This is a genomic window from Salmonella sp. 32010601201800023SM (genome assembly GCF_017572235.1).
GTDB lineage: Bacteria > Pseudomonadota > Gammaproteobacteria > Enterobacterales > Enterobacteriaceae > Salmonella > Salmonella enterica.
In genome coordinates, this window is the sequence record NZ_JAGEQS010000001.1 from 980418 (window position 1) to 1036253 (window position 55836).

Consider the following 55836-nt stretch of genomic DNA (forward strand, 5'->3'; position numbering starts at 1 on the left):
TTGCCGGTCATTTCTTTTAACGCCAAAACGTCGACTGACGAGCAGAAAAAGCATGACGACTTTGTCGATCGGATGATGGAAAAAGGGTATACCCGTAAGCAAGTTCGTTTGCTGTGCGAGTGGTACCTGCGCGTGCGTAAATCGTCGTGATGTTAATGCCCGGTGGCGCTTGCGCTTACCGGGCCTACAAAGTAATGTTCTGTAGACTGGCTAAGCGTTAGCGCTATCCGGCACTGACAGAACAGGCGCTCAGTTGGCAGTACGGGGGGCATATGACCTGGTTCATAGACCGACGTCTTAACGGCAAAAATAAAAGCACGGTGAATCGCCAGCGCTTTTTGCGTCGTTATAAAGCACAAATTAAGCAGTCGATTTCCGAAGCGATTAATAAACGCTCTGTGACCGATGTCGACAGCGGAGAGTCCGTCTCTATTCCAACCGATGATATTAGCGAACCGATGTTTCATCAGGGGCGCGGCGGTCTGCGCCATCGCGTCCATCCGGGTAACGATCACTTTATCCAGAATGATCGCATTGAGCGTCCGCAAGGCGGTGGCGGCGGCGGTTCCGGTAGCGGTCAAGGTCAGGCCAGCCAGGACGGCGAAGGCCAGGATGAGTTTGTTTTTCAGATTTCAAAAGATGAGTATCTGGATCTGCTCTTTGAAGATTTAGCGCTGCCTAATCTGAAGAAAAACCAGCATCGCCAGCTTAACGAGTATAAAACTCACCGCGCCGGTTTCACCTCAAACGGCGTACCGGCCAATATCAGCGTGGTACGTTCGCTACAAAACTCTCTGGCGCGCCGTACAGCAATGACGGCAGGAAAACGCCGCGAACTGCACGCGCTGGAAACGGAACTGGAGACCATCAGCAAAAGCGAACCAGCGCAACTGCTTGAAGAGGAGCGGTTACGTCGGGAGATTGCCGAACTACGGGCTAAAATCGAGCGAGTGCCGTTTATCGACACCTTTGATTTACGCTATAAAAATTATGAAAAACGGCCTGAGCCCTCCAGCCAGGCGGTGATGTTCTGTCTGATGGACGTCTCGGGTTCGATGGACCAGGCAACCAAAGATATGGCCAAGCGTTTTTACATTCTGCTCTATCTGTTTTTGAGCCGAACATATAAGAACGTAGAAGTGGTTTATATCCGCCACCATACCCAGGCGAAGGAAGTGGACGAACATGAGTTCTTTTATTCGCAAGAGACCGGGGGGACGATTGTCTCCAGCGCGCTTAAACTCATGGATGAAGTAGTTAAAGAGCGCTACGACCCCGGTCAGTGGAACATCTATGCGGCGCAAGCGTCAGACGGTGATAACTGGGCCGACGATTCACCGCTGTGCCATGAGATTCTGGCGAAAAAGCTGCTGCCGGTAGTGCGCTATTACAGCTATATCGAGATTACCCGCCGCGCCCACCAGACCTTATGGCGCGAGTATGAACATCTGCAGGCGACGTTCGATAACTTCGCCATGCAGCATATTCGCGATCAGGAGGATATTTATCCGGTATTCCGCGAATTGTTTCAGAAACAGAGCGCCAATCAAAGCGCATAACCATAAATCAGCCCGTAATGAGTCACGGGCTGATTTATCACTAACAAGGCAATTATACATACTACCACTATAATAGCCGTAAACCTGTATATCTCCTGACTGGATTAACCTTACATGCGCCGACTTATCACTGAAATACTATGGATTTATTAATGCCAGCAATACTCACCAGGAGGTGGCGGTAATTGCAGAGAATCAGGGGGTTGTAGTTTGCAAAAAAGCCATGGACCCGAAAAATCAAAATCCCACGGACTATCACTACCCGACGCTGCCATAGCAGACGACGTGAACCCCGCAGCCAGCAATGCAAAAAGAAAAATTGTTGCCATTTCTTTAAATCGTTTCATAGTGCCTCCGAACGGAAGTACATTATTATCCTTACCACTTCACACTCCTTTCGCGTAATAATAAAGGCTATTTTATTTTCGTTAGTGTTAAATCGATGCCGTTAATTAACAATTTACTTTTTGCGACAATAGTCACGACTGAAAATATCAACACCATATATTATTGAATTTATTAAATCGAGAATGATTTTTATTCCATAACATCAACACGTTTTATTTTTAAACAGTCTATTAGAGGAATTCTCATCGCTATGGTAAACTAACGCATCCGACTTTCAGGGCTGTAGTTCATCATGAATTTGCATCATAAAGCGCTCAGGCACTTTATCTCGGCAAGCGTCATCGTTTTGACATCGTCCTTCCTGATTTACGAACTTATTGCCAGCGACAGGGCAATGAATGCCTATATGCGTTATATCATGGAGAGAGCCGATTCGTCGTTTTTGTACGATAAGTACCAGAATCAGAGCATCGCCGCACATTTGATGCGAACTTTTGAAGCGCCGGGAGACCCCGTCACCGCAGAAAAACACCGCGCGTTTTGCGACGCCTTTGAAGCTATTAACGGTACGCACGGTGTCAACCTGACCCGGCATAATTATCCGGCGCTACATGGTACTCTGCAAACCGCCGCTACACAGTGTACCGATAATCTTGATGACGCCCTTTTACTGCCTGCATTTGATCAGGCGGTAAGCATCAACCGTTCGCAGGACGACCATAGTCACGGGCTGGGCACACTGGAGCTTAAATTCCGTTATTACGTTGATTTAAATAAACATTATGTCTATTTCTATGATTTAATCAACTCACGGCGCTTCGCCATGCATCGTTGGACTTTTTTACAAAAAGGCACAATGGGTATTAACAGAAAAGATATAGATAAACTTTTTACCGGCCGTACGGTTATTTCAAGTATCTACATGGATGATATTACTCAGGAAAACGTCATGAGTTTTTTAACGCCAGTCTATCTGGCGGGATCGTTAAAAGGCATCGTGATGGTGGATGTTAACCAGGATAATTTAAAAAATATTTTTTATACCCAGGACCGTCCGCTGGTTTGGCGTTATCTTAACGTAACACTAAAGGATATGGACTCCGGAAAAGAAATTATTATTAATCAAAGCAAAAATAATCTGTTTCAATATGTGAATTATAGCCATGATATCCCTGGTGGGCTGCGCGTTTCGTTGTCCCTTGATTTAACCTATTTCCTTGTCTCGTCCTGGAAAGCGCTGGCCTTTTACTTACTGGCAACGGCGCTCCTGCTTAATATGGTACGGATGCACTTTCGGCTTTATCGCAACGTCACACGCGAAAATATTAGCGATGCCATGACCAGGCTTTACAACCGTAAAATATTAACACCGGTGCTGGAACAGCGACTGCAACGCCTGGTCAATACCGGGACGCCGGTGACATTTGTCGCTATTGATTGCGATAGGTTAAAACTGATCAACGATACCCAGGGGCACCAGGAAGGCGACCGAATTATAACCCTGTTGGCGAAAGCGATTAAAACATCGATTCGTAAAAGCGATTACGCCATTCGCCTCGGCGGCGATGAGTTCTGTATTATTCTTGTTGATTACGCGGCGGATTTGGCTATCCATCTGCCGGAGCGTATTATTCGTAACCTGCAAATTATCGCACCGGATAAGACAGTCCATTTTTCTGCCGGGATTTATAATATGCAGCCCAATGATACGATTAATGATGCCTACCAGGCTTCCGATGCACAGCTCTATCTGAACAAACAACAAAAACAACATCGTTCATCATAGTGCTTCGCAGTAAATGTTCATATTGCACCAGGAGTGAGAAATGGCCGAAATGACTGAAGTCGGGAAGGGTGTCGCTACACACCAACGTTTAGTGGCTTTATTAACCCAGGAGAACGCGCGCTATCGTGTGGTGAACCATGAAGCGGTAGGGAAATGCGAAGCGGTATCTGAAATACGCGGTACTGCGCTGGGCCAGGGCGCAAAAGCGCTGGTCTGTAAAGTCAAAGGCAACGGCGTCAACCAGCACGTTCTTGCTATTCTGGCGGCCGATCAGCAAGCCGACCTCTCTCAGCTTGCTTCACATCTGGGCGGCTTACGCGCTTCCCTTGCCAGCCCGGCGGAAGTCGATATGCTGACCGGCTGCGTTTTTGGCGCGATCCCGCCTTTCAGTTTTCACCCTAATCTGAAACTGGTCGCCGATCCGCTCCTGTTTGAGCGTTTCGATGAAATTGCCTTTAATGCCGGCCTGCTGGAAAAATCAGTCATTATGAATACACAGGACTATCTGCGCATCGCCCGACCAGAACTGGCAGTCTTCCGCCGCTTTCAGTCATCGCCAACGGCTTAGTCCCCTTCCCCTTCAAGGAGCAATACAGACACAACGATAATGATAAAAATGGCGAAAAACGACGCCGTAATCATCAGCGCTTCAAGAAACGGTGGATCGTACATAATTGTATCCTCAGGAAGACAACAATGACGGTTCACCTGTTAGCAATACGCGGCGTTGATGGCAATTTAATGACAACGCTGTTTTTCACGTAGAGATTGTCTTTCAGGCAGTTGCCTGAAATCCGCATCAATCGTTAAAAAGGCCTGTGCGCTTTGCCGTTTGGGCGTAAAGTAGTCAGGCTTACTTTTTGGCAAGGAAACCATAATGTTTGATGTCACTCTGCTGATCCTGCTCGGACTGGCAGCTCTGGGATTTATCAGCCACAACACCACTGTCGCCGTCTCAATTCTGGTGCTGATTATTGTCCGCGTAACCCCGTTGAATACCTTTTTTCCCTGGATTGAAAAACAGGGACTCACCGTCGGGATTATCATTCTGACCATCGGCGTAATGGCTCCCATCGCCAGCGGAACCCTACCGCCCTCCACATTGATCCACTCTTTTGTGAACTGGAAATCGCTGGTCGCGATTGCTGTCGGCGTTTTCGTCTCCTGGCTGGGCGGTCGCGGCATTACGCTGATGGGAAACCAACCGCAGCTCGTCGCCGGGCTGCTGGTCGGTACGGTACTTGGCGTCGCGCTGTTTCGCGGCGTGCCGGTCGGCCCACTGATTGCGGCGGGGCTGGTCTCCTTAATTGTGGGGAAGCAGTAACTCGCCCGTCAGATACTGGCCTGGGGTCTGCCCCAGGCCTTTTTTAAACATGGTAATGAATGCCGTGGTGGAATCATAGCCCAGCATTTGCGCCGTCTGTTGTACATTACGCCCCGCGATCAGCGCTTGTAGCGCCAGAATTAATTGCAACTGATGACGCCAGCGACGAAAGCTTAGTCCCGTCTCTTTGACGACCAGCCGGGCAAGGTTACGCTCGCTCATCGCGAATACGCTGGCCCACTGCCCTAACGTATTCCATCGCGCGGGCTCCTGCGCCATTGTCTCAACCATTTGGCGAATTTTCGGATGCCCCGATACCGGTAATTGCAATTGTTCCTGCGGCTGCTGCGGCAGTTCATCAAACAACACCTGAATAAGGCGCTGCGTTGGCATTTGCGCTCTTTCGGGATCGGTTCTGCGCGCCAGCGACAAAATCAACTCCCGGCATAACGGCGAAATTTTCAGCGTGCAGCAACGCTCCGGCATGACGACCGCTGCAGGTTCAATAAATAAAAAGCACAGCTCCGCCCCTGCGGTCACATGATTACTGTGCGGCAGCGAGCCGGGGAGCCAGACGGCATACTGGGGCGGAACCATCCACATCGCATTTTCCACCTCACAGGTGATCGCGCCGTGCAGAGCGAGGATCAACTGTCCCTTGCGATGCTGATGGCGAGGGCTAAACAGTTCATCATCCCTGGCGCGAATACAAAAGGCCACAGCGGCATCGTGGTGAAGGTCGGGATCGTAACCATCCAGTCTCAGGCCAATCATTATATTGTCCGATTTTAGCGATAAATTGTCATTTTAGCTTGATTCATCCAAACAGTAAAAACTGTTAAGGTATCGCCTCGCCTGACGAGATGAGAAAACGATGACGACAGCCCTTTCACCACGCGGCAAACAGGGCGCTTTACTGATTGCCGGTATTTTGATGATAGCCACTACGCTGCGCGTAACATTTACCGGCGCTGCGCCGTTGCTGGAGACAATCCGTTCGGATTACGGTCTTTCCACCGCCCAGACGGGCCTGCTAACAACCTTGCCGCTTCTGGCGTTTGCACTGGTTTCGCCGCTGGCGGCCGGTATTGCCCGCCGGTTTGGGATGGAACGCAGTCTGTTTGCCGCAATGCTGCTGATTTGCGCGGGTATTGCTCTCCGCTCCCTGCCCTCCGCTGCATTGTTGTTTGCCGGAACTGCCATTATTGGGTGCGGGATAGCGCTGGGTAATGTGCTGCTACCAGGATTGATTAAGCGCGATTTTTCACAACATGTCGCCAGGCTGACGGGCGCGTACTCATTGACGATGGGCGCCGCCGCCGCGTTGGGGTCTGCGCTGGTGGTTCCGCTGGCGTTGCACGGTTTTGGCTGGCGCGGCGCGCTGTTAATGCTAATGCTGTTTCCGCTGTTGGCGTTTCTTATCTGGTTGCCGCAGTGGCGCACTACCCGCTCAGCTAACCTGAGTAGCTCCCGGGCATTACATGAACGCGGTATCTGGCGTTCGCCTTTAGCCTGGCAAGTTACGTTGTTTTTGGGACTTAACTCACTGATTTATTATGTAATTATCGGCTGGTTACCAACAATACTCATCAGCCACGGTTACAGCGAAGCACAGGCAGGATCGCTACATGGCCTGCTGCAACTGGCGACCGCGGCGCCTGGGTTAGCCATTCCGCTTATTTTGCCTCGCTTTAACGATCAACGCTGGATTGCCGCGCTGGTCTCACTCTTGTGCGCAGTGGGCGCGGCGGGGCTTTGGTTTGTGCCGGGCCAGGCGATCATCTGGACGCTACTGTTCGGCTTCGGTACAGGCGCGACGATGATCCTCGGCCTGACGTTTATCGGCCTGCGCGCCAGTTCGGCGCATCAGGCGGCGGCGCTTTCCGGCATGGCGCAGTCGGTCGGGTATTTACTGGCGGCATGTGGGCCGCCCGTCATGGGAAAACTTCATGATGCCAGCGGTAGCTGGTATCTGCCGCTATCGGGCGTAACGGTTCTGGCTATCATCATGGCGATTTTCGGCCTCTACGCCGGACGCGATCGAGAGATAGCGTCATAAATAAACCTGATACCCACTTGAATGCCTGATGACGCTTCGTTTATCAGGCCTGATCCATTAAAATCATTACCGCTATCCGACAAAAGTACCGTAAGCGACACCATCACAGGAGGGAAAAATGCGAATCCAGTGTAAGCGCGTCTATTTCCCGGCGGAAAAAGACGATGGTTATCGGGTATTGGTTGACAGGCTATGGCCGCGAGGCATTAAAAAAGCAGCGCTGGTCTATGATGAATGGAATAAGGCCATTACGCCCTCCACCGAATTGCGCAAAGCCTTTCATAGCGAACTGATTGATTTTAACCACTTCGCGCAGCAATACCGGGCAGAACTTGCGCAACAGCATCAAGAAGGCAAACGTCTGGCGGATATTGCCCGACACCAGCCGCTAACGTTGCTATACGCCGCTAAAGATACTCGCCAGAACCATGCCATTGTGCTGGCAGAGTGGCTACGAGAGCTGTGATTGTCGTGCCGCCGCCTGGCCTGGTTGTCTGTCCGGGGACAACGGCATCAAATGTTCTGCCCGCACCCAGGCAAAACCGTGCTGGCCATCGGCGGAGGCTACATCGCCCGTGACCAGCCACAGCGCCCGAGGCGCTTCTTTCGGCAGTAAGGTGACGTGTCCATTTACCGGGTTAATGAATTCATCTCCGGGTTGACACAGGCAAAATAGCTCAACCGATTTACCAATATTCCGCCGTCCGGCGGGTGTTTTAGCGCCAATAACTATTGCCAACGCGCCCGGCTTTAACTGAAACATATTTTCTTGCGCCGCATGAAACTCATTATCAGATTGTTCTTAATCATATCCCGTCGGACCGCAGGTTGTCACTTTTTCGTATCAGGGTGCTCTCTGCGCCATAATGTCCACTCATCAATGATTTCGCCATTGGGCAATTTGCAATCGGAACGCACGCCTTGTGGGGTCTGCACCGGCATCAGCGTACCGCCCTGTTGCTCACAGTAGACGGCTGCCGGATTAGGCATCCCAATACGCGGCGGCCTGGGGGCGTTGGGTTGCGACGATGAACAAGCGCTCAGCAGCAATACGCCTGGCAACGCAATCCACGTAAATTTCATAACGACTCCTTAAAGCGATATTTTGTCCAGGATAACCTGGCGGGTACGCTATTTCCATACTTTCTGTCAGCGCTTTAGTGGGTGTTTATCCCGGGTTAAGTCAGTAATAACCACGCCCTGTCACAAAGCAACCGACCTTTTGTCGCTGAGAAAACCCTGCTATTCTGGCGCCCCCTGAACAGTGAAGGTAATAGCATGAGAGTGGGTATCCTCTTCCCTGTCGTCATTTTCATTACGGCAATATTATTTTTGGCATGGTTTTTTATTGGCGGTTACGCCGCGCCGGGAGCATAACCATGAGGAAAACAACGATGGTGTTGATGGGCATCGCGCTAATTGCGGTGGCGGGTACCGAACTGGGCTGGTGGTAAATTCATTTTGAATAATAAAGGCTACCTGTCGTAGCCTTTATTATCTCTGAAAGTTCTGCGTTTAGCTTTTGATTTTTCTGTAGATTAACAGCACGACAATCGCGCCGATCACCGCGACTGCAAAGCTGCCGAAGTTGAAACCATCCACTTTGCCAAAGCCAAAGAACGTACTGATCCATCCTCCGACTACCGCACCAACGATCCCCAGAATGATCGTCATAAAGAATCCGCCGCCATCTTTACCTGGCATGATCCACTTAGCCAAAATACCCGCAATAAGTCCAAAAATAATCCATGAAAGAATGCCCATTTTTTCCTCACTTATGTCTTAACGTTAGCGGTTTATTTGCCGTTAAAAAGAATAGCACATCGTCAGGAAAGTAAAGTTTGTGATATCCATCACCTTTTAGCGCCGTGGATAAAAGCGCATAAATATCAGGGTTGCAATCATTAATGATAACGATTATCTTTATCAACACCGAGTAGTTGAGTTTATAACCCACCTGTTCGGTACGACATTGCTCACATTGCTTCCAGTATTATTTGCCCGCCTCACCGAGTGCGGGCTTTTTTTGCTAACCGCTATCTATCCCATGTCGAATTCATGGTCTTTTTCAGCCGCGCTATTTTGCGTGATACGGGGTCATCTCCAGCGCCGTACATTCATCCTGCTTGTCCTGCTGCATAAACACCACGGTCACCATAAACAAACCGATCATAAATGGCACTTCATAAAGCTCTTCAATCAAATCTGTGTAACGCGCGTTATGCAGGAATATCGGCGACAACCAGCGATGATGCTCGACAGTGTCGGAAATCAGATATGAACATGCCGTCACGGTAAACAGCCACAATGGCAGAGGAACGTCCCGCAGACGACGAACAATCTCCTTACGTAGCCCGGCAGAAAACAGGACTGGCAATACCAACGCAGCAATTAATATCACTGAAATCGTTCTGAACAGCATACGCGGCTCGTCAGGGAAATAGTCACGCCCCCAACTGGTGCTTCTACCCAATAGCACCACCCACCAGACAACAGCCCATAGCCAAAACTGCTTTGCCCCTTCGGGACGGGAAAGTGGCCGTATATACCAGGCGGTAAATAGCGCCCCAAACAGTAACCATAACGCTTGTCCGTTTTCAATCCATCGGACCACCACGCCGTTAAGCAAAGGCAATTGCCAGTCCGCCGTAAACGGGATGACCACAGCGGCAAGCGCAAGAGTAAGTGCTGACGAAGTTAATCGGGTATCGAGTTTCATGATTATAAGACTCTTCTGGTTTTTAATACCCAATCATAAGTTTTATGAATACGCTCTCATTAGCAAACAATGCGATATTCTTAATGTTTTCTTAATGTTTCTTTTCAACCCATGTCTGATGTAAATAAACAGCGCTTTTCAATACGCAAAAACCGCATCACGCTGGCGACGCGCGATGCGGCTTCTGATTTAAAAAATCACTTTATATCAAATAGATACTACAAGATCCTTACCAACCGCAAACGTCGTGTTCGTTTTCGGTATCGTAGGAACGCACGGTATTGACCAAATCCTTCACAACTTCTGCTGCAACTTCAGGTACCAGCAACGTCATCGGTGCTTCCGTTTCATAGTCCACAGAGACGCCGTTGCTATTATTCGTGACCGTGACGGTATAAGTAGCTTTTCCCATTATTATTCTCTCCCGGCATGAATGACTTTTCGTGAGGTCGCCCCTTCCATCAGTACTTCCGGCGCGACAAAAAAGTCGATGTTAAAATAGGTATCATCCGTCATGACCTCAATATTGTGCCACTTTTCCGGAGGAAACACGCCAAACTCGCCGGCATTGATCACCATGATCTCTTCCGGCTCAGAGCAATGTTCATCAGCGTATCCGAGATATTTGACCGCCCCCTGCATCACCGAGAGGCGAGGATAAACGCCGGGTCGCGTTCCCTTATCAAGGTGGCGTTCGAAAATTCCGGCAGGCGCCGTCTCTTTGTTCCAGAATGGCGTGGAACGTGTATGAATATGATTTTGTGGAATTTGCCGCATTTGCTTCCCTCTTCACGCAGGTTACTCAGCGATAATCTCATCGCTGTCGTAAAAAGGTTACGCTCCAAAAACAGTATTTTAAATACCATTTATTGGTTACTATTTTGCTGTTTTCCACGCAATAAAACCGAAAGGAGAGCAATGACCCGCCGTTGACGACGGGTCCAGGTGGTTAAGACTGGAGCGTTGCCAGCCGGGCGGCAAATCCGACGAAAAGAAGGCCAATCAAAGAATTGCCCACTTTTGCCAGTTTCTTTTTGGTACCAATATAGTGGGTTACAAAAGCGCCAGAAAGAATTAAAAAGCTCAGATAGCAAAAACTGACGATTTCAAGGGTGGTGGCCAAAATAAAAAATGACACCCCAGTATGCGGCGCAGTAACATCAATAAATTGCACAAAAAAGGAAACATAAAAAAGTATGGCTTTAGGATTCGTCAGGCTAAGAATTAAAGCACGCTTAAAAATAGCGCCAAAAGGAACTACCGTTTCCGTCGCCGCACGCCCTTTTGAGGTCAGCGTGGCGTAAAGGATTTTTGCGCCAAGGTAGAGCAGATAAAACGCGCCGAGATAGCGAACAATGTTAAACAGAACCGGCGTTGTTTTGATCAGCGTCGCCACGCCCGCATACGCCAGAAACATTAATATCGCATCGCCGATAAACACACCGCATGCGGCAAGATATCCTCCTTTAACCCCGCGTCCCACGCTGTTTTTAAGCACAAAAAGCGTATTCGGCCCCGGCACCAGAACGATAAAAATCGCCCCAACCAGGTACGTCCAATAATTCAGAACACCATACTCCGCGAACACATTAACCTCTTCCTGAAAACATTTACGCTTAGCTGCGAAACAGTATGCTAACGAATGCACCGGAAGATGGGAAGCGAAACCATGTCTCTCCAGCCGCTATTCCGCCACGCTTATATCCCCATCACCCAAAAACGTTCTTGTATCGCGCCCCCCGCAGGCAATCACCAGGTATTGGCCCACGTTTCCTCGTGGGGAATTAACGCGCGCGTCGCACCAAAGACAGAGATGCCAACACATCACTGATATCGCTCTCATTCAGATTCGGCGCATTAAAGTGCGTTCTCAGCCACACCATATCCTCATGGCTGAAAGCGCCGACCATCAGGCGCTGGCTGATAATGATCAACATTTGATTATCAAGTTGTCGAATACGTTGCCGGGTGACCGACAAGGTTTGTATCGGAAAGGAGGGTTCTGGGCCGGTTCGCCACTGCGCTAAATAGCGGTACTGTATCGCTTTACTGGCATCCATTAGCGAACGAATAAAAGGGGTTATCGAATGCGGGTCCAGACCGTTATTTTTCGCTTCTTCTTCAGCCTCGGCAAAAACATTTTGTTCACGCGTGAAATCCTCTATCGGCAGATGGTGCTTCATTTTATAAGCAGCCACATCTTTCATTAATAACATGCGTTCATTGAGCGCGGTTAAGAGTGCGCCAAGCGATACCGATGTTACCGAATCGGCAAAAGTGGTGCTGCACATCAATAAAGAACAAAGAAAAATGGCGATATGACGAATCATTAATCAACCTCCTTTTACGGAGGCCTGACAGTAATTTACCTTTATTAAGATAACATTAAGTAATTATTACAGATGGGTATTAATGCTTATTCGTTTAAACTGGAGTGAGAAACTGGAGTGATAGAAAGAACAGGCCGTTGATTCTGCGGAATCTTCACCTTCATTTAAAGTGTATAAAATATACAACAAATCACACAAATGTGATGCATATCACGTTTGTGTGATTTTTTATTACAGTTTTATGATATAGGTCTAACTTTAATAGGTCACTAATTTCTCTCCCCCGCTCAGGGAGATCGGCTTCAATTTACATCGAATATGGTGAAATATGACTACCATTACACTAGTCAACGAACAAAATAGTACTGGCAATCCTTTTTCTGCACATATGTTATGTGAACAGCGAGCTATTCAGGAAATTACTTACGAACTATTGCAATCGCAGCAGCATGTCTCAAATAAGGATATCATCGCCAAACTTATTGAAAAACTGGAAACAGAAAAAGACGTAGTGCAGCTTGATATTTACCGTAATGCCTTAGAAGCCGTTTTGTTTCAGACACCTGACGACATCTAATATATACCCAAAATAATTCGAGTTGCTTAAAGGCGGCAAGGGAGTGAGTCCCCAGGAGCATAGATAACTATATGACTGGGGTGAACGACAAATCTGCCGGGAGCAGGTTTGAACGTCGCGTGCGACGGCCCGTCAGGGCGAGGCCCATGGATGGGCCGAGTAATCCGTAGCCAACACATAAGCAACTTGAAGTATGAAGAGTATAAACAAGGGAGGGGTTTACTCCTCCCCTGTTCGTTAATAATGCAGATGCCTCAACGTGCGGTGCCTGATTTTTCGTAGCCGTTTGCATGGATTTGCGGTGCAACATGCTGCATGCTTTCTGGCATCTCATGCTGCCGATATACGGCTGGCAGTAATGTTAAGCCTGAGCCATTTTTCACATGAAGACTAAATTTACCCGATTCTTTTAAAGCCTGAATAAGATTTTCCTGCGCGGGAGTTAATGTCTCATCATGCCACAGAACAATATGCTCGAAAGACGTTGATAAAAGATCGGGCATCGGCGCCTGCCAGGGGATGACTTCAACTCGCATACCTTCACTACAATATTTAATCGTTTCCAGCCATAGCTCAATGGGGTCGTTCAGCGAAAACGCAGCAATAAGCATTGTGCCTGCTGGCGCCTTTCGTACGCTACTTAGCTGGAACGTGGCGTATTCAATAATCGCAGTATCCAGTAATGCCTTTTCAAATCGGCGTGCATCATCATCGCCTGCGGACAACCACAGCCGTAAAGGACGCAGTATTGACTCAATTACGATACACGGCGGAATTTCCCGACCATAACGCCAGAGTAATTTTCGCAATTTGGCGGGTTCGAATTTTCTACACTGCGCTAAAATCTCTTCCTGGTAGAATAACCATCCCGAGCGGCAATGCGTTTCTTCACCATAGAGGGCAGGTTTAATCTCTTTTAATGAAAAGCCTTTGCTTAACGCGTCGATAATATGCTGTATTCTGATAGCATCTTCTATGCAATAAAAACGATTGCCAGCTTCATCTTTGGTAGGTTGAAGCAGGCCATAGCGTTCCCAGGACCTGATATTTGCTGTTGTGACACCACACTGCGCCGCCATTGCGCTAATACTAAAAGTAGCCATGCCTGTCTGGCCTCATGATGATGTAAGAAAGCATAGTGAACCTAAACGCCATCAGAAGCAAATCATTATTAAGCAATGACCTTACTATTTACACGGGAAATTACATTATCAACATTATTTATTGTAAGCCAGTGCGTAAAGGCTTTAGAAACGGACAGTATTTGATAATCCAGAACTGTTCTACAACCTAATTTAGTCAGAACATGGTAGCGTACTGAGTAAATAGTTTTTAAATGTACATTCAGCTCACAGCTTATTTGTCGGATATCCATTCCTTTAACAAGCATCGCCAAAACATTTCTTTCATTCGCCGTTAATCTGACTTTCTCTGACCTGGGAAAAAATTGACCAGCAGCGGCCAAAATCAGTAATTCGCGCCACTCAGCAATAGAGGCATCGACCTTTATTCGATATATGACATGATGTTCATCAATAAAGTTATATTCATTATGGGTAACAATTCCAATGAGTACCGTTTTAAATGTGGAAGTAATATACTGCTGTACGGTGTAGTAATCGTCGATATCAAAAATAATATAATTTACGTTGCCAGCTATTATTGCGACGTCCTTAAATAAGGACTCCAGACCATAATTAAGAAACAGGTTTTCGCTCAATAGTCTTGTATCTGTCTTTAAAACAGATGATGCGGAACCAGTCATATCCACCTCAACAAAACGAGAGCCATGTGGGAATATCCATTCGATGGCCCGCATAAGATCATCTGCTTACTTCAGCGATGAGAACCTATTAAGTAGTAGTTGAGGAACGCCGTTTGCGCAACCTGACAGACGTCCTGGGGCATCTTATGTGAACTGCGTGGGGATGTGCGCTTTGGCAAAATCCACAAAGCGTACGACCGCAGGCAGCAAAATATGCCAGTCCTGTTGCTCCAGACCTAAATATTCACGCTGCGCCGCACGCAACGTGGCAGCATAATCTTCTGGCAACTGAGGTAACAGCCAGTCAGCCGCCGCATCCTTAGAGGTAAATCTCCCGGTAGAAAGGGTATACCAGATACGCGCCAGGGTTAAAACGATATGATACTCATCTCCCTGCACATCTGCCGTGGATTGCCAAAGGTCGAGGGGATAACGCAAGGCCTTCAGCAACTGCGCCGCAGGGGCTGGCGTGAACAGCCGTTCCGCGCGTTCTCCCTTTAGCGGTATACTGGTTTCCAGAATTTGGGTTATCAGTAACACCATGTCCCAGTCCTGCTGCGCTGGTTCATAAATCCCCTGACAAATGTCCTCTCTTAGCCACTCGCCAAATTGCATTTCCCGGGCAGGTGGAAAACACCAGGGAACCAGCTGCGAATAAAGCACGACAGTGACCTCCAGAGCGCGTTTTTCTGCCGACGCCCCCGGCGGCGATGAAAGCGCCAGCAATTCCTGCATCAGCGTTGCGCGTTGGGCCTCCGTCAGCGGCTGGCATATTGTCACCAGTAGATCAATGTCGCTGTTTGGCTTCAGACCGCCCGCGACAGCGGAACCATATAAATGAATAGCACGCAACGTATCGCCTGTGACACGAGTAATCAGGCGACATGCCGCTTCCGTTTGGCATTGAATCGAGGGCGGTATGGACAGTGTCATCATCGCTCCGGGGGCGCAGGTATTTTTTATATTGGTTGCCAGAAATATGGCATAACGGCAGAAAAAAAGCTCACTATTCATAGCGAGCTTTTAACATTGCAATCAGACTTAATGATGTAGCATTTCGTCAACGACCTCATTCGCCTTTAACTGATAAGGATAATAGGTAGGCCAGTTTTCCATCTCTTGCAACAATGCCTGCTGCGAGGTATTTCCCATAAAGATATGGAAGTGCGCCGATTTGCGCGGGGCAATGATATGATCGCTAAACTGAACATATTTAGGCGCTTTGCTATTCGCATCTTTACATTCGAACAGGTAGCGCACCCCTTTTTTACCCGATGCGTAAGTCAGAATTTTATAGCCGGCATAATTGTATTTACAGGATGCAACGTTATTGTCGCGATGGAATTCTATAACGCCATTTTCAATGCCGATCGTCTCAACATTCGTCGCGTATCCTTTGCGATAATACGCTTTAATATCCTCAAACGTTTTCTCCGGGTCTTTCTTCGCCTTTTGCCTGAAGACAGGGTCCAGCTCGCCGCTGACCAGATAAGGATAGACGGATTGCCACATACCATCCCAGTCGGTGAGCGCGCGATCGCGTACATTAGCGTCATCAAACACGCCCGCTGCCGCTTTTTGCTCAACCTCCGTCATCGGCGCGCCATGAGCATGATGACCATGCGCGAAGGCAGGACTATTTACCAACAGCATTCCCAGAAGCATTGTCAGTTTTTTTAAATGAATCACCAAAACGTTACCCTCATCTTTCTTAGAAAGATGATTGTTATATTATAACATTGCATTTATTTCAACAGAAACTCAGCGGCCACCGCGCAGGTGGCCTTTTTTGATATCAACTGGTCCGCCATCGAGGAATTGAACCCCGAACCTTAGAGGTAGAAGCTCTATGCTCTATCCGGTTGAGCTAATGGCGGAAGAAAAATTACGCGGCCATTTTAAGGCAGGCGTCTGCGCATTGGCTGCATGCCCGCGCGCAATTCTGGCAATGGTCGTGATCGTGCCTTGCACACTCTTCGGCGCAGGCTTTGCAGATATCCGCGCACAGGCGGCATAATTTTTGTGAGTACTCGCTTTCCAATGCCATAAATTGCGCCGCTAGGCGACAAATGGCCGCACATTGCATATCTAACTGGATGCAGTGCTTCATCATTTCGACGTTATCTTCACGCAGACAAGAAGAGGCGCAGATATCACACGCCGCCGCGCATTCATAACACTGCTCAATACACTCACGATGTTCTTGTTGCATAAATGACTCCTTATTTTATTAAGAGGAGTAGATAAGTCTGCACAGAAACGCCGGGATAGCCAAACGGCTACCCCTCTTTTTCATACTTTTTGAACAAAAGTGCTGAATAAAACAGCAATAGTAAAGCCGGAAATCGGCCTCCGTGATGTGACGTCTATACTGTAATGTTCATCTGCTTTTCATCGGAGGTAAAATGGAGTATTTAGCACGACTAAATATCGTTGCGATGCTGATGTCAACGACGTTCTGGATCAATCTGGCGGTCGTTTTTTTCGTCACCCTCATTACTTACTGGCTCATCAACTGGCTACTCAATGTGGTCTATAAAGCGCTACAACGCCCGGATAAAAAGGATGATGCTCATGGGCGGCTGCGGCCTATTGTTTTCGAGATGCTGAAAAAGACCAGTAAGATGCTCATCTTTTTTGCCGCATTTCTCTTTAGCCTGCGCTTTGTCGCCCTGCCCGACCGGTTATTCTCCACCCTCTCTCACGCCTGGTTTTTAGTGGTTGCGATTCAAATGGCGATTTGGCTTGATCAGGGCGTACAGTCATGGATGCGTCATTTACTGTATGCCCCAGGCTCCAATAAAAACCCGGTGACGTTAGTCATTCTTGGTATGATTTTGCGCGTGCTCGTCTGGTCTATGATGCTGCTCTCCATCCTGGCGAACGTCGGCGTGGATATTACCGCACTGGTAGCCAGCCTCGGCGTGGGCGGTATTGCTATTGCCCTGGCGGTACAAACCGTTCTGAGCGATGTCTTCGCTTCGCTGTCGATTGGTTTCGATAAGCCCTTCGAGATCGGCGATTTCGTCGTCTTTAATGATGTAGCCGGTACGATTGAACATATCGGTTTGAAAACCACTCGCATCCGTAGCCTCAGCGGCGAACAGATCGTTTGTGCGAACGCGCAGTTGTTGCAGCAAACCATACACAACTATAAGCGGATGCAAACGCGTCGTATCGTGTTTACTTTTGGCGTCGCCACTGCGACACCGCCGGAAAAGTTACGCCTCATCGGCGATATGGTGAAAAAGATTATTACCGATGTCGGCGAAACACAATTCGACCGCGCCCATCTACTGGCCTTTGGTCAGGATCGGCTGACCTATGAGGTGGTGCATATCGTCAATACCGCGGATTACAATAAATACATGGATATTCAGCAAGAGATAAATATCCGTATTATTGAAAAACTCATTGAGAATGATATCGAACTGGCGCTGCCAAGTCTGGTTGTCAGAGCCCCTGTACAGGTTGAAGAGACCAGAGACTACAGTAATACCGCTGATGCAAAAAACGCAGATAAACACGTCATGCAGTAAAATCTCTGCCGACAATACCGGGAACCCATGGGTTCCCGGTGCGTTAACGGCGACACGGCAATGCGGAGAAACGACTTGCGGCTATTCCACCTGTAAATGGCGGGTACAGACTTGATCAAGTAGCGCAGACTGATGACTAATCACCAACATCCCTAATGAACGGCTGCGGCACACCTCAAGCACGTATACCCATATCGCTTTTTGAATAGACGGATCGAGTTGCGCCGTCATTTCGTCGGCAATCAGAAAACGCGTTCGCGGGTCAAGCGCGCGCAGTATCGCAATACGCGCCAACTCCCCGCCTGAGAGCTGCATTGGCCGACGCGTCAGCCACTCGGGCTGCACATACAAACGTCTCAACGTTTCCGGGTCAGGCTGCCAGGCATCACGCACAGCGTCTCCGGCGCTTCGCCAGGGATTAAACGTCAGTTCAGGATGCTGGGGGACCAGCTGTACCGGGCAATACTGATGCAGGGGTAACGGGCTGCCGTCCAGCAGAACGTCGCCCGTCGTCGGCTTTTGCCATCCGGCCAGGACGCGCCCCAACGTTGTTTTCCCCGTTCCGCTTGGCGCATGAATTCCTACCCGTTCACCGGCAGAAATCGTAAACGTCAGGTTCTGCCATAAGACTTTCCCGCCCTGACGAATAACGAGGTCGCGGCAGCTCAACATTCTATTCCCTCTCCGGTCGGCATAAATAACGGGCTTAGTTCAGGCAATGCTTGCCATTGCCGTTTTAACGGCTCACTCATCTCTTCCGGCTGTAACTGCTCGCAGCGGATATTGTCCGTGATATAACCCTGATGCAGCGCCACAATGCGATCGGCATACCGCGCCGCCAGCAGCAGGTCATGAGTCACCCACAGCACGCCGCATCCCCGCTCGCAGAGACCTCGCAAGTGCTCAAGCAACTGGTTTGCCAGTGCGGTATCAAGCCAGGCGGTGATCTCATCCGCGAGGATATAACGAGCCTGGCTGAGCGAGGCGTGGCACGCCAGAATTCGTTTAGCCATCCCACCGGAGAGCTGGCGGGGAAAGCGTTCCAGGACTGTCGGTTCGAGATCGCTTTGCTGCAATAGCTGTACCATCTGCGTCTCATCCCAGGCGCGTCCGGTCAGATGACATGCTCTGCTCAAATGTTTTCTGATATTCAGCATGGGATTAAGCGCCTGTACCCCCTGCGGCACGTAGCTAAACGTATTGCCCCTAAGCTGCCTGATGGTATGCCTGTCCAGCCGGTTGCCATCAAGCGTAATTTCCCCCCGAAAGCGTAAATTTTCCGGCAGCAGATCGAGCAGACATTGCAGCAGCAGACTTTTGCCCTCCCCGCTGCCGCCAACCAATGCCACCATTTCGCCGGGCGCGATATCAAAAGAGACATTCTGTAATAACGGCGACCAGCGTCTCGCGCCATACCAGCAATAACGCGCACTTTCCAGCGTAACCTGTTGTAAACTCAGCATACGTCACTCCTTAGCCACAGCCGCTGAGTGGCGCGCGCAAACTGATCGAAGAGCATCACCAGCGTGAATAACATTAGGCCGGGAAACAGCACCAGCCACCAGTTACCATGGCTAATAAACCGTAACGCATCCGCCAGCAACAGCCCCAGCGAAGGCTCATGCGGCGCCAGCCCAAACCCCAGAAAACTTAATGCCGCGCTGTGCAATACCGCATGAGGAAACATCAATAACGTTCCCGTCAACCATTGCGGCAATAGCGCCGGAAAATAGTGATATCGCCAGCAATAAAGGTGTCCATGCCCCAGACGATAGGTCAATGTCAGGTAGTCACTCTGCGCTACCCGCTCCGCGTCGGCGCGCAGAATCAGCGCCAGACGGGGCCAGTGCGTTAACGCCACGGCCGCAATGACGCCGCTTTTACCGCCGCCGAGCGTAAAACAGATAAGGATCAGCAAAAGTAAATGCGGCATGGCGAGCATAGCATCGGTTATCAGCCGCATCAGGAGGTCCAGCCGGGGATGAATGCGCGCCACTGCCGCCATCACTAACGCGATAACGCCGCTGCACAGCGCGGCGCCAACGCCAATTTGTAAACTGGTGAAGGCCCCCTGAAAGCAACGAAGCCATACATCGCGCCCCAGATTATCGGTGCCAAACCAGTGCTGGATATCAGGCGACAGATGCCGGGCAAGCAGATTAACCTCTGGCGGCTGGCTCAACGTGGCATAACCGTATCCGGCAATAAACAGCAGACAGGTAACGGAGAGGATCAGACGAAGCAACGTCGGAGCAGGATTATAGAGCATCGGGACGCTCCAGCGATCGATTAAGCACCACCACAAGCCAGGCTGAAATCGTATTTCCGGCAAACACTAATAGCGTACAGAATAAAACGATCCCCATGAGTAGCGGGACATCGCCACGCAGGCCGGCATCGATAGTGGCCTGTCCCAGCCCCGGATACGCAAAGACTTTTTCTGCCAGTAACGCCCCTCCCATCAGTTCGCCCAGAGAAGCAAACTGTAAGCAGAGCGCTGGGGTAATCGCATGACGTAACACCTGGTGACATAACAGCGACCATCCTTTATCCCCCTGAGCGCGCGCAAAACGAATAAATTCGCTCTTCATTACGCTGGCTATTTTTTCTCGCGTATGCAGCGCAATTTGCCCCATGCCCAACAGACTTAACGCACATACCGGCAACACAAGATGGCGTAAACGTTCCGATAAAAGAGCTGTTCCTGCATTATTTCCGGGGTCCCAGGCGCAACAAACAGGTAATACCGGCCAGCGGACGGCAAACAGCGCCAGCAACAACATGGCTATCCAGAAAGTGGGCAACGATGACAATAAGTAGCTGATACGGCAAATCATCTTATCCGGCCAACGGTGGAGAAAACGTCCGGCCAGAAAACCCAATGTTACGCCCAGCACACCAGACAATAGCCAGGCGCCTGCCAGCAGCGCGAATGACGTCGCAAAACGTTCCCGGATCACGCTGACGACAGGCATGTTGAACAGCATGGAATACCCCATGTCGCCCTGGAGCAGACGCCAAAACCAGTGACCGAAACGCTCCCACAGCGGCTGGTCAAGCCCCCAGCGCGCCGCAATCCGCGCATATTGTTCTGGCGGAACATGGAGCAGATCGTTGCCAATATAAGCACGGATAGGATCAACGGGCGAAAAGCTAAGCAAAATGAAGGTGCCGACAGCCACCAGCACCAACAGAATAATCAGCCGCAAAAAATGACTGAAGAACAATTTCATCACCGACAGGTCCAGGTCCAGTCATCAAGATTGTTTAACACCGACCAGCTACCGTGGATTTCTGGCGCGCCTTTTCCCAGATCAATACAGGGGTTGGCCAGATAGGTATGCTGAATATTAAGCAGCCATGCCCATGCCGCATCGCCCTGGACGCCCGCGCCCTGCTTCCCATCCCACTCAACCTGCTGCCAGAAAGGGATCGCCTTTTGCCAGTCAGGCGCATCTATAGCCTGTTTCAGATGTGCTTCTACCGCAGGGTTGCTGTAATAGCCCGGGTTATAATATTCCACACCAGCGGCTTTCCCGCTGTAGTGATGGAAGAGTTCCATCGGGTCCAGACTTCCCCAGCCAAACAGCGTAGGGTTAGCGTGCATATGGCGCTCTACGGTTTCCCAGCTTCCCGATTGCAACGAGACGACAATGCCTAAAGGCTGCAACATGGCGCGCACCGCCTCGGCCAGATCCCGCCGGGTGCTGTCGCCACTGGCATACCATAAGGTCAGACGCGCTTCTTTACCTGCTTTTTCACGCACGCCCGCACTGTTTATCTTCCAGCCAGCCTCTTCCAGGATGGCGCGCGCTTTTGCAATATCGCCATCGCTGAATACCACTGAAGGATTTTGCCACGGCAATCCCTGCACCGCGCTATAGGCGGGTATCGCATGGCCTTCCATCACCTGTTCCGCCAGTTGCTTACGATTAATGGCATAGTTAATTGCGCGTCTGATAGCGACATCAGCGGTCACATCGTTGCCGACAGGATAACCGTTAGTATCCTTTTTACCGGCTGGCACCATCGGGAAGACAATGCCCCGGTTTTCAACGCTATCGCGTACCCAGAGTTTAAGATTATCCTGCTGCGGGGCCACCGCCATAGAAGGGGCAATGCGCACCAATCCCAACTGTCCGCTGCGCGCGGCGGCATAAGCATTATCTTCATCCAGAAAGACAAAAACCAGCCGGTTAAAGTCATTCTTTTTACCCGCATACCAGGGATTAGCTTCAACGATCAGTTGCTGACCCGGCTGAAAGCTGACCAGTCGGTACGGACCGGCGCCTATCGGTTCGCGGGCGAACGTTTTTTCATCATAACGGCTGGCCGGAACAATCCCTAACGACCCGAGTACATTCACAAAGGTGCTCTGCGGATGGCTCAGCGTCATCTCAATTCGGCGTGCGTCCAGCGCTCGCGCATGGCTAAAATTGCCCATGTCAATTTTACCGCCGCTCTTCGCCGCTTTATTGTATGTAAAAACGACATCTTCGGCAGTTAATGGCGAGCCATCGGAGAATTTCAGCCCGGGCTTTAAGGTTAGCGTCCAGATTTTACCGTCGGGGCTGGTATCCACTTTTTCCGTCAGTAAATTACCCCAACTCATGTCGGCGTTTTGCTTAAGCAACGGCGCATGAAGCAATAAGTAGCTGCCGTGGCTCCAGCCCAGCATAGGATCAAAGCCTTCCGTTGGCTCAGGGCCAATGGCCAGCTTCAGGGTACGACCATCTGCCGTGTCCGACGCGGCGAAAAGCGACGAAGTGAATACCAGAGTCAGCGCGCACGTCACGAGCGCCAGTTTGCCTTTAATCATCAATTTGTCCCAGATTATGCGTTGTTTTTGTTTCTCCCGGCGCAGCATAAACGTCGGGAGACCTCCTGAGGACGGCATTATGGCGAGCATTTGTAATGAAAAAATTGACGCAGAACAGAAAGTATGACGATCTTTTAAAAACATCATACGCACAAACGTCGGGAGCGCCAACGTGGGCTAAAGGCCGCTTTTGACGGGGATAAAACGCAAGGGAAATGACGCCAGGAATACCGGGTTAATTAACGCCATCTTATTCTCTTATTTCCTTTCTATTCTGTATTACGTCTTCCCACCCGACGCTGTTCATTTTCTCAACATTATTAGTCAGTACTGAAACGTAAGAAGGTATCGTAATTAGCGCCTCCTGGCTTTAAACCTAAACCAATATTAAACGAACCGGGCGTTAATGAAACTTACCAGCAGAACGCCAGTCATATGGCAACCCGATGAAATGACATGCTATGGAGTCCAACCGAAAAATGTTAACGCCGCCAGGGCTCGTGATGATTTTTTTAGCCGTACTGTTCTCATTGCTGACAGGATGCACAAGTTATAAAAACACGGCATGGGGAATATATCCGGCTTCAACGGATATTTGTCCGTCAGGTACGACATCAACAGGAGGGTGCAAAGAGTAATATCGCATATTTAATATACACCACTTTTTAAATGACTGTCCGGACATTTCGGACGGTAAGTTTTCTATTAATTTATAATGGACTAATCCCATGACAAATAAAAAACACATTTTTTCAATTATCTTTATTGGTTCTCTTTTAACGGGGTGTGCTACAGGACCATCACCGACAGGGATTGGCTTATATACGGATGTTAAAGGGCCAATTACTGCCACGAGTCTCCCGGCAACCAAAACCGGTAAAGCGTGTGCGCAAACGGTATTGGGTATTGTAAATACCGGCGACGCATCTATTGATTCAGCGAAAAAAGCGGGCGATATTTCTTTAGTGTCGAGTGTTGATTATGAAACTACAGGTTCATATCCGTTTTATGGTAAAACCTGTGTTGTCGTAAGAGGACAATAACAACAGTAAGCCGGCGATGCCGCCGGCTTTTTATCCCATTTTACGTGCCGCTATCTCTGTCTGTTCCTTGCGACTCAGCCCCCGCTTTAAGGTTCTGTTAAGATTTTACGCATACCCTACAAGCAGTTGTTAATAAAGGATAATAATAATGGCACATTTCTCAAGACTGCAAATAACGCTTCACTGGTTAACACTGCTCCTGACAGGCATCGCATATGCTGCTATTGAGTTACGGGGGTGGGCGCCAAAAGGCTCCAGCGTTTACCTGTTTATGAAAGACACGCACTATGATATGGGCGTTCTGGTCTGGGCGCTGATGTTTTTACGGTTATATCTTAAACACAAATACCCGGATCCGGTCATTACGCCTCCCCCTCCTCACTGGCAGCACGTAGCCGCTAAATTAATGCATATCGCGCTTTATCTCACTTTTCTCGCCTTACCGCTGCTGGGCGTCGCGATGATGGCATCAGGCGGGAAAAGCTGGAGCTTTTTTGGTTTTACTGTACCGGTATTTTTGACGCCAGATAGCGCCCTAAAATCGGATATAAAGCGTATTCATGAAATGCTGGCCAATATCGGCTATTTCCTGATTGCCATGCATGCAGCAGCGGCGTTGTTTCACCATTACATACAAAAAGATGATACATTTTCAAGGATGTTACCCGGTAAATCATGACTATTTCGGCCATCCCGGCGTGAGAGAGCACGCCGGGCAAGGCATTATTATTCCAGCGCTATCGGTTTCGACTGATAGCGCCTTACACCGTTTGTAATCGACAATATACGATATTTTTCCGGTTCCACGTGTAGGTGATATGTACGACGCCGCCCTCGCTAATAATAGCGGGATAAGAATACTCACCGTGGTCACTTTCCAGGTCCAGTAGCGGTAGCCATGATTCGCCATTATCCTGGGAAGCAATCAGTGAAAGCGGATAGCGCTTTCCCCAGTTGCCGTTGACCGGATTTAACGCAAGAATCAGCGTACCGTCCTGCATACTAACCAGATCGATACCACTATTATTATTCGGTAAAGATGTCGCGCGGGCAACAGACCAGGTAGCGCCATAGTCGATTGAATCACTGCGAAAAATTGCCCCGCGTGTGCTTCGTAACAACATATGGATATGCCCTGGAGAAGACTCCCACAGCGTAGGCTGAATAACGCCATCCCAGCGCAGGAGGTTTTCCAGACAACATTCCCACAACACCCCCTTTTTTATACCATCCCACAACGCTACGTTTGTCCCGGAAATAGCGTTATCAGGCTCCAGCGGAACAAAAGAGATACTCCAGTGTTTTCCTTCGTCAGAGGATCGATCCACAAATGCCCTCCACCGTTCAGGACTTTCAATCGATCCTGGCGCAATCCAGGCGCCATTTGATGCCAGCAGGAGTTTATTTTTCACGGGACCGCGCGGCAAAATATCATCGTTGACCAACGGAGCTGGCGTACTCCAGGTAAATCCTCGATCGCTGGAGGTGATAAACCAGGTTTTCCACACGTGTACGTCGCTGCCTACTTTATAAAATAACCACAATTTATCCGACGGGTAAAATAACACCGGATTCCAGTGCGCTTCCCCCTCGCGTGCCGCCACTCGCTGCGGTGTTGTCCAGATATTATGTTCATAGCGAGATAGCCAGATGGCTGTATCTTCGCTTCCTTCGCGCAACCCCGCGAACCATGCGGCCACGAGCGTACCGCACGGTAGGCGAACAAGCGTAGAGGCATGACACTGGAAGGACTCGGTTCCGCTTTCCGGTAAAATGACCTGTCGATTGACGAGCGCTAATTTCATACCTGCCTCGATTAAATAAGGTAAAAAGCATCAGCTTTTTTACGTATGAAAGTAGTGTTAGCAGAAATAGCATCAACGCGGTGAAAACGATCAACCGCTATACGAATTTATGTTCAGGTATCGCGCCCATAACAGGCAGAATGTCGAGAGTGGACAAAAATTGAACTGACCTCGCGGATAATTCCAACTTACCGCCGTCCAATGGCGACGAGGTCAGTGGCACGGGATAATATAGAGGTCAGGGCTATAATATTTAGCGATCTGTGCCTACAAGCATGACGGGATACTTTTCGCTACAGACAATGAAGGCCCGTCTAAACGGGCCTCCATTAATGCTTTTATGATTTATGTTCAATCGCCTTTGGTTTGCTTTCTATGGCAATTTTTTTCGGTTTCTCGCTTTCAGGGATCTCCTGGTAAATCTCGACCAACAAGAGGCCCTGTTCCAGTTTCGCATTATTCACCTTAGCATGTTCAGGCAAAGAAAAACTCAACTGGAAATCCGCCTTACGAATACCACGATAAATCCAGTGCGTCTGATCCTCTACCGTCTCTTCAGTGTGTTTACCCGTAATATTCAGGTTGCCGCCAACCGTTTCAATTTCAAGCTCTTCCTCTTTCCAGCCAGGAACGCTCACGGTAAGCAGATAGTTATTCGCATCGCGCTTTTGCAGATCGTAAGCTGGCGTCGCAGCGACTGGCGTATCTCCTGTTAATTGACTGAAAAGTCTATCAATACGGTTGAAACGGTCAGAGAAAAGAGAATCAGCAAACACGGGAAGTGCTGACAAGGTTCTGAGTGCCATCATTAACCTCCTGAATCACTATTCAAAAGTTCAACATCAAGGCAAGCATTGCTTGTCCACTGACTACATAGGGACGGAAAAAACATTTTCAAGCCTATAAAAGACTTTTTTTAGTCACGAATTTAAGTGGTTAACGAAAAATCTCATCCCGTTCATTGCCATTTCCGCTGTCCCTTCATCTTTACAATTTTTCTTCATCACCACAATTGATAATGATTATCAATTGCATTAGTGTGTACAGGTTGGTTATGGCAGTGACCAACGCCCTTCTCCATTATCAAACCCAGCGCCGCCTTCGGGCGGCCTTTTGGGAGGAAATATGGTCGCCAAAAATAAAACTCACGGTCGTCGTATTCGTCAGTCTCTGCAACAGTTACATCATCGTTGTCTTTTTCAGCAACTGGCGGTAAGCCCACCAGGAGCAAAATATGTTTCAGTCACCGCTGAAACAAAAAACTGGCTTATTCATCTTGTGACTTCAGAGGGCCGTTAGCACGCGGTAGTGACTGTCCATGTTGTCGCTAAAATTTTAATGAAATGACATTTATACACCTACAATTTGCGCCCGGCTGCTCCGGGCGCCATACCTGAAGATATGACACCCGTTGCCAACTGACAGGAGTTTTAGTTATCGTCTCCGGCGTAGAAAACTTCGATATCTTTATTAAACCATTTATCAATGTTGTGCCACATCAGACAACCGGTCAGAAAACTTGCGATCAATATCCCTCCTATAAGCCACTTTTTCACATATACTCCTGAATAACCCCTGTTGATGCCATTATCTGATCGATAATAAAAAGACCATCATTTGAAGAAATAGTTTCACTGACAGATACCGTATGAAACGAGACAGTGAACAGTACCGTTTTCTTCGGTTTTTATGCCATAGTATTGAGCAGTGGTGACAATCATTTTCCATCGCGCCATAATGATTTGCAGCCTATAGTTTATGATTTTAAGATTTGTCTACTCATCACATATGTCAGTGATGGATAAATTATAATACGCTTTTCTGGCGCACTTTTCGTCAGTAAACAGGAATACTACAGCATTCATCGTATTGATGCCGCTTTATCTCCCGCTCTTCAGGGAATTAACGACAATTTTATGCACAAAGGATACTAATGATGAAACGTAAATTGATCCCATTTACCCTCTTTCTCGCTGCGCTTAGCGCCAGTACCACCTCTATAGCAGCTTCGCAGGAGATTTCTAAATCTATATACACCTGTAATGATAACCAGGTTATGGAGGTGATTTACGTCAACACCGAGGCTGGAAACGCCTATGCGATTATCAGTCAGGTAAACGAGATGATCCCGATGCGGTTAATGAAAATGGCCTCTGGAGCAAATTACGAAGCCATAGACAAAAATTATACTTATAAACTTTATACCAAAGGCAAAACGGCTGAACTGGTGGAAGGTGATGATAAACCTGTTCTCAGTAACTGTTCCTTAGCTAACTAACCTTAAGAAATGCCTGAAGGCTCATCAGGCATTTCCACTTCAACCTTCCTGTAACGTAACGTTAAAGAATATGTGAATCACTACCATAGTATAATGGCTAATTAGTAACCACCTTTGAACATGGTTAATCCTATTTTTAAAGAAAAGTTCGAACTGTCTGAATTGTCGTTGTTGAGCGTTTAAATGTTTTGCTTTATTAAGTGACCCAGGTAGAATTCGCAGCGGCTGGTAACCATTCATATTCGCACTATTGAACGATCACCGGCCAACCGCGCCAGGGTCTTGCATACGCTCTGGCGCGGTTAAATCCCCAGGCCATAAACGAAATCACTGGTTTCTGCTATTGCTCGTATCTTTCACGTTAACCTGCATTATGCTTGCCCACCTGATGTAAAAAGACACCGCTCTGAACCATAGGGTGTGAATTTCATTTTATAAAAAATTGCGGTGCCGGGTGCCTCCCGGTGAACCATACCACAGTCAATATGGTTCGCGAGGAACATTAACTATTTGACTGGACGCCCCGCCGCAAAGGGGGATTCACCGCATAAGAAAAATCTACAACTCACAAGTAATAAAAGACAATAACATTTTTGTGCATTTTTTATAAATGACTATCTTGTCACGTAATAAATGAAATTATTCTGTAACAGGGTTGCGAGGCAATACTTATTCAAAACTGAAGTGGTTAGTGGGAGTCGAACCCACATCATCAGCCTGACACTGAGGTAATAACATTATACGATAACCACATTGGACCGCCACCGAGGCCTCGAACCTCGCACCATCAACTTAGGAGGTTGATGCTCTATCCAGCTGAGCTAGTGGCGGCTGGGGACTTCTGCCAGGCGCAAAAAAGGTGCTCTCCTGGATAAAATACATACCTTGCTACTTTTCAGTAGTCGTTCAGCGGCAGGTACAATATGCGAAGGCGGTCACAAAATCTTGATGACATTGTGATTAATTCCAGGAAAATTTTTCAGAGTGAATCTTGTGAGATCTGGCGTTATTTACACCAGATTTTCCTTCCTGCTTATCACCTACCTGAGCAACCTTGATTGCTTACCACAACCCCTTATCTGTGCTTATGCTGGTGAGATGTTATGTACAGCGTCACTATGACGAAGAGAGAAAAGACAGGCAGGTACGTGTTACTGGTAAAGAAGCCCTGTTTTGTGACTGGCGGTGCGGAAGGCGAACCTTCCGCATAGCTTATGCTTTTCAGAAACGGTATCCAACCCCGACGTTGAAGCCGTTTATTTTTGTAGAGGAGATGTTGCTTCCTTCATACCCAACATCGACGACGATATTCTCCAGCGGATTCATCTGTACACCCGCGCCCCAGGCAAATCCCGTTTTCCTTGAGGAAATTTTGTTAGAAAAAGAATCGCCATCCTGAGTGGAATGTTCTTTAAATGTCGCCTTTACCGTGCCGACACCCGCCAGCGCGTATAACGAAAAATTGTCAGACAATCGATAGGCTGGCCCAACCATTAAAGAACCGTACTTCACCTCAAACTTGTCATGGTAATGAATACCTTCAGGCTCAACAGACCCGGAAGCCTGTCTGTCTCCATATAAGTAACTTAGCGAGGAAATAAAACTTACCGGAGAGTCATCCTCATAACGGTATTTCACATTTACCCCTCGGATATTTTTGAAATCCTGAACTTTACTTTGTGCATACCCCACGGAAAAGGCGTTAGTATCGGCCTGTGCAATATTTACAACCAAAACGCTTGTAGTAATAACTAAAGTGGATAAAATAATATTTTTCATAACAACTCCTTAATACTACTTATTATTTACGGTGTGTTTAAACACCTGCAGTACCGATCCGGCATTCAGTTATCGCCACTATGCCGAATCGACAAAACCACGAATAATTCACCGCTATCGCTCCTGATGTGTTTACTTCCTGAAAGATATTTTTACTACCGAAGCACTCTATCGCTCATTTAGGTAACCGGTTCTACAATGTCATCTAACTTTTATAGATTTGAATGCTAATTTTTCTCACGCATATATATTTAACAGAAACCATAAAGTGTTTAGCCACTATAGAACAACAAACCCACCATGCAACATTTTGATATTTAAAGAGAAAATCTCACAACCACATTAAGAAACCTGACACCGATCGGCTAAAAACATGTCATTAAGCAAACTCGCCATATAACCAGAACATATCGCATTGTGCTTCACAGTCCTCACGTGACGCTCCAGCCGCAATACGGTTATATGCCATCGCAGGCGCTGTAATCATATTCACGATGATGCTTAGCACGCTTTATTCCCGCTCCGATTTAATCTTTTAATATATCTATCAGTTACAACATTTCTTGTTATATTATAAGAATAGAATCAACACCACAATTCCAACATAAATATCACCTGTGTTTAGAGAGAATTTACATTCCAAAAAAATAATAACTAACGCAAATATTGAGCACGCGATAAAAAAGTCTATTTCGCTATAAAACCCATTATTATTAAGAGTGGTTAACTCTTCGTTGAATAAAAAATGTCAATGACGTTCCATAATTCAGGAGATGAACTTCACAAGTCATTATATATAACAGGAGGTGCTATGAAACATCATGCTTTTATGCTTTGGTCATTACTTATTTTTTCATTCCATGTTTTGGCCAGTTCAGGCCATTGTTCTGGTTTACAACAGGCATCATGGGATATTTTTATCTACGATTTTGGTAGTAAAACCCCGCAACCACCTACAAATACTGATAAAAAGCAAGCCAGGCAGATTAGTTCACCGTCCTGCCCGACGACAAAACCCATGATGTCCGCACCAGTCAATGACGCCAGGAAAGGGAATACTTTCTCCAGAACATAATGTTATTTATCTACAATGGTGCCGAACGACTACTTTTAGCCATCCGGAAATCTTGATTGCCATCAAATATAGCTGGCATTATTTTTCCTGACGTGTATAGTGCGCCTCGTTATCCCCATTAAGGAATTTGTTTGTCTCGTAAAATGACAGGAATTGTCAAAACCTTTGATTGTAAGAGCGGTAAAGGTCTCATCACCCCCTCCGATGGACGCAAAGATGTTCAGGTCCACATTTCAGCATGTCGCCAACACGAAACAGAAGCGCTTATCCCCGGTATACGCGTTGAGTTTTGTCGTATTAATGGCCTCCGCGGACCTACCGCCGCCAACGTTTATCTTTCATAATTCGTCACCCGGCATTTTTTCAGAAAAATTTAGCGAGTACGTCTACCTCCGCAGCCTGCTATGAGGCTTTGCCTGAAAGGCTGCAGAATGTTTTCAGTGGCGAAAATCTAAAAGATTTATTTTGCTAATGACTCCTGTGACCTCTTTTATCATATATCGGGTGCCCCCCCTTCTCACTTTGTTTAACGTGAAGAAATGTACAGCCGTTTTTCACTGTGATAGCATGTAATATTGCAAAAGTATTTAACGCTATATACCCATCGTCACAGGAGTGGCTGGCTGCGCGCATTTAACCGAAGTATTTATGTGATTCTATCGGAATTATCTCTATTGCCGCTCAATGCTACGTCATATTCAGTGGGTATAAATTGCCAATATAGTTGTAACGCTATTTATTTTTAGGGTAATAATTGAATGACTTTGCTTTCAGGAAAAAACACACTGGTTCTCTGCCTCTCCTCTATTTTATGTGGATGTACGACGAACGGCTTACCCGCACCTTATAGTATTAATTTGTCGTTCCCGGTCATTACACAAAACCAAATTAATTCCGGTGGTTATTACATAAATGATGCGGAACAAATTCGGACAACTGATGGTCTGTGCCTTGATACAGGCCCAGATCAACAGAATCGTTTGACGCTGCGGGAGTGTAAGCATGTGCAATCTCAGCTTTTCTCATTTCACCGAGACAGAATCACGCAGGGTGAGAAATGTCTGGATGCCGCAGGACAAGGTACAAAAGAAGGCACACCAATCATTCTTTATTCATGCACGGGTAATGATAACCAGCGCTGGCTCACTGATGATAACAAAATTAAGGGGAAACAGAGCCGAAAATGCCTGGGCACAAATAGCATTATTGTCAGAAAAGGCGACCCTGTTGTGTTGGCCGATTGCGATTTTAGTCGCGCCCTGGAATTTACCATCAGGTAGCAGGACACCGCTGTGAAGAGAGTGCCGCTAACCTCTTGACACGACAACAGGTTAGCGACCTTTACTTCCACGTGCGATCAATTTACTTTACGTCCGCAACGTCAGGATGACAAAACGGCGGCTAAACCTTGACACCAGTTATATACCCAGCTTAAATACTGGTCATCCAACCAGTAAAAAGGAAATGGCGATGTACGTCGAACTCGTTTATGACAAGCGAAATGTTGAAGGTTTGCCAAGCGCACGCGAAATCATCCTCAATGAACTCACAAAACGCGTACATCAACTTTTTCCCGATGCGCAAGTGAAAGTTAAGCCAATGCAGGCGAACGCATTAAACAGTGACTGTACAAAAACCGAGAAAGTACGGCTGCACCGTATGCTGGAAGAGATGTTTGAAGAGGCTGATATGTGGCTGGTCGCCGAATAACGTCCCCTCCTGCGAAAGCGACATGTCCGATCGAAAACAGCGCCCTGAGGCGCTGTCTGTGACGATATAACGCAAACGCTACCACTCAGAACATGTTGTTGTTGATACCTCAGACCGGTATGTGGAACCGACATTCATCGCTTCACTGGCCTGTCGGTATGAGTAGCCCTTATCAACAATCAGCTGTGCGCATTCCAGCCTGAAATCTGAAAGTACGTTTGGTTTTGTTGTTTATTAAGAGCCTATCCCATTAGACTCTTTTATTCGCCAAACTGGCTTTAACGATTACGCCTACTGGGATAGGTTCTAAACTTATCATCAATACGTAAAATACCTATTTACGAACAAAAAGTAACAGGTAAAAATCCGAAATAAAACCAGCATAACTAAAACTTACTGCAGATATGCACACGCATTATTACTATGTTTCCAGGATAGTCTCGACCAGTCAAGACTATCTATTTTATATAAAAAAGGGAAATACTTCACATGAATAAAATACATGTTACATATAAAAATCTCTTACTTCCGATTACCTTCATCGCGGCAACTCTAATTAGCGCCTGTGATAACGATAAAGATGCCATGGCGGAAGCTGAAAAAAATCAAGAGAAATACATGCAAAAAATCCAGCAAAAAGAGCACCAGCAATCAATGTTCTTTTACGACAAAGCCGAAATGCAAAAAGCTATTGCCAATATCAACGCAAAAGGTGGAGCCAATCTTGCGATTATTGAAGTCCGTTTCTTCAAGGGCGGGTATTCATTCATTCGACAAAGCGTTAACACCCCTGCTAAAGTAGAGATGTTTAAATTTAACAACGGCTACTGGGGGGGACCTTCGCCTGTCAACTTAACCATCTTTGGCACTATAACAGAGGAGCAAAAACAAGAAGCACTAAAAGAGGCTTTATTCAAATTCGACTCGATCAATTTCAGCATTATACCAGAGCGTATTCAGGAAACAATTAAACGTGCTAACGCCAGTGGCATCATTTCCGTTACGGAAGATAGCGATATCGTTGTACGAGCAGAGATAGCTCATAATGGCGAATTCGTCTATGACATTACCATCACTGCTAAAAATACAGCACGTGCGGTAATGACCTTAAATAAGGATGGTTCTATTGCCGGATATGAGATCAAAGAACCTTTCGACCCAAAAAAAGAAGCCGAAAAAGCACAGCAACTTGTTGAACAATCGAGAAAAGACATTGAAAGTCAGCGTAAAAAAGCAGCTGAAAAGATGAACGAAATACAGCAGACATTTAAAAAATAGCAGACGATACAAACATTGATAAAAATTATAGCGCGAAAGAGCGCGTGCCAGGTACTAAGGCACTGCTTGAAGACAGCGAATCGCTATTTCATTCTCTGACACTGTAATTTTTCGTACTCAAGATGTTTATTTATTGAGTCTTTTGTGGATAACCAGGTGAAGTTATGTGACGCCAGGAATCTATTCCAGCGGGCGTACTTGTTGGAGCCAGTGTGAAGCCGGGCAGCGCGCAGAAACCGGAGCGTATACGTTGTACGTGAGAATTTCGAGCACTGCCCGACCTAAAAATGATGAATAAAATAGATATTTTAAAGAGGTAATATGAAGAATTTTTTCAAAATAATTACTGATTTCATCGCGGATATTTCCCTTGATCTATTTGCTATATTTTTATGCATGTTATTCGTATACAAAACAGGACCATCAATTGGTGTGATATCATTTTTTATTGCATTAATTATTTATATCATTCTTCATTTTGTTTTTTACTCATTTCGTGAAAAAATCATAAAAAAAATATTCAAATAAGTATTTAAAATTATTGTTTTGAGGTACAAATTCAGCGCAATAAAACAGAGCAACTAAAAAAAATTAGGCGTAGCGAAGTGGAAAAGGACTGTCATGTACTGGACCGTGAGCTGGTCGGGAGAGCAATGTACGGGAAAGAGCGAAATACTGTCATTGATATGAGCAGGAATATCGATAGCCAGTAAATCACTCCTGTGGTAATACAGGCCACTTGATGACTGTGAAGGTCGCTTCATCTGAAGCACCGGTGAAGTCCAGCATTTTAAGTGAAAAGCAGCCAGCAGGCGCTTCTGCTGGTCCATATTCCTCTATTTTGCCAGACCACACTAAAGTGCCACACAGGTATCTGCCAGAACGGTCCTGAGATAATAAATATAAAAGCAGTTACTGCCTACCTCAAGAAGTATGCGCTCATGATCATTTAAAGCTCTTTTAAAGAGACTGATAATAAGCTTGTCAATATAATATTATGCAGTCTCTATTAAGCGCCTGGTTTATTTGTTTTGCATAATCATATAGTTGACTTTTCGAGTAAGAGTTTTCTTGCAAAGACAAATAAACGTGTTTTATATCTCTGAATAAACATACATCACCATGAATATGAGCCTCTATATAATTCCCTTCATAGCCTTTACCATAATTAGAATGAGCTAAAAATTTTTCGTCCTTAGCCATTTTAACCAAACTCTTAAAGCAATTATAACCAAAAAAATCATTTTGACAGGATGCAATCAGGTTCTCCATATGCCAAAATGTAGATAATTTACTCGTATCCAGGCCAAATCTGTGGCCGTAGATATCAAAAGGTGAGAATGTACAGTTTGTTTTTACATTATCATTTAATTCAAAAAATGATTTTCCATAGGCGCTGGCACCTCCATTTTCACCGTTCAGAAAGTCCAGTGCAGCATAAATTGGTCTGCTTGTAGGGCTAAAAGTTCTACTGTTGGGAGTATATGCTACGGAAAAACCGCCTGTCTGACCATATGGGGCATAAGGTGAATCTGCAAGCCTCTCCAGTTCAAATGCTTTAGTTTCAACTGAATCACGTCCGACATTATAAGCAGGTAAATCTCCTGGTCTGCAACCTAATGCATAAGAGTTCAGATATTCTTTATTTTTTAAGAGAGAGACAAAGTCAATTTTTGCCGCATTAAAATTTATTGTCAGCCGGGCATTTTGTAAAATATCCACCATCTTATTTAGCAAGAGAGTGCAATCTATTTCGGCACCACACTCACGGCTTATCCGCCTGAGCGCTTTTTCTCTTATTATGTCAGCGTCGCGCTGACACCTGGAATGAATATGCGCAAGTACTTGTTTTCCAAAAAGGCGACCATACACCTTTTTACGCTCTTCATTGCTGAGACCGCAAAACACTTCGTCAAAAGAAAGCCTGTACGCTGCGCTTACAGAACCTCTCGCCGTTCTGCTTTCTGGAAATGGCGGAACATCTTCAACAACATTTCTAACTTGCTGAATGTCTGAAGACAGTGGAGTACGTCCGGCATTTTTTTCCTTATCTGTTTCCAGATATTCCGGAACCTTTATACTTCCACTATGGCAGATAGGTTTGAGCATATGTCTCCTGAATTTTTATGACTAATATAGCATTCACTTTCGCTGACGTATTCTTTATCAGGCTGAAATTTCAACACTTCTTAGCAGCCTTGTAGAAGAGCAAATAAAGCATGCTAATAATTTTATAAAATACTTAACCTACCCACTATTGTAGTCAATAAACCATCACTTTTTATTAAAAAATTATCCTGATAATAACAATAAATCTGGTAAGGCACTTTCAAAAAATAGCCAAATCACACATTATTAAGAAAACCACTACAATCAAAATCGGTAACTATCAGCTTTCAGGGGGGTCTCAGGTTATCATGACGATCGGGGTAAAGGATGAACTACTATTGCGGTCTGAATTGAGGGAGTTTTGATAAAGTTTTGATAACCGTTCGAATACTAATAATAAAAACGGGGACGTTAAGTCCCCGTTTTTGTTTTTAACAATTATCGTTATTACATATTCGCGATAATCGCGTCACCAAACTCACTACATTTCAGCAGCTTAGCGCCGTCCATCAGACGTTCGAAGTCATAGGTCACGGTCTTCGCGGCAATCGCGCCTTCCATACCTTTAACAATCAGGTCTGCGGCTTCGAACCACTGCATGTGGCGCAGCATCATCTCCGCAGACAGAATAATGGAGCCTGGGTTGACTTTATCCTGGCCCGCATATTTCGGCGCAGTCCCGTGAGTCGCTTCAAACAACGCGCATTCGTCGCCGATATTCGCACCCGGTGCAATACCGATACCGCCAACCTGAGCCGCCAGGGCATCGGAAATATAGTCACCGTTCAGGTTCATACAGGCGATAACGTCGTATTCCGCCGGACGCAACAGGATTTGTTGCAGGAACGCATCGGCGATAACGTCTTTAACCACGATCTCTTTACCCGTGTTCGGGTTCTTAATTTTCAGCCACGGACCGCCGTCAATAAGCTCACCGCCGAACTCGTCGCGCGCCAACTGGTAGCCCCAGTCTTTAAACGCGCCTTCGGTGAACTTCATGATATTGCCTTTATGTACCAGCGTGACGGAATCGCGATCGTTGGTAATAGCGTATTCAATCGCCGCGCGAACCAGACGTTTAGTGCCTTCTTCAGAACACGGTTTGATACCGATACCGCAGTGCTCCGGGAAGCGAATTTTCTTCACGCCCATCTCTTCGCGCAGGAACTTGATCACTTTCTCAGCGTCTGCAGAGTCAGCTTTCCATTCAATTCCGGCGTAGATGTCTTCAGAGTTTTCACGGAAGATGACCATATCGGTCAGCTCCGGATGTTTCACCGGACTTGGCGTGCCCTGATAGTAACGAACGGGACGCAGACAAACGTACAGGTCAAGCTCCTGACGCAGGGCAACGTTCAGAGAGCGAATACCGCCGCCAACCGGCGTGGTCAACGGACCTTTAATCGCTACGCGGTAATCACGAATCAAATCAAGGGTTTCAGCGGGGAGCCAGACATCCTGGCCGTAAACCTGTGTGGATTTTTCTCCGGTGTAAATTTCCATCCAAGAAATTTTACGCTCGCCTTTATAGGCTTTCTCGACGGCGGCATCGACCACTTTAAGCATGGCTGGAGTGACATCAACACCGATACCATCGCCTTCAATAAACGGGATAATCGGATTCTCAGGAACGTTGAGTTTGCCGTTTTGCAGGGTGATCTTCTTACCTTCCACCGGAACAACTACTTTGCTTTCCATTCACCTCTCCTTCGAGCGCTTCTGGTTTGCTCGTCTGTCATCGCGCTGCATGTGCAATGGCGTCCTGCTGCACGACTGCGTTAGAGCAATTTTTTGTTAATGTTTTGTAATGAGCATGTCAATACTACCCTATTGTTTGCCGCCATGAAAGACACTCATTATTGCGCTATAATGCGGCAATTAATAAGTTCTGAAAACACCATGCAAAAAACTTCTTTTAGAAATCACTACGTTAAGCGATTCAGCTCACGACAAGCATCTAAATCACGGAAAGAAAACCAGCCAAAACGCGTGGTTTTGTTCAATAAACCTTACGATGTGTTGCCGCAGTTCACGGATGAAGCAGGTCGCCGCACGTTAAAAGATTTTATTCCTGTGCAAGGCGTTTATGCCGCAGGCCGCCTGGACCGCGACAGCGAAGGGCTTTTGGTGCTGACTAATGACGGCGCGCTGCAGGCGCGCCTCACGCAACCGGGCAAACGCACCGGCAAGATTTACTATGTTCAGGTAGAAGGTATCCCGGATAATGCAGCGCTGCAGGCGCTTCGTACTGGCGTCACGCTCAACGATGGCCCTACCCTACCCGCCGGTATTGAGATTGTCGCAGAGCCTGACTGGCTGTGGCCGCGCACCCCGCCGATTCGCGAACGGAAGAATATTCCCACCAGTTGGCTAAAAGTCACCTTATATGAAGGCCGCAACCGCCAGGTAAGACGCATGACAGCGCATGTCGGTCATCCCACTCTACGATTAATTCGTTACAGCATGGGCGACTACACGCTCAACGGCCTCGATAATGGACAGTGGCGCGAGATAGCACCGGAGAAAGACAGATGAAACGGCTTCTCATTGCTTTTGCTTTATTAACACCGTTATCCGTTAATGCGGCCAGCTTCGACTGCCAGAAAGCGCAGGCTGCGGATGAAAAGGCTATCTGCGCGCACCTGACGCTGAATGATAAAGACGTGGAAATGCACACCAAATATCAGTTTCTGAAAGGGTTGTTCGCGATGGGCAGTCGCGGCGCGCTGCAGGACGCCCAGCAGAGCTGGCTTAAACAGCGTCAGCAGTGCAAGGCCGACGTCACCTGCCTGACAAAAGCTTATAACGAGCGTCTGAAACAGCTTGACGCGATCTATGACCACATTGATAAACCGCTTTAATAAGGATGCCTATGTTCAAGCCGCACGTGACCGTTGCCTGCATCGTACATGCCGAAGATAAATTTCTGGTGGTGGAAGAGACCATCAACGGTAAATCGTTATGGAATCAACCTGCCGGACACCTGGAGGCAGATGAAACGCTGGCGCAGGCCGCCGCGCGAGAACTGTGGGAAGAGACTGGCATCACGGCACAACCACAGTATTTTATCCGTATGCATCAGTGGATTGCGCCGGATAAAACCCCGTTCCTGCGCTTTTTATTCGCTATCAAGCTTGATCATATTTGCGCGACCGACCCCCATGACAATGACATCGATTGCTGCCGTTGGGTGAGCGCCGACGAGATTCTGAACGCGCCGAATTTACGTTCTCCGCTGGTGGCTGAAAGCGTTCGCAGTTATCAAACGGGACAACGTTACCCCTTATCTATAGTGGGCGAATTTAACTGGCCGTTTACAGAGGGTGTCAAGTAAAGGGCTGCGTGATAGAATACGCCGCCTTGAAGTTCAATGTCGCGAGTATTCCAATGTCAGAAAGCCCAAAAAAAGTGATCGTCGGCATGTCCGGCGGTGTCGATTCCTCCGTTTCCGCCTGGCTGTTGCAACAACAGGGTTATCAGGTAGAAGGCCTGTTCATGAAGAACTGGGAAGAGGACGATGGTGAGGAATACTGTACCGCGGCAGCCGATCTGGCTGACGCGCAGGCCGTGTGCGACAAGCTTGGCATTGAACTGCATACCGTTAATTTTGCCGCAGAATATTGGGATAACGTCTTTGAACTGTTCCTTGAAGAGTACAAAGCGGGCCGTACGCCGAATCCGGATATTCTGTGCAATAAAGAGATCAAATTTAAAGCCTTCCTTGAATTTGCCGCAGAAGATTTAGGCGCCGACTATATCGCCACCGGTCACTACGTCCGTCGCGCGGATGTAAACGGCAAAAGCCGGTTGTTGCGCGGGCTCGACGGTAACAAAGATCAGAGCTACTTCCTCTATACGCTTGGCCATGAGCAGATTGCGCAAAGTCTGTTCCCGGTTGGCGAGCTGGAAAAACCGCAGGTGCGTAAAATCGCCGAAGATCTGGGGCTGGTAACCGCAAAGAAAAAAGATTCTACCGGTATCTGCTTTATCGGCGAGCGCAAATTCCGCGACTTTTTAGGGCGCTATCTGCCTGCGCAGCCGGGGAAAATCATTACCGTTGACGGCGATGAAATCGGCGAGCATCAGGGTCTGATGTATCATACGCTCGGTCAGCGTAAAGGGCTGGGAATCGGCGGCACCAAAGACGGTAGCGAAGACCCCTGGTATGTGGTGGATAAAGACGTTGAAAACAATGTGTTAATTGTCGCCCAGGGGCATGAGCACCCACGCCTGATGTCGGTAGGCCTCATCGCCCAGCAGCTACATTGGGTCGATCGCGAACCGTTCACCGGCACCCTGCGCTGTACGGTAAAAACCCGCTACCGCCAGACCGATATTCCGTGCACGATTAACGCGCTGGATGACGATCGTATCGAGGTCATTTTTGACGAGCCGGTTGCCGCCGTTACGCCGGGCCAGTCCGCTGTCTTTTACAGCGGCGAAGTCTGCCTGGGCGGTGGCATTATCGAGCAGCGACTGCCGCTGACGGTCTGATTATTCAATACACAACACCATTCAAGTCGCCTCAAAGCGGCTTAAAAGATGAAGTGTATTTTATTTGATACAAGGAAGCAGTGATTGTGGCAAAGAATTATTATGACATCACCCTCGCGCTGTCTGGCATTTGCCAGTCGGCACGCCTGGTGCAACAACTGGCGCACCAGGGGCACTGTGATGCCGACGCGTTGCACGTTTCACTCAACAGTGTCATTGATATGAATCCCAGTTCTACTCTGGGCGTGTTCGGCGGCAGCGAAGCTAACCTGCGTCTTGGTCTGGAAACACTGCTCGGCGTGCTGAATGCCAGCAGCCGACAAGGACTTAACGCCGAACTGACGCGTTATACGCTTAGCCTGATGGTGCTGGAGCGCAAGCTGTCATCCGCCAAAGGCGCGTTGAATACGTTAGGCGATCGCATTAACGGCCTGCAGCGCCAGCTTGACCATTTTGATTTACAGTCAGACACGTTAATGAGCGCCATGGCGGGCATCTACGTGGATGTGATTAGCCCATTGGGCCCGCGCATTCAGGTGACGGGCTCCCCGGCCGTTCTGCAAAGTCCGCAGGTGCAGGCCAAAGTCCGCGCCTCGCTACTGGCAGGCATCCGTGCAGCCGTGCTCTGGCATCAGGTAGGCGGTGGTCGCCTACAGCTTATGTTTTCTCGTCATCGCCTGACGACTCAGGCAAAACAAATTCTTGCTCATTTAACCCCGGAGTTATGATCTATGGAATTATCCTCACTGACCGCCGTTTCCCCTGTCGATGGACGCTACGGCGATAAAGTCAGCGCGCTGCGCGGAATTTTTAGCGAATACGGTTTGCTGAAATTTCGTGTACAAGTCGAAGTACGTTGGCTGCAGAAATTAGCCGCGCACGCAGCGATCAAGGAAGTTCCTGCTTTTGCTGCCGACGCAAACGGTTACCTGGATACGCTTGTTGCAAACTTCAATGAAGAAGATGCCGCGCGCATTAAAACCATTGAGCGTACGACTAACCATGATGTGAAGGCAGTTGAGTATTTCCTGAAAGAAAAAGTCGCCGCGATCCCGGCGCTACATGACGTTTCCGAATTTATCCACTTTGCCTGCACTTCTGAGGACATTAACAACCTGTCGCACGCGTTAATGCTCAAAACCGCGCGCGATGAAGTGATCCTGCCTTACTGGCGTCAGGTGATTAACGCGGTTAAAGATCTCGCCACGCAGTATCGCGACATTCCTCTGCTCTCCCGCACCCACGGCCAGCCGGCAACGCCTTCCACTCTGGGTAAAGAGATGGCGAACGTGGCGTATCGGATGGAGCGTCAGTTCCGCCAGCTCAACCAGGTGGAGATCCTCGGTAAAATTAACGGCGCCGTAGGCAACTATAACGCGCATATCGCCGCCTATCCGGAAGTTGACTGGCATCAGTTCAGCGAAGAGTTCGTCACCTCGCTGGGCATCCAGTGGAATCCTTACACCACCCAGATTGAACCGCATGATTATATTGCGGAACTGTTTGACTGTATCGCGCGCTTTAACACCATCCTGATCGATTTCGATCGCGATGTCTGGGGCTATATTGCGTTGAACCATTTCAAACAGAAAACCATCGCCGGGGAGATCGGTTCTTCTACCATGCCGCATAAAGTTAACCCCATTGACTTTGAAAACTCAGAAGGCAACCTCGGTCTGTCTAACGCAGTGTTGCACCATCTGGCAAACAAACTGCCGGTTTCCCGCTGGCAGCGCGATCTGACCGACTCAACCGTCCTGCGTAACCTGGGTGTCGGCATCGGCTATGCGCTTATCGCTTATCAGTCCACCCTGAAGGGCGTCAGCAAGCTGGAAGTAAACCGCGATCATCTGCTTGACGAACTGGATCACAACTGGGAAGTATTAGCCGAACCGATCCAGACCGTCATGCGCCGCTATGGTATTGAAAAACCATATGAAAAACTGAAAGAGTTGACCCGTGGCAAGCGTGTTGATGCCGAAGGAATGAAACAGTTTATTGATAGTCTGGCCCTGCCGGAAGCAGAAAAAACGCGCCTTAAAGCCATGACGCCGGCAAATTATATCGGTCGCGCTGTGACTCTGGTCGACGAACTTAAATAATGCCTGCCTCACCCTCTTTTCTTCAGAAAGAGGGTGACTATTTGTCTGGTTTATTAACTGTTTATCCCCAAAGCACCATAATCAACGCTAGACTGTTCTTATTGTTAACACAAGGGAGAAGAGATGATGCGCGTACTGGTTGTAGAGGATAATGCATTATTACGCCACCACCTGAAGGTTCAGCTCCAGGATTCAGGTCACCAAGTCGATGCCGCAGAAGATGCCAGGGAAGCTGATTACTACCTTAATGAACACCTTCCGGATATCGCTATTGTCGATTTAGGTCTGCCGGATGAAGACGGCCTTTCCTTGATACGCCGCTGGCGCAGCAGTGATGTTTCACTGCCGGTTCTGGTGTTAACCGCGCGCGAAGGCTGGCAGGATAAAGTCGAGGTTCTCAGCTCAGGGGCCGATGACTACGTGACGAAGCCATTCCACATCGAAGAGGTAATGGCGCGTATGCAGGCGTTAATGCGCCGTAATAGCGGTCTGGCCTCCCAGGTGATCAACATCCCGCCTTTCCAGGTGGATCTCTCACGTCGGGAATTATCCGTCAATGAAGAGGTCATCAAACTCACGGCGTTCGAATACACCATTATGGAAACGCTTATCCGTAACAACGGTAAAGTGGTCAGCAAGGATTCGCTGATGCTTCAACTGTATCCGGATGCGGAACTGCGGGAAAGTCATACCATTGATGTTCTCATGGGGCGTCTGCGGAAAAAAATACAGGCCCAGTATCCGCACGATGTCATTACCACCGTACGCGGACAAGGATATCTTTTTGAATTGCGCTAATGAATAAATTTGCTCGCCATTTTCTGCCGCTGTCGCTGCGGGTTCGTTTTTTGCTGGCGACAGCCGGCGTCGTGCTGGTGCTTTCTTTGGCATATGGCATAGTGGCGCTGGTCGGCTATAGCGTAAGTTTTGATAAAACCACCTTTCGTCTGCTGCGCGGCGAAAGCAACCTGTTTTACACCCTCGCCAAATGGGAAAATAATAAAATCAGCGTTGAGCTGCCTGAAAATCTGGACATGCAAAGCCCGACCATGACGCTGATTTACGATGAAACGGGCAAATTATTATGGACGCAGCGCAACATCCCCTGGCTGATTAAAAGCATTCAACCGGAATGGTTAAAAACGAACGGCTTCCATGAAATTGAAACCAACGTAGACGCCACCAGCACGCTGTTGAGCGAGGACCATTCCGCGCAGGAAAAACTCAAAGAAGTACGTGAAGATGACGATGATGCCGAGATGACCCACTCGGTAGCGGTAAATATTTATCCTGCCACGGCGCGGATGCCGCAGTTAACCATCGTGGTGGTCGATACCATTCCGATAGAACTAAAACGCTCATATATGGTGTGGAGCTGGTTCGTATACGTGCTGGCCGCCAATTTACTGTTAGTCATTCCTTTACTGTGGATCGCCGCCTGGTGGAGCTTACGCCCTATCGAGGCGCTGGCGCGGGAAGTCCGCGAACTTGAAGATCATCACCGCGAAATGCTCAATCCGGAGACGACGCGTGAGCTGACCAGCCTTGTGCGCAACCTTAATCAACTGCTCAAGAGCGAGCGTGAACGTTATAACAAATACCGCACGACCCTGACCGACCTGACGCACAGTTTAAAAACGCCGCTCGCGGTTTTGCAGAGTACGTTACGCTCTTTACGCAACGAAAAGATGAGCGTCAGCAAAGCTGAACCGGTGATGCTGGAACAGATCAGTCGGATTTCCCAGCAGATCGGCTATTATCTGCATCGCGCCAGTATGCGCGGTAGCGGCGTGTTGTTAAGCCGCGAACTGCATCCCGTCGCGCCGTTGTTAGATAACCTGATCTCCGCGCTCAATAAAGTTTATCAGCGTAAAGGGGTGAATATCAGTATGGATATTTCACCAGAGATCAGTTTTGTTGGCGAGCAAAACGACTTTGTCGAAGTAATGGGCAACGTACTGGACAACGCTTGTAAATATTGCCTGGAGTTTGTCGAGATTTCGGCTCGCCAGACCGACGATCATTTGCATATTTTCGTCGAAGATGACGGCCCAGGCATTCCCCACAGCAAACGTTCCCTGGTGTTTGATCGCGGTCAGCGCGCCGATACCCTACGACCAGGACAAGGCGTGGGGCTGGCTGTCGCGCGCGAGATTACGGAACAATACGCCGGGCAGATCATTGCCAGCGACAGTCTGCTCGGCGGCGCCCGTATGGAGGTCGTTTTTGGCCGACAGCATCCCACACAGAAAGAGGAATAAACATTTCTGCGCGTTCTTCCACGCATCTCGTTAAGCATCCGTTATAATCGGTGTCAGATACCAGCCTGCGGATACTTAACATGGAATACCAATTAACTCTTAACTGGCCCGACTTTCTTGAACGCCACTGGCAAAAACGCCCGGTGGTCTTAAAACGTGGGTTTAGCAACTTTATCGATCCGCTCTCGCCGGATGAGCTGGCGGGGCTGGCGATGGAAAGCGAAATCGACAGCCGACTCGTTAGCCATCAGGATGGCAAATGGCAGGTCAGCCATGGCCCTTTCGAAAGCTACGATCATCTGGATGAGAGCAACTGGTCGCTGCTGGTACAGGCGGTAAACCACTGGCACGAACCCACCGCCGCCTTGATGCGCCCGTTCCGCGCTCTGCCGGACTGGCGTATCGACGATCTGATGATCTCCTTTTCCGTTCCCGGCGGCGGCGTTGGCCCGCATCTGGATCAGTATGATGTGTTTATTATCCAGGGAACCGGTCGCCGTCGCTGGCGCGTGGGCGAAAAGCTGCAAATGCGTCAGCACTGCCCGCATCCCGACCTGTTACAAGTCGATCCGTTCGAGGCCATTATCGATGAAGAGCTGGAGCCGGGCGACATTCTGTATATTCCGCCAGGATTCCCGCATGAAGGCTATGCGCTGGAAAACGCCATGAACTATTCGGTCGGTTTTCGCGCGCCCAATAGCCGTGAGCTGATCAGCGGTTTTGCCGATTACGTCCTGCAACGGGAGTTGGGCAACACATACTACAGCGATCCGGATATACCGTCCCGCAAACATGCGGCGGATATCCTGCCGCAGGAGATGGATAAACTGCGTAATATGATGCTCGATTTGATCAATCAACCCGCGCATTTCCAACAGTGGCTTGGCGAGTTTCTCTCTCAGTCACGCCACGAACTGGATATTGCGCCGCCGGAGCCGCCGTATCAGCCTGATGAAATTTACGATGCCTTAAAGCAAGGCGAGGTATTAGTACGTCTCGGCGGGCTTCGCGTATTGCGTATCGGCGATGAGGTCTATGCGAATGGCGAAAAAATAGACTCTCCGCATCGCCCCGCTCTGGAGGCGCTCGCCAGTCATATTGCACTGACCGCTGAAAACTTCGGCGATGCGCTGGAAGACCCGTCCTTCCTCGCGATGCTGGCGGCGCTGGTGAATAGCGGGTACTGGTTCTTCGAAGGATAAGAACATCGCAATGCCCGGCGACCGCCGGGCTGACGCAAACTATCCACAACGATCGCCGCCAGGGTTGGCGAAATCGTTATATTGCGGATCGCCCGGATAAATCGAGTGGGCCATTCGGTGGCGAAATGACATTTGCCGATAGCGCCGCGCCAGTACGTTATCTCCAAGACCTTCGGCAATATTAGCCAGTTGCTGTAATCGTTCATACTGCATCTTTGCTGGATAAGCTACGGCATCAAGCGCAAAGGCGCGTTCCGCAAAGTCTTTTGCTTGTTCAAGTTCTTGATTACTCTGATAAAGCAGCGAAATACCATACAACACCATTGATACGTCAGACTGCCGACGTTTATATTCTGCCAGCAATGGGAGATAGAGGGAGGTACTGTCCAGGTCGATGTTTTCGGGCAAATAAAAGCGTAATCGTGATATTACCGTCGCCATTGGCGTTAAACGGCTCTGGTAATACGCGATAAGTTTAAGGTAGAGATCTTTCGCTTCCTTATAATGATGGCCCTGTGCATAAAAGCCAGCAAGATTATTGCTGTCAACCGTCATTTCGCCGAATTCGGCGCCATAAAGCGTTTGCTCAATTTTTAGCGCCTGACTTAGCGCATTAATCGCCTCGCTAATATGCCCTGCATTATAAGCAATATCCGCTTTCTGCTGCAAAAAAGAGGCGACGCGCTCACGATTATCCCAGGTTTTATCTCGTAAAATAACGCTCAGCCACTGCCGCTCCGTTGCGTCTACCTTCGCCAAATAATAGGCTTTACGCGCACTATCACATTCGACATCCCGCTCTTCCAGCGCATCAGAATAAGCGTCGCGCATCCTGTTTAAGGTATAAACCAATGCCTCCGTCGATGCCTTTTTGTCTTTAAGACGCCACGTTAATGCCTGCTCTTGCCAGGCTATCCGCTGACGATAATCAACCTTGATCTCGTATCGCCACTGCTCTGTAGGTGAATACTCTATATGGCGATCGTCACCGTAAACATAAAAGGCCGCCAGGTGTTCAAACATATCGGCCCGATCACCCGGATAAGTACCCGCCGGAAATGTTTTCATGATTGCCCGCGCTCGCAGCAGCATTTGCGGCGTTAATTCAGGTTTACCCAGCCATTGATAAATATCACTTTGTAATAGCAGGCTACGAACAAGCTGTATTGAGCGTTTGCCATATTGCCGCGAGGCCAGCCTCACCGCATCATCAATAAACGTCATGCAGGTTTCATCGCCGGTCATAAAACATGCTGCAGATTGTTGCTGGCGCTGGGACCAGGAAGGCGTATATTCGGCGCTCCAGGCAGAAAAATTGATGGCGGAAAATATCCCGCCATAAATAATAAAACGCTTCACCACAATGCGTAACATTCGCTACTGGCCGCGCTTCGCCGTCAGCTCCGCGATACGTACAATCACCTGTACCGCTTTTTCCATCCCCTCCAGCGTCACAAACTCATGTTTACCATGATAGTTATATCCGCCGGTAAAGAGATTAGGACACGGCAGGCCCATAAACGACAGTTGCGCCCCGTCTGTACCGCCGCGAATTGGTTTCATCTCCGGCGTAATATGACAGTCACGCATGGCCTGCTGGGCGATATCGAGAATATGCGGATGCTCAACCACTTTTTCGCGCATATTGTAATAACTGTCTTCAATCACCAGTTCGATATAGCAGTCCGGATGCAGCCCCTTACCGACTTTTTTGGCAATCTCCATCATTTTGCGTTTACGCGCTTCAAACTGCTTACGGTCGAAATCGCGAATGATGTAGTGCATTTCGGCCCGGTCAACGGTGCCTTTCATGCTGGCCAGATGATAAAACCCTTCGTAACCTTCAGTGGTTTCAGGCGCTTCATCCGCCGGCACTTCCGCGTGAATCCTCGCCGCCAACGACAGCGCATTGACCATCACACCTTTCGCCGTACCAGGATGCACGTTATTGCCGACGATTTTGATATTCACCGAGGCGGCATTGAAGTTTTCAAACTCCAGTTCGCCCACGCCGCCGCCGTCGACCGTATAGGCCCACTGCGCGCCAAATTCCTCAACATCGAAGTGCTTCGCGCCTTTCCCTACCTCTTCGTCAGGCGTAAACGCCACTTTAATTTCACCGTGGGGAATAGGATTACCTTTCAGCACCGCCAGCGCGGTCATGATCTCCGCAACGCCGGCTTTATCGTCCGCGCCCAGCAATGTCTTACCATCGGTAGTAATCAGCGTCTGTCCCAGTAATTGATGCAGTACCGGGAACATCACGGGTGACAACACCTCATCGCCAATCCCTAATGCTATATCGCCGCCGCGATAATTCTCGACAATCTGCGGATTAACGTTTTTACCGCTGAAATCCGGAGAGGTATCCACATGGGAGATAAAACCAATGGCGGGAATATCCCCCTCAACATTGGCCGGGAGCGTCGCCATCAACGTCCCTTTTTCACTTAATGTAATGTTAACCAGCCCCATCTCTTCGAGCTGCTGTTTGAGCAAACGTAGTAACTTCCACTGCCCCTCAGTGCTGGGAACCTGCCGAACACCCGACTTTGATTGGGTATCCAGCGATACGTAGTGTAAAAAACGCTCAAGTAGTTTATCCATGCAGTCACCCTCACTTTTCGTGACAACATTATTAATAAGCAAGAAAAGACAAATATTGCGTCAGGTCACTTTTATCCCTGCAAACAAGAATATTTCACTTTGACACGCTTTCTGACTATAAAGCTAAGTCAGTAATTCGCAACAAGGATTGGCGATCACAGTGGTTTGCCGTAGAATGACCGCCCTCATTAAGAGTGATTAAGGTGGTTAACCACAAACCCCGCAGCGGTCAGCCATCCGTTGCGTTTACATGGGACAGAGTAAGAAATTGAATAATCAACCGCGTTCGCTTTCACCGCTGGTGCTTTTGTCTGGAATTAGCAAAAGTTTCGATGGCAAAGAGGTCATTTCACAGCTGGATTTGACCATTAACAATGGCGAATTCCTCACGCTGCTTGGCCCTTCCGGCTGCGGTAAAACAACCGTTCTTCGCCTGATTGCCGGCCTGGAAACCGTTGATGCCGGGCATATCATGTTGGATAACCAGGATATCACCCACGTTCCCGCCGAAAATCGTTATGTAAATACCGTATTTCAAAGCTACGCTTTATTTCCGCATATGACGGTGTTTGAAAATGTCGCGTTTGGCTTACGAATGCAAAAAACGCCAGCCGCCGAGATAGCGCCTCGCGTGACCGATGCGCTGCGTATGGTGCAGCTTGAAGAGTTTGCACAACGTAAACCGCACCAGCTTTCCGGCGGACAGCAGCAGCGTGTGGCTATCGCTCGCGCGGTGGTGAATAAACCTCGCCTGTTATTACTGGATGAATCGCTTTCCGCGCTGGACTATAAATTGCGCAAACAAATGCAGAACGAGCTTAAAGCATTACAGCGTAAACTCGGTATCACGTTTGTTTTTGTCACTCACGATCAGGAAGAAGCGCTCACCATGTCCGATCGTATCGTGGTAATGCGTAATGGCGTGATTGAGCAAGACGGCACGCCGCGTGAAATCTATGAAGAGCCAAAAAACCTGTTTGTCGCCGGTTTTATCGGCGAAATTAACCGCTTTGACGCAACCGTCATTGAACGGCTTGATGAACAGCGCGTCCGCGCCAGCGTAGAAGGTCGGGAGTGCAATATATACGTCAATTTCGCTGTCGAACCGGGCCAAAAACTGAACGTCCTGCTGCGACCGGAAGATCTACGCGTCGAAGAGATCAACGATGATAACCACATCGAAGGGCTTATCGGCTACGTGCGCGAGCGCAATTATAAAGGTATGACGCTGGAGTCGGTGGTTGAACTGGAAAATGGCAAAATGGTGATGGTCAGCGAATTCTTCAACGAAGACGATCCTGACTTCGACCATTCACTTGACCAAAAAATGGCCATTAGTTGGGTAGAAAGCTGGGAGGTCGTACTGGCTGATGAAGAACACAAGTAAATTCCAGAATGTAGTGATTGTCACTATCGTCGGTTGGCTTGTGTTATTTGTTTTTCTGCCCAACCTGATGATCATTGGCACCAGCTTTCTGACCCGTGACGACGCCAGTTTCGTCAAGATGGTCTTTACGCTGGATAACTACGCGCGCCTGCTCGATCCGCTCTATTTTGAAGTGCTCCTGCACTCTCTGAATATGGCGCTGATCGCCACCCTCTCCTGCCTGGTGCTGGGCTATCCTTTTGCCTGGTTTCTGGCGAAGTTACCGGAAAAGATACGTCCGTTATTGCTGTTTTTGCTGATTGTTCCTTTCTGGACCAACTCACTGATCCGCATCTATGGGCTGAAAATATTCCTGAGCACTAAAGGTTATCTCAATGAATTCCTGCTGTGGCTGGGCGTGATTGATACACCGATTCGCATCATGTTCACCCCGAGCGCCGTTATTATCGGCCTGGTTTACATTTTGCTGCCATTTATGGTCATGCCGCTCTACTCCAGCATTGAGAAGCTCGACAAACCACTACTGGAGGCCGCACGCGATCTCGGCGCCAGTAAAATGCAAACGTTCATCCGCATCATTATTCCATTAACCATGCCGGGCATTGTCGCCGGTTGCCTGCTCGTGATGCTACCGGCAATGGGCCTGTTCTACGTCTCCGATTTAATGGGTGGCGCGAAAAACCTGCTGATTGGTAACGTCATTAAGGTACAGTTCCTGAATATTCGCGATTGGCCGTTTGGCGCGGCTACCAGCATTACGCTGACCATTGTGATGGGACTCATGCTGTTGATTTACTGGCGGGCTTCCCGCTTATTGAATAAGAAGGTGAGTGATATAAGCGATTAATTGCGCAACGCTAACAAATCCACACGCATCCAGGCATGAAGTTTATTCAAGGGTAAACTTCATGCCTTCGGCATAAAAAACGTATGAAAGAAGTTGCCGCCAGTATTGCAAATCTACAACATCATCCGCGGTAGTCCTTCTTTTATTTTTACCTGTAGCGACGCTATCACAGACAGTAATGCGTTTATACGCGAAGCTCTCAGGTTTTATACTGATTGCCAGTCTCTTTTAAAAATTATATTACATCCGATGCGCCCGCAGTTGAGATAAAAAGGGTCGATTTAATCAATTATGTAGTCATTTTTACCCCAGTATAAGTGAGATTAATATGCCGATTACTATAGGGAATGGTTTTTTAAAAAGTGAAATCCTTACCAACTCCCCAAGGAATACGAAAGAAGCATGGTGGAAAGTTTTATGGGAAAAAATTAAAGACTTCTTCTTTTCTACTGGCAAAGCAAAAGCGGACCGTTGTCTACATGAGATGTTGTTTGCCGAACGCGCCCCCACACGAGAGCGGCTTACAGAGATTTTTTTTGAGTTGAAAGAGTTAGCCTGCGCATCGCAAAGAGATAGATTTCAGGTTCATAATCCTCATGAAAATGATGCCACCATTATTCTTCGCATCATGGATCAAAACGAAGAGAACGAATTGTTACGTATCACTCAAAATACCGATACCTTTAGCTGTGAAGTCATGGGGAATCTTTATTTTTTAATGAAAGATCGCCCGGATATTTTAAAATCGCATCCACAAATGACGGCCATGATTAAGAGAAGATATAGCGAAATCGTAGACTACCCCCTCCCTTCGACATTATGTCTCAATCCTGCTGGCGCGCCGATATTATCGGTTCCATTAGACAACATAGAGGGGTATTTATATACTGAATTGAGAAAAGGACATTTAGATGGGTGGAAAGCGCAAGAAAAGGCAACCTACCTGGCAGCGAAAATTCAGTCTGGGATTGAAAAGACAACGCGCATTTTACACCATGCGAATATATCCGAAAGTACTCAGCAAAACGCATTTTTAGAAACAATGGCGATGTGTGGATTAAAACAGCTTGAAATACCACCACCGCATACCCACATACCTATTGAAAAAATGGTAAAAGAGGTTTTACTAGCGGATAAGACGTTTCAGGCGTTCCTCGTAACGGATCCCAGCACCAGCCAAAGTATGTTAGCTGAGATAGTCGAAGCCATCTCTGATCAGGTTTTTCACGCCATTTTTAGAATAGACCCCCAGGCTATACAAAAAATGGCGGAAGAACAGTTAACCACGCTACACGTTCGCTCAGAACAACAAAGCGGCTGTTTATGTTGTTTTTTATAAAATCAGACGACGCTTTCTCAGACGTCACGTTCAGGGTTTACTCACGTACTTCCTGTTTGCCTACTGAGTAACCTCTTGCCAGGCACAATAATGCCGCATATGACCGGATCGGATGAGAATAGTCATTTAAATGGCCTTTTTTTCCCGCTCGTCTGGCAATTTGTTGTAAAATTCGCGGCTTCAAGCGGCAGCTTGCTTCTTCCTGGCTGCTGATAACCGCGAGACGTTTTGGAGAGATTTTGGAGAAGAGAAAAAATTGATCATTTTCAATACTCTAAAAGCACCCCATCCTCTGAATAAGAAGGTGGAACTTGAATGATCGGTCGGCTGCTCCGTGGCGGTTTCATGACTGCCATCTATGCGTATCTGTATATTCCCATCATTATTCTGATCGTGAACTCCTTCAACAGTTCGCGGTTCGGCATTAACTGGCAGGGCTTTACCACTAAATGGTACGAACTACTGGTCAATAACGACAGTCTGTTGCAGGCCGCTCAACATTCACTGACGATGGCGATTTTTTCAGCGACCTTCGCCACGTTGATTGGCTCGTTAACCGCGGTGGCGCTTTATCGCTACCGCTTTCGCGGGAAGCCATTCGTCAGCGGGATGCTGTTTGTAGTAATGATGTCGCCGGATATCGTGATGGCGATCTCCCTGCTGGTGCTGTTTATGTTACTCGGCATTCAACTGGGCTTTTGGTCGTTGCTGTTCTCGCACATCACCTTTAGCCTGCCGTTTGTGGTCGTCACGGTCTATTCGCGCCTGAAAGGCTTTGATGTCAGAATGCTGGAAGCCGCAAAAGACCTGGGGGCCAGTGAGGTAACGATTTTACGCAAAATCATTCTGCCGCTGGCGATGCCGGCGGTGGCGGCGGGCTGGTTGCTGAGCTTTACGTTGTCGATGGACGATGTAGTGGTCTCGTCGTTTGTCACCGGGCCGGGCTATGAAATTTTACCCTTAAAGATTTATTCCATGGTAAAAGTCGGCGTTTCACCAGAAGTGAACGCGCTGGCGACCGTTTTATTGGTGCTGTCTCTGGTAATGGTCATTGCCAGCCAGCTTATTGCTCGTGATAAAACCAAGGGCCGATAAGGCCCGTAATTCAGGGGACGTTAAATGAAAAAATGGTCACGCCACCTGCTCGCGGCGGGCGCCCTGGCGCTGGGTATGAGTGCCGCTCATGCCTCCGACAACGACACGCTCTATTTCTATAACTGGACTGAGTATGTGCCGCCGGGCCTGCTGGAACAGTTCACTAAAGAGACTGGCATTAAGGTGATTTATTCGACCTACGAGTCGAACGAAACCATGTATGCCAAACTCAAAACCTATAAAGATGGCGCGTATGACCTGGTTGTTCCTTCTACATACTATGTCGACAAAATGCGCAAAGAAGGCATGATTCAGAAGATCGATAAGTCGAAATTAACCAATTTCCACAACCTCGATCCGGAAATGCTCAACAAACCGTTTGACCCCAACAACGATTATTCCGTTCCATATATCTGGGGCGCAACGGCAATTGGCGTGAACAGCGATGCTATCGATCCAAAAACCATTACCAGCTGGGCTGACTTGTGGAAACCGGAATATAAAAACAGCCTGCTTTTAACCGACGATGCGCGAGAAGTCTTCCAGATGGCGCTGCGCAAGCTAGGTTATTCCGGTAACACTACCGATCCGAAAGAGATCGAAGCGGCATATGAAGAGTTGAAAAAACTGATGCCGAACGTAGCGGCCTTCAACTCCGATAATCCGGCGAATCCGTATATGGAAGGGGAAGTCAACCTGGGTATGGTGTGGAACGGTTCGGCCTTCGTTGCTCGTCAGGCTGGCACGCCGCTGGAGGTCGTCTGGCCGAAGGAAGGCGGTATTTTCTGGATGGATAGCCTGGCTATTCCGGCGAACGCGAAAAATAAAGAGGGCGCGCTGAAGCTAATCAACTTCCTGCTGCGTCCTGACGTCGCGAAAGAGGTGGCAGAAACCATCGGCTACCCTACCCCCAACCTGGCGGCGCGTAAGCTGTTAAGCCCGGAGGTCGCCAATGATAAGTCGCTCTATCCGGATGCGCAAACCATCAGCAAAGGCGAGTGGCAAAACGATGTCGGCGACGCCAGCGCCATTTATGAAGAGTATTATCAGAAGCTAAAAGCAGGACGCTAATTCAGCCAAAGCGCCTGTCGGGCCTACAGATGAACGTAACGTGAAATGTAGGCCGGATAAGGCGTTACCGGGCAAACAGCACTACAGCCCTTTCAGGAATTTATCAACAAATTCCGGCACAACCTGGCTTGCCGGGCCGTAGTGCTTCTCTTCAAACTCGCTGCCGACCTGGCTTGGCTCAAGATTCAGTTCCACCGTATGTGCGCCGTGCAGTTTTGCTTCATGCACAAACCCCGCAGCCGGATAGACATGACCGGATGTGCCAATGGCGATAAAAATATCCGCCATCGACAGCGCCATATAAATTTCATCCATGCCAAGCGGCATCTCGCCAAACCACACCACGTGCGGACGTAGCGGCGCCGGGAACTGACAGCAGTGACATTTATCTTCCGGCATCACATCGCCGTTCCATTCCAGAATTTGGCCGCTTTGCGAACAGCGCACCTTCAACAGCTCGCCATGCATATGAATGATGTTGCGGTTGCCCGCGCGTTCATGCAAATTGTCGATGTTTTGCGTCACCAGCAAAAAGCGATCGCCAAGCGCTTCTTCAAGCTTCGCTAACGCCAGATGCGCCGCATTGGGTTGTATTTCCGGCTGTTGAAGCTGCTGACGGCGGGCATTATAAAATGTCTGCACCAGCCCCGGATTACGGGCGAATCCTTCCGGCGTTGCCACATCTTCAACCCGATGCTCTTCCCAAAGGCCATCCGCCGCGCGAAACGTACGAATACCAGACTCTGCAGAAATTCCTGCACCTGTAAGGACTAATACTCTTGGGTTTTCCATCATTTCCGGCACCACTCTGTCTCTGAAAAAGATCCGCTGGCGCAGACGTTCACGCAACAGACGTTTATTTTTACGAAAGCGGCTTAATCGATGAAACCGACGCGACTGCATAACAACCTCTTTTTTTGATTAGTCGGTAAGATGTAAAAAAGCAGCACCGCGCATCCCACCTGCATCCCCATGCCGCGCACGCTCAATGCGCGGCGCGCGGGCAACAGGGAGGAGATGGCGCGGCAGTCTTTCCGCCAGTTGCGTTGTTATTGCCGTAAAGTTCGATAGTCCGCCGCCGATCACCAATAAATCGGGATCGACAATCGTCAGTATATTCCCCAGACAAACCGCCAGTAAATCCAGATAGCGCTCAACATGCGCGTGCGCCTGCTCATCGCCCTGCTCCCACAACGCGATAATCTCCGGCGCCTGCAGCGATTGATGATAATAATGCTGATATAGCCACGCAAACCCGCGCCCGGACAGATAATTCTCAATGCAGCCCATCTGACCGCATCCACAACGGCGGAGAGGAAAATCAAACCCCATCAACGTTAGCGCGTCAACCGGCAAACGTATATGACCAAACTCGCCGGTGATATAGCTCTGACCGGTAATCGGCTTCCCGTTTAGCACCAGGCCGCCGCCGACGCCGGTGCCGAGGATAAGCCCCATAACCAAAGGATATTGCGTGAATTCATCATCCCAGGCTTCGGACAAGGCAAAACAGTTAGCGTCATTGTCCA

65 protein-coding genes, 2 tRNA genes and 1 pseudogene (2 of these 68 running past the window's edge) are annotated in these 55836 nt (G+C 48.3%); 34 read left to right on the forward strand and 34 right to left on the reverse strand.

Annotation, left to right across the window (positions count from 1 at the left end; translation table 11 throughout):
- Both yeaG and J4617_RS04925 read left to right on the forward strand, forming a co-directional pair.
- On the forward strand, positions 1 to 150 hold the end of the coding sequence (yeaG, locus tag J4617_RS04920) for a protein kinase YeaG (protein WP_001518010.1). 1785 nt of this gene lie to the left of the window's left edge; only the last 150 of its 1935 coding nucleotides appear in the window; its start codon lies off the left edge, out of view; its stop codon occupies positions 148 to 150.
- Between the two features lie 122 nt (positions 151 to 272).
- Positions 273 to 1559 (forward strand): YeaH/YhbH family protein, encoded by a 1287-nt coding sequence (locus J4617_RS04925; protein WP_000219717.1) that lies wholly within the window; start codon positions 273 to 275, stop codon positions 1557 to 1559.
- A gap of 149 nt (positions 1560 to 1708) precedes the next feature.
- On the opposite strand, the gene J4617_RS04930 is transcribed toward J4617_RS04925, so the two are convergent.
- Complete coding sequence (locus J4617_RS04930; RefSeq protein WP_012218875.1) at positions 1709 to 1906, reverse strand: hypothetical protein; 198 nt, start codon at positions 1904 to 1906, stop codon at positions 1709 to 1711.
- Positions 1907 to 2199: 293 nt separating this feature from the next.
- Between J4617_RS04930 and dgcJ the strand changes: the two genes are divergently transcribed.
- Positions 2200 to 3693, forward strand: a complete 1494-nt coding sequence (gene dgcJ / locus J4617_RS04935; protein ID WP_023198688.1) for a diguanylate cyclase DgcJ — start codon at positions 2200 to 2202, stop codon at positions 3691 to 3693.
- A 49-nt stretch (positions 3694 to 3742) separates the two neighbouring features.
- Entirely contained in the window at positions 3743 to 4261 is a 519-nt protein-coding gene (locus J4617_RS04940) for a YbaK/prolyl-tRNA synthetase associated domain-containing protein (RefSeq protein WP_162487925.1), read from the forward strand.
- Here J4617_RS04940 and yoaI read toward each other — a convergent pair.
- Positions 4258 to 4365 carry a small membrane protein YoaI gene (gene yoaI, locus J4617_RS04945; RefSeq protein ID WP_000272239.1) on the reverse strand — a complete coding sequence of 36 codons (108 nt, stop codon included), beginning with the start codon at positions 4363 to 4365 and terminating at the stop codon, positions 4258 to 4260. The genes J4617_RS04940 and yoaI overlap by 4 nt on opposite strands.
- A gap of 205 nt (positions 4366 to 4570) precedes the next feature.
- Here yoaI and J4617_RS04950 point away from each other — a divergent pair, with 205 nt between their 5' ends.
- Complete coding sequence (locus J4617_RS04950) at positions 4571 to 5017, forward strand: DUF441 domain-containing protein (protein ID WP_000460698.1); 447 nt, start codon at positions 4571 to 4573, stop codon at positions 5015 to 5017.
- On the opposite strand, the gene J4617_RS04955 is transcribed toward J4617_RS04950, so the two are convergent.
- Positions 4997 to 5791: a helix-turn-helix transcriptional regulator gene (locus tag J4617_RS04955; RefSeq protein ID WP_000579793.1), complete on the reverse strand. Its 795-nt coding sequence runs from the start codon at positions 5789 to 5791 to the stop codon at positions 4997 to 4999. The two genes, J4617_RS04950 and J4617_RS04955, sit on opposite strands and share 21 nt — an antisense overlap.
- Positions 5792 to 5891: 100 nt before the next feature.
- Here J4617_RS04955 and J4617_RS04960 point away from each other — a divergent pair, with 100 nt between their 5' ends.
- Positions 5892 to 7076, forward strand: a complete 1185-nt coding sequence (locus J4617_RS04960) for a CynX/NimT family MFS transporter (protein WP_000205345.1) — start codon at positions 5892 to 5894, stop codon at positions 7074 to 7076.
- Between the two features lie 118 nt (positions 7077 to 7194).
- The gene (locus J4617_RS04965) at positions 7195 to 7542 is read left to right on the forward strand and encodes a DUF488 domain-containing protein (protein WP_001222527.1); all 348 of its coding nucleotides are present in this window, start codon (positions 7195 to 7197) and stop codon (positions 7540 to 7542) included.
- Here the strand turns inward: J4617_RS04965 and J4617_RS04970 are convergent.
- Both J4617_RS04970 and J4617_RS04975 read right to left on the reverse strand, forming a co-directional pair.
- Positions 7528 to 7839, reverse strand: coding sequence for a hypothetical protein (locus tag J4617_RS04970; RefSeq protein WP_000487129.1), 312 nt, complete (start codon positions 7837 to 7839; stop codon positions 7528 to 7530). The two genes, J4617_RS04965 and J4617_RS04970, sit on opposite strands and share 15 nt — an antisense overlap.
- Before the next feature lie 68 nt (positions 7840 to 7907).
- Positions 7908 to 8159, reverse strand: a complete 252-nt coding sequence (locus J4617_RS04975; protein WP_000673492.1) for a DUF333 domain-containing protein — start codon at positions 8157 to 8159, stop codon at positions 7908 to 7910.
- Between the two features lie 195 nt (positions 8160 to 8354).
- Here J4617_RS04975 and J4617_RS04980 point away from each other — a divergent pair, with 195 nt between their 5' ends.
- Entirely contained in the window at positions 8355 to 8453 is a 99-nt protein-coding gene (locus J4617_RS04980; protein ID WP_001589065.1) for a YoaK family small membrane protein, read from the forward strand.
- A 138-nt stretch (positions 8454 to 8591) separates the two neighbouring features.
- Here the strand turns inward: J4617_RS04980 and J4617_RS04985 are convergent, their stop codons facing one another.
- From J4617_RS04985 to J4617_RS05010, 6 genes are all read right to left on the reverse strand, one after another.
- A complete protein-coding gene (locus J4617_RS04985; protein ID WP_000512149.1) occupies positions 8592 to 8840 on the reverse strand; it encodes a GlsB/YeaQ/YmgE family stress response membrane protein in 249 nt (82 codons plus the stop codon).
- 313 nt (positions 8841 to 9153) lie between these two features.
- Entirely contained in the window at positions 9154 to 9795 is a 642-nt protein-coding gene (locus J4617_RS04990; protein WP_001670462.1) for a hypothetical protein, read from the reverse strand.
- A gap of 229 nt (positions 9796 to 10024) precedes the next feature.
- A complete protein-coding gene (locus J4617_RS04995; RefSeq protein WP_000513733.1) occupies positions 10025 to 10207 on the reverse strand; it encodes a DUF1869 domain-containing protein in 183 nt (60 codons plus the stop codon).
- Between the two features lie 2 nt (positions 10208 to 10209).
- Positions 10210 to 10572, reverse strand: coding sequence for a DUF1971 domain-containing protein YeaR (gene yeaR / locus J4617_RS05000; RefSeq protein WP_001248993.1), 363 nt, complete (start codon positions 10570 to 10572; stop codon positions 10210 to 10212).
- Positions 10573 to 10744: 172 nt separating this feature from the next.
- On the reverse strand, positions 10745 to 11383 hold the full coding sequence (gene leuE, locus J4617_RS05005; RefSeq protein WP_000457190.1) for a leucine efflux protein LeuE: 639 nt from the start codon (positions 11381 to 11383) through the stop codon (positions 10745 to 10747).
- A 196-nt stretch (positions 11384 to 11579) separates the two neighbouring features.
- Positions 11580 to 12125, reverse strand: a complete 546-nt coding sequence (locus tag J4617_RS05010) for a chorismate mutase (protein WP_000617984.1) — start codon at positions 12123 to 12125, stop codon at positions 11580 to 11582.
- 82 nt (positions 12126 to 12207) lie between these two features.
- On the opposite strand from J4617_RS05010, the pseudogene J4617_RS05015 reads away from it, so the two are divergent.
- A pseudogene (locus tag J4617_RS05015) lies at positions 12208 to 12375 on the forward strand (hypothetical protein).
- 78 nt (positions 12376 to 12453) lie between these two features.
- Positions 12454 to 12702 (forward strand): biofilm/acid-resistance regulator YmgB/AriR, encoded by a 249-nt coding sequence (locus J4617_RS05020; RefSeq protein ID WP_000208086.1) that lies wholly within the window; start codon positions 12454 to 12456, stop codon positions 12700 to 12702.
- 254 nt (positions 12703 to 12956) lie between these two features.
- Here the strand turns inward: J4617_RS05020 and J4617_RS05025 are convergent, their stop codons facing one another.
- From J4617_RS05025 to J4617_RS05050, 6 genes are all read right to left on the reverse strand, one after another.
- Positions 12957 to 13805 (reverse strand): MerR family transcriptional regulator, encoded by an 849-nt coding sequence (locus tag J4617_RS05025; RefSeq protein ID WP_000190263.1) that lies wholly within the window; start codon positions 13803 to 13805, stop codon positions 12957 to 12959.
- A 68-nt stretch (positions 13806 to 13873) separates the two neighbouring features.
- Positions 13874 to 14467, reverse strand: coding sequence for a helix-turn-helix transcriptional regulator (locus J4617_RS05030; RefSeq protein WP_001738208.1), 594 nt, complete (start codon positions 14465 to 14467; stop codon positions 13874 to 13876).
- A 144-nt stretch (positions 14468 to 14611) separates the two neighbouring features.
- Positions 14612 to 15400: a cryptic aminoglycoside nucleotidyltransferase ANT(3'')/ANT(9) gene (aadA, locus tag J4617_RS05035; protein ID WP_000175797.1), complete on the reverse strand. Its 789-nt coding sequence runs from the start codon at positions 15398 to 15400 to the stop codon at positions 14612 to 14614.
- A 108-nt stretch (positions 15401 to 15508) separates the two neighbouring features.
- Positions 15509 to 16156 carry a metal-binding protein ZinT gene (gene zinT / locus J4617_RS05040; RefSeq protein ID WP_001537483.1) on the reverse strand — a complete coding sequence of 216 codons (648 nt, stop codon included), beginning with the start codon at positions 16154 to 16156 and terminating at the stop codon, positions 15509 to 15511.
- 111 nt (positions 16157 to 16267) lie between these two features.
- Positions 16268 to 16344, reverse strand: a tRNA-Arg gene (locus tag J4617_RS05045).
- 8 nt (positions 16345 to 16352) lie between these two features.
- Positions 16353 to 16679, reverse strand: coding sequence for a four-helix bundle copper-binding protein (locus tag J4617_RS05050; RefSeq protein ID WP_001183699.1), 327 nt, complete (start codon positions 16677 to 16679; stop codon positions 16353 to 16355).
- 193 nt (positions 16680 to 16872) lie between these two features.
- On the opposite strand from J4617_RS05050, the gene J4617_RS05055 reads away from it, so the two are divergent.
- A complete protein-coding gene (locus J4617_RS05055; protein ID WP_000456063.1) occupies positions 16873 to 18006 on the forward strand; it encodes a mechanosensitive ion channel family protein in 1134 nt (377 codons plus the stop codon).
- 81 nt (positions 18007 to 18087) lie between these two features.
- Here the strand turns inward: J4617_RS05055 and J4617_RS05060 are convergent, their stop codons facing one another.
- The 5 genes from J4617_RS05060 to J4617_RS05080 are packed head-to-tail and all read right to left on the reverse strand — an operon-like array spanning position 18088 to position 22873.
- Positions 18088 to 18678 carry an ATP-binding cassette domain-containing protein gene (locus J4617_RS05060; protein ID WP_000947465.1) on the reverse strand — a complete coding sequence of 197 codons (591 nt, stop codon included), beginning with the start codon at positions 18676 to 18678 and terminating at the stop codon, positions 18088 to 18090.
- Positions 18672 to 19469, reverse strand: coding sequence for an ATP-binding cassette domain-containing protein (locus J4617_RS05065; RefSeq protein ID WP_000950202.1), 798 nt, complete (start codon positions 19467 to 19469; stop codon positions 18672 to 18674). The genes J4617_RS05060 and J4617_RS05065 overlap by 7 nt, the downstream gene beginning before the upstream one ends.
- Entirely contained in the window at positions 19463 to 20275 is an 813-nt protein-coding gene (locus J4617_RS05070; RefSeq protein WP_000966649.1) for an ABC transporter permease, read from the reverse strand. Before J4617_RS05070 ends, J4617_RS05065 begins: the two co-directional genes overlap by 7 nt.
- The gene (locus tag J4617_RS05075) at positions 20265 to 21239 is read right to left on the reverse strand and encodes an ABC transporter permease (RefSeq protein ID WP_001672818.1); all 975 of its coding nucleotides are present in this window, start codon (positions 21237 to 21239) and stop codon (positions 20265 to 20267) included. Before J4617_RS05075 ends, J4617_RS05070 begins: the two co-directional genes overlap by 11 nt.
- Positions 21239 to 22873, reverse strand: coding sequence for an ABC transporter substrate-binding protein (locus J4617_RS05080; RefSeq protein WP_000946088.1), 1635 nt, complete (start codon positions 22871 to 22873; stop codon positions 21239 to 21241). Before J4617_RS05080 ends, J4617_RS05075 begins: the two co-directional genes overlap by 1 nt.
- Positions 22874 to 23553: 680 nt before the next feature.
- On the opposite strand from J4617_RS05080, the gene J4617_RS05085 reads away from it, so the two are divergent.
- Positions 23554 to 23868: a TRL-like family protein gene (locus tag J4617_RS05085; RefSeq protein ID WP_000182479.1), complete on the forward strand. Its 315-nt coding sequence runs from the start codon at positions 23554 to 23556 to the stop codon at positions 23866 to 23868.
- A 148-nt stretch (positions 23869 to 24016) separates the two neighbouring features.
- Positions 24017 to 24547: a cytochrome b gene (locus J4617_RS05090; protein WP_000929980.1), complete on the forward strand. Its 531-nt coding sequence runs from the start codon at positions 24017 to 24019 to the stop codon at positions 24545 to 24547.
- Positions 24548 to 24629: 82 nt separating this feature from the next.
- On the opposite strand, the gene J4617_RS05095 is transcribed toward J4617_RS05090, so the two are convergent.
- The 4 genes from J4617_RS05095 to J4617_RS05110 all read right to left on the reverse strand — a co-directional run bounded on the left by J4617_RS05095 (position 24630) and on the right by J4617_RS05110 (position 27229).
- Positions 24630 to 25673, reverse strand: coding sequence for an exo-alpha-sialidase (locus J4617_RS05095; RefSeq protein ID WP_000761747.1), 1044 nt, complete (start codon positions 25671 to 25673; stop codon positions 24630 to 24632).
- 338 nt (positions 25674 to 26011) lie between these two features.
- On the reverse strand, positions 26012 to 26479 hold the full coding sequence (locus J4617_RS05100; protein ID WP_001218118.1) for an Hsp20 family protein: 468 nt from the start codon (positions 26477 to 26479) through the stop codon (positions 26012 to 26014).
- 197 nt (positions 26480 to 26676) lie between these two features.
- Entirely contained in the window at positions 26677 to 26904 is a 228-nt protein-coding gene (locus J4617_RS05105) for a hypothetical protein (RefSeq protein WP_000927825.1), read from the reverse strand.
- A gap of 199 nt (positions 26905 to 27103) precedes the next feature.
- Positions 27104 to 27229 carry a lipoprotein gene (locus tag J4617_RS05110; RefSeq protein ID WP_000758947.1) on the reverse strand — a complete coding sequence of 42 codons (126 nt, stop codon included), beginning with the start codon at positions 27227 to 27229 and terminating at the stop codon, positions 27104 to 27106.
- A gap of 377 nt (positions 27230 to 27606) precedes the next feature.
- Here J4617_RS05110 and J4617_RS05115 point away from each other — a divergent pair, with 377 nt between their 5' ends.
- Entirely contained in the window at positions 27607 to 27951 is a 345-nt protein-coding gene (locus J4617_RS05115) for a c-type lysozyme inhibitor (RefSeq protein WP_000977725.1), read from the forward strand.
- A gap of 754 nt (positions 27952 to 28705) precedes the next feature.
- Here J4617_RS05115 and J4617_RS05120 read toward each other — a convergent pair.
- Positions 28706 to 28782, reverse strand: a tRNA-Arg gene (locus J4617_RS05120).
- 390 nt (positions 28783 to 29172) lie between these two features.
- The gene (gene pagC, locus J4617_RS05125) at positions 29173 to 29730 is read right to left on the reverse strand and encodes a virulence membrane protein PagC (RefSeq protein WP_000789470.1); all 558 of its coding nucleotides are present in this window, start codon (positions 29728 to 29730) and stop codon (positions 29173 to 29175) included.
- A gap of 811 nt (positions 29731 to 30541) precedes the next feature.
- Between pagC and pagD the strand changes: the two genes are divergently transcribed.
- The 6 genes from pagD (at position 30542) to J4617_RS23180 (ending at position 34321) form a co-directional block, all read left to right on the forward strand.
- Positions 30542 to 30805: a virulence protein PagD gene (pagD, locus tag J4617_RS05130; protein ID WP_001535993.1), complete on the forward strand. Its 264-nt coding sequence runs from the start codon at positions 30542 to 30544 to the stop codon at positions 30803 to 30805.
- 131 nt (positions 30806 to 30936) lie between these two features.
- Positions 30937 to 31149 (forward strand): cold shock-like protein CspF, encoded by a 213-nt coding sequence (gene cspF, locus J4617_RS05135; protein ID WP_001537306.1) that lies wholly within the window; start codon positions 30937 to 30939, stop codon positions 31147 to 31149.
- Between the two features lie 414 nt (positions 31150 to 31563).
- Complete coding sequence (locus tag J4617_RS05140; RefSeq protein WP_001537478.1) at positions 31564 to 32085, forward strand: RICIN domain-containing protein; 522 nt, start codon at positions 31564 to 31566, stop codon at positions 32083 to 32085.
- A 190-nt stretch (positions 32086 to 32275) separates the two neighbouring features.
- Positions 32276 to 32515, forward strand: a complete 240-nt coding sequence (gene msgA, locus J4617_RS05145) for a virulence protein MsgA (protein ID WP_000289208.1) — start codon at positions 32276 to 32278, stop codon at positions 32513 to 32515.
- 489 nt (positions 32516 to 33004) lie between these two features.
- On the forward strand, positions 33005 to 33793 hold the full coding sequence (locus J4617_RS05150) for a hypothetical protein (protein ID WP_001033398.1): 789 nt from the start codon (positions 33005 to 33007) through the stop codon (positions 33791 to 33793).
- 321 nt (positions 33794 to 34114) lie between these two features.
- A complete protein-coding gene (locus J4617_RS23180; protein WP_000787625.1) occupies positions 34115 to 34321 on the forward strand; it encodes a hypothetical protein in 207 nt (68 codons plus the stop codon).
- Between the two features lie 456 nt (positions 34322 to 34777).
- Here J4617_RS23180 and sopF read toward each other — a convergent pair whose 3' ends face one another.
- The gene (sopF, locus tag J4617_RS05155) at positions 34778 to 35902 is read right to left on the reverse strand and encodes a type III secretion system effector SopF (RefSeq protein WP_000917261.1); all 1125 of its coding nucleotides are present in this window, start codon (positions 35900 to 35902) and stop codon (positions 34778 to 34780) included.
- 447 nt (positions 35903 to 36349) lie between these two features.
- Positions 36350 to 37600, reverse strand: coding sequence for an NADP-dependent isocitrate dehydrogenase (gene icd, locus J4617_RS05160; RefSeq protein ID WP_000444506.1), 1251 nt, complete (start codon positions 37598 to 37600; stop codon positions 36350 to 36352).
- Between the two features lie 171 nt (positions 37601 to 37771).
- Between icd and rluE the strand changes: the two genes are divergently transcribed.
- From rluE to J4617_RS05205, 9 genes are all read left to right on the forward strand, one after another.
- Entirely contained in the window at positions 37772 to 38437 is a 666-nt protein-coding gene (gene rluE / locus J4617_RS05165) for a 23S rRNA pseudouridine(2457) synthase RluE (protein WP_024137237.1), read from the forward strand.
- Complete coding sequence (locus J4617_RS05170; protein ID WP_000825956.1) at positions 38434 to 38763, forward strand: lysozyme inhibitor LprI family protein; 330 nt, start codon at positions 38434 to 38436, stop codon at positions 38761 to 38763. Before rluE ends, J4617_RS05170 begins: the two co-directional genes overlap by 4 nt.
- 11 nt (positions 38764 to 38774) lie before the next feature.
- Complete coding sequence (locus J4617_RS05175; RefSeq protein WP_000476067.1) at positions 38775 to 39236, forward strand: NUDIX hydrolase; 462 nt, start codon at positions 38775 to 38777, stop codon at positions 39234 to 39236.
- Positions 39237 to 39289: 53 nt separating this feature from the next.
- Complete coding sequence (mnmA, locus tag J4617_RS05180; RefSeq protein ID WP_000004540.1) at positions 39290 to 40396, forward strand: tRNA 2-thiouridine(34) synthase MnmA; 1107 nt, start codon at positions 39290 to 39292, stop codon at positions 40394 to 40396.
- Positions 40397 to 40482: 86 nt separating this feature from the next.
- Positions 40483 to 41124: a high frequency lysogenization protein HflD gene (gene hflD, locus J4617_RS05185; protein WP_001519653.1), complete on the forward strand. Its 642-nt coding sequence runs from the start codon at positions 40483 to 40485 to the stop codon at positions 41122 to 41124.
- 3 nt (positions 41125 to 41127) lie between these two features.
- Entirely contained in the window at positions 41128 to 42498 is a 1371-nt protein-coding gene (gene purB, locus J4617_RS05190; RefSeq protein WP_000423763.1) for an adenylosuccinate lyase, read from the forward strand.
- A gap of 126 nt (positions 42499 to 42624) precedes the next feature.
- Positions 42625 to 43296 (forward strand): two-component system response regulator PhoP, encoded by a 672-nt coding sequence (gene phoP, locus J4617_RS05195; protein ID WP_001537766.1) that lies wholly within the window; start codon positions 42625 to 42627, stop codon positions 43294 to 43296.
- Positions 43296 to 44759 (forward strand): two-component system sensor histidine kinase PhoQ, encoded by a 1464-nt coding sequence (gene phoQ / locus J4617_RS05200; protein WP_001031687.1) that lies wholly within the window; start codon positions 43296 to 43298, stop codon positions 44757 to 44759. The genes phoP and phoQ overlap by 1 nt, the downstream gene beginning before the upstream one ends.
- An 80-nt stretch (positions 44760 to 44839) precedes the next feature.
- Positions 44840 to 45961: a cupin domain-containing protein gene (locus tag J4617_RS05205; protein ID WP_017465436.1), complete on the forward strand. Its 1122-nt coding sequence runs from the start codon at positions 44840 to 44842 to the stop codon at positions 45959 to 45961.
- A 39-nt stretch (positions 45962 to 46000) separates the two neighbouring features.
- Here the strand turns inward: J4617_RS05205 and J4617_RS05210 are convergent, their stop codons facing one another.
- Together J4617_RS05210 and pepT are read right to left on the reverse strand one after the other, a co-directional pair.
- Entirely contained in the window at positions 46001 to 47335 is a 1335-nt protein-coding gene (locus J4617_RS05210) for a hypothetical protein (RefSeq protein WP_017465435.1), read from the reverse strand.
- Between the two features lie 3 nt (positions 47336 to 47338).
- On the reverse strand, positions 47339 to 48568 hold the full coding sequence (gene pepT / locus J4617_RS05215) for a peptidase T (protein WP_000359418.1): 1230 nt from the start codon (positions 48566 to 48568) through the stop codon (positions 47339 to 47341).
- A 250-nt stretch (positions 48569 to 48818) separates the two neighbouring features.
- Between pepT and potA the strand changes: the two genes are divergently transcribed.
- The 5 genes from potA (at position 48819) to potD (ending at position 54307) form a co-directional block, all read left to right on the forward strand.
- A complete protein-coding gene (gene potA / locus J4617_RS05220) occupies positions 48819 to 49955 on the forward strand; it encodes a spermidine/putrescine ABC transporter ATP-binding protein PotA (RefSeq protein WP_000531607.1) in 1137 nt (378 codons plus the stop codon).
- Positions 49939 to 50802 (forward strand): spermidine/putrescine ABC transporter permease PotB, encoded by an 864-nt coding sequence (gene potB, locus J4617_RS05225; protein WP_000799391.1) that lies wholly within the window; start codon positions 49939 to 49941, stop codon positions 50800 to 50802. The genes potA and potB overlap by 17 nt, the downstream gene beginning before the upstream one ends.
- Positions 50803 to 51130: 328 nt before the next feature.
- Positions 51131 to 52141, forward strand: a complete 1011-nt coding sequence (gene sifA, locus J4617_RS05230; RefSeq protein WP_001520468.1) for an SPI-2 type III secretion system effector SifA — start codon at positions 51131 to 51133, stop codon at positions 52139 to 52141.
- 315 nt (positions 52142 to 52456) lie between these two features.
- On the forward strand, positions 52457 to 53236 hold the full coding sequence (gene potC / locus J4617_RS05235; RefSeq protein WP_000580299.1) for a spermidine/putrescine ABC transporter permease PotC: 780 nt from the start codon (positions 52457 to 52459) through the stop codon (positions 53234 to 53236).
- A gap of 24 nt (positions 53237 to 53260) precedes the next feature.
- Positions 53261 to 54307 (forward strand): spermidine/putrescine ABC transporter substrate-binding protein PotD, encoded by a 1047-nt coding sequence (gene potD, locus J4617_RS05240; protein ID WP_000759329.1) that lies wholly within the window; start codon positions 53261 to 53263, stop codon positions 54305 to 54307.
- 81 nt (positions 54308 to 54388) lie between these two features.
- On the opposite strand, the gene cobB is transcribed toward potD, so the two are convergent.
- Both cobB and nagK read right to left on the reverse strand, forming a co-directional pair.
- On the reverse strand, positions 54389 to 55210 hold the full coding sequence (gene cobB / locus J4617_RS05245; protein ID WP_001191856.1) for a Sir2 family NAD+-dependent deacetylase: 822 nt from the start codon (positions 55208 to 55210) through the stop codon (positions 54389 to 54391).
- An 18-nt stretch (positions 55211 to 55228) separates the two neighbouring features.
- Positions 55229 to 55836, reverse strand: partial view of an N-acetylglucosamine kinase gene (gene nagK / locus J4617_RS05250; protein ID WP_017465434.1) — the 3' portion only. The gene runs 304 nt beyond the window's last position; the window shows 608 of its 912 coding nt (coding positions 305–912); its start codon lies beyond the right edge, outside the window; the stop codon is at positions 55229 to 55231.

Coding starts and splice junctions, on each gene's coding strand:
- J4617_RS04925 (WP_000219717.1), top strand. CDS start 273: ATGACCTGGTTCATAGACCGACGTCTTAACGGCAAAAATAAAAGCACG.
- J4617_RS04930 (WP_012218875.1), bottom strand. CDS start 1,906: ATGAAACGATTTAAAGAAATGGCAACAATTTTTCTTTTTGCATTGCTG.
- dgcJ (WP_023198688.1), top strand. CDS start 2,200: ATGAATTTGCATCATAAAGCGCTCAGGCACTTTATCTCGGCAAGCGTC.
- J4617_RS04940 (WP_162487925.1), top strand. CDS start 3,743: ATGACTGAAGTCGGGAAGGGTGTCGCTACACACCAACGTTTAGTGGCT.
- yoaI (WP_000272239.1), bottom strand. CDS start 4,365: ATGTACGATCCACCGTTTCTTGAAGCGCTGATGATTACGGCGTCGTTT.
- J4617_RS04950 (WP_000460698.1), top strand. CDS start 4,571: ATGTTTGATGTCACTCTGCTGATCCTGCTCGGACTGGCAGCTCTGGGA.
- J4617_RS04955 (WP_000579793.1), bottom strand. CDS start 5,791: ATGATTGGCCTGAGACTGGATGGTTACGATCCCGACCTTCACCACGAT.
- J4617_RS04960 (WP_000205345.1), top strand. CDS start 5,892: ATGACGACAGCCCTTTCACCACGCGGCAAACAGGGCGCTTTACTGATT.
- J4617_RS04965 (WP_001222527.1), top strand. CDS start 7,195: ATGCGAATCCAGTGTAAGCGCGTCTATTTCCCGGCGGAAAAAGACGAT.
- J4617_RS04970 (WP_000487129.1), bottom strand. CDS start 7,839: ATGTTTCAGTTAAAGCCGGGCGCGTTGGCAATAGTTATTGGCGCTAAA.
- J4617_RS04975 (WP_000673492.1), bottom strand. CDS start 8,159: ATGAAATTTACGTGGATTGCGTTGCCAGGCGTATTGCTGCTGAGCGCT.
- J4617_RS04980 (WP_001589065.1), top strand. CDS start 8,355: ATGAGAGTGGGTATCCTCTTCCCTGTCGTCATTTTCATTACGGCAATA.
- J4617_RS04985 (WP_000512149.1), bottom strand. CDS start 8,840: ATGGGCATTCTTTCATGGATTATTTTTGGACTTATTGCGGGTATTTTG.
- J4617_RS04990 (WP_001670462.1), bottom strand. CDS start 9,795: ATGAAACTCGATACCCGATTAACTTCGTCAGCACTTACTCTTGCGCTT.
- J4617_RS04995 (WP_000513733.1), bottom strand. CDS start 10,207: ATGGGAAAAGCTACTTATACCGTCACGGTCACGAATAATAGCAACGGC.
- yeaR (WP_001248993.1), bottom strand. CDS start 10,572: ATGCGGCAAATTCCACAAAATCATATTCATACACGTTCCACGCCATTC.
- J4617_RS05010 (WP_000617984.1), bottom strand. CDS start 12,125: ATGATTCGTCATATCGCCATTTTTCTTTGTTCTTTATTGATGTGCAGC.
- J4617_RS05020 (WP_000208086.1), top strand. CDS start 12,454: ATGACTACCATTACACTAGTCAACGAACAAAATAGTACTGGCAATCCT.
- J4617_RS05025 (WP_000190263.1), bottom strand. CDS start 13,805: ATGGCTACTTTTAGTATTAGCGCAATGGCGGCGCAGTGTGGTGTCACA.
- J4617_RS05030 (WP_001738208.1), bottom strand. CDS start 14,467: ATGACTGGTTCCGCATCATCTGTTTTAAAGACAGATACAAGACTATTG.
- aadA (WP_000175797.1), bottom strand. CDS start 15,400: ATGACACTGTCCATACCGCCCTCGATTCAATGCCAAACGGAAGCGGCA.
- J4617_RS05050 (WP_001183699.1), bottom strand. CDS start 16,679: ATGCAACAAGAACATCGTGAGTGTATTGAGCAGTGTTATGAATGCGCG.
- J4617_RS05055 (WP_000456063.1), top strand. CDS start 16,873: ATGGAGTATTTAGCACGACTAAATATCGTTGCGATGCTGATGTCAACG.
- J4617_RS05060 (WP_000947465.1), bottom strand. CDS start 18,678: ATGTTGAGCTGCCGCGACCTCGTTATTCGTCAGGGCGGGAAAGTCTTA.
- J4617_RS05065 (WP_000950202.1), bottom strand. CDS start 19,469: ATGCTGAGTTTACAACAGGTTACGCTGGAAAGTGCGCGTTATTGCTGG.
- J4617_RS05070 (WP_000966649.1), bottom strand. CDS start 20,275: ATGCTCTATAATCCTGCTCCGACGTTGCTTCGTCTGATCCTCTCCGTT.
- J4617_RS05075 (WP_001672818.1), bottom strand. CDS start 21,239: ATGAAATTGTTCTTCAGTCATTTTTTGCGGCTGATTATTCTGTTGGTG.
- J4617_RS05080 (WP_000946088.1), bottom strand. CDS start 22,873: ATGCTGCGCCGGGAGAAACAAAAACAACGCATAATCTGGGACAAATTG.
- J4617_RS05085 (WP_000182479.1), top strand. CDS start 23,554: ATGACAAATAAAAAACACATTTTTTCAATTATCTTTATTGGTTCTCTT.
- J4617_RS05090 (WP_000929980.1), top strand. CDS start 24,017: ATGGCACATTTCTCAAGACTGCAAATAACGCTTCACTGGTTAACACTG.
- J4617_RS05095 (WP_000761747.1), bottom strand. CDS start 25,673: ATGAAATTAGCGCTCGTCAATCGACAGGTCATTTTACCGGAAAGCGGA.
- J4617_RS05100 (WP_001218118.1), bottom strand. CDS start 26,479: ATGGCACTCAGAACCTTGTCAGCACTTCCCGTGTTTGCTGATTCTCTT.
- J4617_RS05115 (WP_000977725.1), top strand. CDS start 27,607: ATGATGAAACGTAAATTGATCCCATTTACCCTCTTTCTCGCTGCGCTT.
- pagC (WP_000789470.1), bottom strand. CDS start 29,730: ATGAAAAATATTATTTTATCCACTTTAGTTATTACTACAAGCGTTTTG.
- pagD (WP_001535993.1), top strand. CDS start 30,542: ATGAAACATCATGCTTTTATGCTTTGGTCATTACTTATTTTTTCATTC.
- J4617_RS05140 (WP_001537478.1), top strand. CDS start 31,564: ATGACTTTGCTTTCAGGAAAAAACACACTGGTTCTCTGCCTCTCCTCT.
- msgA (WP_000289208.1), top strand. CDS start 32,276: ATGTACGTCGAACTCGTTTATGACAAGCGAAATGTTGAAGGTTTGCCA.
- J4617_RS05150 (WP_001033398.1), top strand. CDS start 33,005: ATGAATAAAATACATGTTACATATAAAAATCTCTTACTTCCGATTACC.
- J4617_RS23180 (WP_000787625.1), top strand. CDS start 34,115: ATGAAGAATTTTTTCAAAATAATTACTGATTTCATCGCGGATATTTCC.
- sopF (WP_000917261.1), bottom strand. CDS start 35,902: ATGCTCAAACCTATCTGCCATAGTGGAAGTATAAAGGTTCCGGAATAT.
- icd (WP_000444506.1), bottom strand. CDS start 37,600: ATGGAAAGCAAAGTAGTTGTTCCGGTGGAAGGTAAGAAGATCACCCTG.
- rluE (WP_024137237.1), top strand. CDS start 37,772: ATGCGGCAATTAATAAGTTCTGAAAACACCATGCAAAAAACTTCTTTT.
- J4617_RS05170 (WP_000825956.1), top strand. CDS start 38,434: ATGAAACGGCTTCTCATTGCTTTTGCTTTATTAACACCGTTATCCGTT.
- J4617_RS05175 (WP_000476067.1), top strand. CDS start 38,775: ATGTTCAAGCCGCACGTGACCGTTGCCTGCATCGTACATGCCGAAGAT.
- mnmA (WP_000004540.1), top strand. CDS start 39,290: ATGTCAGAAAGCCCAAAAAAAGTGATCGTCGGCATGTCCGGCGGTGTC.
- purB (WP_000423763.1), top strand. CDS start 41,128: ATGGAATTATCCTCACTGACCGCCGTTTCCCCTGTCGATGGACGCTAC.
- phoP (WP_001537766.1), top strand. CDS start 42,625: ATGCGCGTACTGGTTGTAGAGGATAATGCATTATTACGCCACCACCTG.
- phoQ (WP_001031687.1), top strand. CDS start 43,296: ATGAATAAATTTGCTCGCCATTTTCTGCCGCTGTCGCTGCGGGTTCGT.
- J4617_RS05205 (WP_017465436.1), top strand. CDS start 44,840: ATGGAATACCAATTAACTCTTAACTGGCCCGACTTTCTTGAACGCCAC.
- J4617_RS05210 (WP_017465435.1), bottom strand. CDS start 47,335: ATGTTACGCATTGTGGTGAAGCGTTTTATTATTTATGGCGGGATATTT.
- pepT (WP_000359418.1), bottom strand. CDS start 48,568: ATGGATAAACTACTTGAGCGTTTTTTACACTACGTATCGCTGGATACC.
- potA (WP_000531607.1), top strand. CDS start 48,819: ATGGGACAGAGTAAGAAATTGAATAATCAACCGCGTTCGCTTTCACCG.
- potB (WP_000799391.1), top strand. CDS start 49,939: ATGAAGAACACAAGTAAATTCCAGAATGTAGTGATTGTCACTATCGTC.
- sifA (WP_001520468.1), top strand. CDS start 51,131: ATGCCGATTACTATAGGGAATGGTTTTTTAAAAAGTGAAATCCTTACC.
- potC (WP_000580299.1), top strand. CDS start 52,457: ATGATCGGTCGGCTGCTCCGTGGCGGTTTCATGACTGCCATCTATGCG.
- potD (WP_000759329.1), top strand. CDS start 53,261: ATGAAAAAATGGTCACGCCACCTGCTCGCGGCGGGCGCCCTGGCGCTG.
- cobB (WP_001191856.1), bottom strand. CDS start 55,210: ATGCAGTCGCGTCGGTTTCATCGATTAAGCCGCTTTCGTAAAAATAAA.